The organism is Saccharothrix isguenensis, from assembly GCF_052936305.1.
On record NZ_CP193626.1, the window covers coordinates 1,998,497 to 2,056,167 of the forward strand.

44 protein-coding genes and 3 pseudogenes (2 of these 47 running past the window's edge) are annotated in these 57,671 nt (G+C 70.2%); 20 read left to right on the forward strand and 27 right to left on the reverse strand.

Annotation, left to right across the window (positions count from 1 at the left end; all coding sequences use genetic code 11):
• The 3 genes from ACRAKI_RS09680 to ACRAKI_RS09690 form a co-directional block, all read left to right on the forward strand.
• Positions 1–505 carry the final stretch of an AMP-binding protein gene (locus tag ACRAKI_RS09680; protein WP_447006714.1) on the forward strand. Its footprint begins 1,376 nt before the window's first position, so the window shows 505 of its 1,881 coding nt (coding positions 1,377–1,881); the start codon falls outside the window, past its left edge; its stop codon occupies positions 503–505.
• Between the two features lie 695 nt (positions 506–1,200).
• Complete coding sequence (locus ACRAKI_RS09685) at positions 1,201–2,004, forward strand: ABC transporter ATP-binding protein (RefSeq protein ID WP_447006715.1); 804 nt, start codon at positions 1,201–1,203, stop codon at positions 2,002–2,004.
• A gap of 3 nt (positions 2,005–2,007) precedes the next feature.
• Positions 2,008–4,509, forward strand: a complete 2,502-nt coding sequence (locus ACRAKI_RS09690) for an ABC transporter permease (protein WP_447006716.1) — start codon at positions 2,008–2,010, stop codon at positions 4,507–4,509.
• A 91-nt stretch (positions 4,510–4,600) separates the two neighbouring features.
• Here the strand turns inward: ACRAKI_RS09690 and ACRAKI_RS09695 are convergent, their stop codons facing one another.
• The 3 genes from ACRAKI_RS09695 to ACRAKI_RS09705 all read right to left on the reverse strand — a co-directional run bounded on the left by ACRAKI_RS09695 (position 4,601) and on the right by ACRAKI_RS09705 (position 6,686).
• Entirely contained in the window at positions 4,601–4,774 is a 174-nt protein-coding gene (locus ACRAKI_RS09695; RefSeq protein ID WP_447006717.1) for a hypothetical protein, read from the reverse strand.
• 65 nt (positions 4,775–4,839) lie between these two features.
• On the reverse strand, positions 4,840–5,496 hold the full coding sequence (locus ACRAKI_RS09700; RefSeq protein ID WP_447006718.1) for a response regulator: 657 nt from the start codon (positions 5,494–5,496) through the stop codon (positions 4,840–4,842).
• On the reverse strand, positions 5,484–6,686 hold the full coding sequence (locus tag ACRAKI_RS09705; RefSeq protein ID WP_447006719.1) for a sensor histidine kinase: 1,203 nt from the start codon (positions 6,684–6,686) through the stop codon (positions 5,484–5,486). The genes ACRAKI_RS09700 and ACRAKI_RS09705 overlap by 13 nt, the downstream gene beginning before the upstream one ends.
• 291 nt (positions 6,687–6,977) lie before the next feature.
• Here ACRAKI_RS09705 and ACRAKI_RS09710 point away from each other — a divergent pair, with 291 nt between their 5' ends.
• A complete protein-coding gene (locus ACRAKI_RS09710) occupies positions 6,978–8,111 on the forward strand; it encodes a serine hydrolase domain-containing protein (protein ID WP_447008373.1) in 1,134 nt (377 codons plus the stop codon).
• Positions 8,112–8,424: 313 nt separating this feature from the next.
• A complete protein-coding gene (locus tag ACRAKI_RS09715) occupies positions 8,425–9,603 on the forward strand; it encodes a serine hydrolase domain-containing protein (RefSeq protein ID WP_447006720.1) in 1,179 nt (392 codons plus the stop codon).
• Positions 9,604–9,907: 304 nt separating this feature from the next.
• On the opposite strand, the gene ACRAKI_RS09720 is transcribed toward ACRAKI_RS09715, so the two are convergent.
• A complete protein-coding gene (locus tag ACRAKI_RS09720; RefSeq protein ID WP_447006721.1) occupies positions 9,908–10,534 on the reverse strand; it encodes a TetR/AcrR family transcriptional regulator in 627 nt (208 codons plus the stop codon).
• Positions 10,535–10,574: 40 nt separating this feature from the next.
• Here ACRAKI_RS09720 and ACRAKI_RS09725 point away from each other — a divergent pair, with 40 nt between their 5' ends.
• Positions 10,575–11,603: a zinc-binding dehydrogenase gene (locus ACRAKI_RS09725; RefSeq protein WP_447008374.1), complete on the forward strand. Its 1,029-nt coding sequence runs from the start codon at positions 10,575–10,577 to the stop codon at positions 11,601–11,603.
• 268 nt (positions 11,604–11,871) lie between these two features.
• Here ACRAKI_RS09725 and ACRAKI_RS09730 read toward each other — a convergent pair whose 3' ends face one another.
• The 8 genes and pseudogenes from ACRAKI_RS09730 to ACRAKI_RS09765 form a co-directional block, all read right to left on the reverse strand.
• Complete coding sequence (locus tag ACRAKI_RS09730) at positions 11,872–12,393, reverse strand: integrase core domain-containing protein (RefSeq protein ID WP_447006722.1); 522 nt, start codon at positions 12,391–12,393, stop codon at positions 11,872–11,874.
• A 1,147-nt stretch (positions 12,394–13,540) separates the two neighbouring features.
• Entirely contained in the window at positions 13,541–14,719 is a 1,179-nt protein-coding gene (locus tag ACRAKI_RS09735; RefSeq protein WP_447006723.1) for an alpha/beta hydrolase family protein, read from the reverse strand.
• 327 nt (positions 14,720–15,046) lie between these two features.
• Complete coding sequence (locus tag ACRAKI_RS09740) at positions 15,047–15,271, reverse strand: hypothetical protein (protein WP_447006724.1); 225 nt, start codon at positions 15,269–15,271, stop codon at positions 15,047–15,049.
• A gap of 916 nt (positions 15,272–16,187) precedes the next feature.
• Positions 16,188–16,616, reverse strand: a complete 429-nt coding sequence (locus ACRAKI_RS09745) for a DUF6892 domain-containing protein (RefSeq protein ID WP_447006725.1) — start codon at positions 16,614–16,616, stop codon at positions 16,188–16,190.
• Between the two features lie 155 nt (positions 16,617–16,771).
• A complete protein-coding gene (locus tag ACRAKI_RS09750; protein ID WP_447006726.1) occupies positions 16,772–17,482 on the reverse strand; it encodes a class I SAM-dependent methyltransferase in 711 nt (236 codons plus the stop codon).
• A 372-nt stretch (positions 17,483–17,854) separates the two neighbouring features.
• A complete protein-coding gene (locus ACRAKI_RS09755) occupies positions 17,855–18,094 on the reverse strand; it encodes a transposase (RefSeq protein WP_447006727.1) in 240 nt (79 codons plus the stop codon).
• A gap of 203 nt (positions 18,095–18,297) precedes the next feature.
• Positions 18,298–18,453, reverse strand: a pseudogene (locus ACRAKI_RS09760) (helix-turn-helix domain-containing protein); the annotation flags it as partial.
• Positions 18,454–18,565: 112 nt separating this feature from the next.
• A pseudogene (locus tag ACRAKI_RS09765) lies at positions 18,566–18,796 on the reverse strand (hypothetical protein); the annotation flags it as partial.
• 74 nt (positions 18,797–18,870) lie between these two features.
• On the opposite strand from ACRAKI_RS09765, the gene ACRAKI_RS09770 reads away from it, so the two are divergent.
• On the forward strand, positions 18,871–19,761 hold the full coding sequence (locus ACRAKI_RS09770; RefSeq protein ID WP_447006728.1) for a GerMN domain-containing protein: 891 nt from the start codon (positions 18,871–18,873) through the stop codon (positions 19,759–19,761).
• A gap of 592 nt (positions 19,762–20,353) precedes the next feature.
• Here ACRAKI_RS09770 and ACRAKI_RS09775 read toward each other — a convergent pair.
• From ACRAKI_RS09775 to ACRAKI_RS09805, 7 genes are all read right to left on the reverse strand, one after another.
• On the reverse strand, positions 20,354–21,469 hold the full coding sequence (locus ACRAKI_RS09775; RefSeq protein ID WP_447006729.1) for an ABC transporter permease: 1,116 nt from the start codon (positions 21,467–21,469) through the stop codon (positions 20,354–20,356).
• Positions 21,469–22,353 carry an ABC transporter ATP-binding protein gene (locus ACRAKI_RS09780; protein ID WP_447006730.1) on the reverse strand — a complete coding sequence of 295 codons (885 nt, stop codon included), beginning with the start codon at positions 22,351–22,353 and terminating at the stop codon, positions 21,469–21,471. The genes ACRAKI_RS09775 and ACRAKI_RS09780 overlap by 1 nt, the downstream gene beginning before the upstream one ends.
• 60 nt (positions 22,354–22,413) lie before the next feature.
• On the reverse strand, positions 22,414–23,100 hold the full coding sequence (locus tag ACRAKI_RS09785; protein WP_447006731.1) for a response regulator: 687 nt from the start codon (positions 23,098–23,100) through the stop codon (positions 22,414–22,416).
• Positions 23,097–24,377 carry a sensor histidine kinase gene (locus tag ACRAKI_RS09790; protein WP_447006732.1) on the reverse strand — a complete coding sequence of 427 codons (1,281 nt, stop codon included), beginning with the start codon at positions 24,375–24,377 and terminating at the stop codon, positions 23,097–23,099. The genes ACRAKI_RS09785 and ACRAKI_RS09790 overlap by 4 nt, the downstream gene beginning before the upstream one ends.
• A 173-nt stretch (positions 24,378–24,550) precedes the next feature.
• Complete coding sequence (gene katG, locus ACRAKI_RS09795) at positions 24,551–26,827, reverse strand: catalase/peroxidase HPI (RefSeq protein ID WP_447006733.1); 2,277 nt, start codon at positions 26,825–26,827, stop codon at positions 24,551–24,553.
• A 1-nt stretch (position 26,828) separates the two neighbouring features.
• Positions 26,829–27,278, reverse strand: coding sequence for a Fur family transcriptional regulator (locus ACRAKI_RS09800; RefSeq protein WP_447006734.1), 450 nt, complete (start codon positions 27,276–27,278; stop codon positions 26,829–26,831).
• Positions 27,279–27,434: 156 nt separating this feature from the next.
• Positions 27,435–28,913 carry a potassium/proton antiporter gene (locus ACRAKI_RS09805; RefSeq protein WP_447008375.1) on the reverse strand — a complete coding sequence of 493 codons (1,479 nt, stop codon included), beginning with the start codon at positions 28,911–28,913 and terminating at the stop codon, positions 27,435–27,437.
• A gap of 1,288 nt (positions 28,914–30,201) precedes the next feature.
• Between ACRAKI_RS09805 and ACRAKI_RS09810 the strand changes: the two genes are divergently transcribed.
• The 4 genes from ACRAKI_RS09810 (at position 30,202) to ACRAKI_RS09825 (ending at position 36,536) form a co-directional block, all read left to right on the forward strand.
• On the forward strand, positions 30,202–33,432 hold the full coding sequence (locus ACRAKI_RS09810; RefSeq protein WP_447006735.1) for a GH92 family glycosyl hydrolase: 3,231 nt from the start codon (positions 30,202–30,204) through the stop codon (positions 33,430–33,432).
• Positions 33,433–33,645: 213 nt separating this feature from the next.
• Positions 33,646–34,848, forward strand: a complete 1,203-nt coding sequence (locus ACRAKI_RS09815; protein WP_447006736.1) for an extracellular catalytic domain type 1 short-chain-length polyhydroxyalkanoate depolymerase — start codon at positions 33,646–33,648, stop codon at positions 34,846–34,848.
• A 360-nt stretch (positions 34,849–35,208) separates the two neighbouring features.
• Positions 35,209–35,778, forward strand: coding sequence for an RNA polymerase sigma factor (locus ACRAKI_RS09820; RefSeq protein ID WP_447006737.1), 570 nt, complete (start codon positions 35,209–35,211; stop codon positions 35,776–35,778).
• Positions 35,775–36,536 (forward strand): hypothetical protein, encoded by a 762-nt coding sequence (locus ACRAKI_RS09825; protein WP_447006738.1) that lies wholly within the window; start codon positions 35,775–35,777, stop codon positions 36,534–36,536. Before ACRAKI_RS09820 ends, ACRAKI_RS09825 begins: the two co-directional genes overlap by 4 nt.
• 381 nt (positions 36,537–36,917) lie before the next feature.
• On the opposite strand, the gene wrbA is transcribed toward ACRAKI_RS09825, so the two are convergent.
• Both wrbA and ACRAKI_RS09835 read right to left on the reverse strand, forming a co-directional pair.
• On the reverse strand, positions 36,918–37,532 hold the full coding sequence (gene wrbA / locus ACRAKI_RS09830) for an NAD(P)H:quinone oxidoreductase (protein WP_447006739.1): 615 nt from the start codon (positions 37,530–37,532) through the stop codon (positions 36,918–36,920).
• 438 nt (positions 37,533–37,970) lie between these two features.
• Positions 37,971–38,411 (reverse strand): DUF2243 domain-containing protein, encoded by a 441-nt coding sequence (locus ACRAKI_RS09835; protein WP_447006740.1) that lies wholly within the window; start codon positions 38,409–38,411, stop codon positions 37,971–37,973.
• A gap of 294 nt (positions 38,412–38,705) precedes the next feature.
• On the opposite strand from ACRAKI_RS09835, the gene ACRAKI_RS09840 reads away from it, so the two are divergent.
• The 4 genes from ACRAKI_RS09840 to ACRAKI_RS09855 all read left to right on the forward strand — a co-directional run bounded on the left by ACRAKI_RS09840 (position 38,706) and on the right by ACRAKI_RS09855 (position 43,869).
• A complete protein-coding gene (locus ACRAKI_RS09840) occupies positions 38,706–39,374 on the forward strand; it encodes a hypothetical protein (RefSeq protein WP_447006741.1) in 669 nt (222 codons plus the stop codon).
• A gap of 294 nt (positions 39,375–39,668) precedes the next feature.
• Positions 39,669–40,331, forward strand: coding sequence for a lytic polysaccharide monooxygenase auxiliary activity family 9 protein (locus tag ACRAKI_RS09845; protein WP_447006742.1), 663 nt, complete (start codon positions 39,669–39,671; stop codon positions 40,329–40,331).
• A gap of 223 nt (positions 40,332–40,554) precedes the next feature.
• Positions 40,555–42,084 carry an MFS transporter gene (locus ACRAKI_RS09850; protein WP_447006743.1) on the forward strand — a complete coding sequence of 510 codons (1,530 nt, stop codon included), beginning with the start codon at positions 40,555–40,557 and terminating at the stop codon, positions 42,082–42,084.
• A 987-nt stretch (positions 42,085–43,071) separates the two neighbouring features.
• Positions 43,072–43,869, forward strand: coding sequence for an SAM-dependent methyltransferase (locus tag ACRAKI_RS09855; protein ID WP_447006744.1), 798 nt, complete (start codon positions 43,072–43,074; stop codon positions 43,867–43,869).
• A gap of 265 nt (positions 43,870–44,134) precedes the next feature.
• On the opposite strand, the gene ACRAKI_RS09860 is transcribed toward ACRAKI_RS09855, so the two are convergent.
• Together ACRAKI_RS09860 and ACRAKI_RS09865 are read right to left on the reverse strand one after the other, a co-directional pair.
• Positions 44,135–44,773 (reverse strand): TetR/AcrR family transcriptional regulator C-terminal domain-containing protein, encoded by a 639-nt coding sequence (locus ACRAKI_RS09860; RefSeq protein WP_447008376.1) that lies wholly within the window; start codon positions 44,771–44,773, stop codon positions 44,135–44,137.
• 450 nt (positions 44,774–45,223) lie between these two features.
• Entirely contained in the window at positions 45,224–46,723 is a 1,500-nt protein-coding gene (locus ACRAKI_RS09865; protein WP_447006745.1) for an IMP dehydrogenase, read from the reverse strand.
• Positions 46,724–46,879: 156 nt separating this feature from the next.
• Between ACRAKI_RS09865 and ACRAKI_RS09870 the strand changes: the two genes are divergently transcribed.
• From ACRAKI_RS09870 to ACRAKI_RS09880, 3 genes are all read left to right on the forward strand, one after another.
• Positions 46,880–48,526 (forward strand): RecQ family ATP-dependent DNA helicase, encoded by a 1,647-nt coding sequence (locus tag ACRAKI_RS09870; protein WP_447006746.1) that lies wholly within the window; start codon positions 46,880–46,882, stop codon positions 48,524–48,526.
• A gap of 77 nt (positions 48,527–48,603) precedes the next feature.
• Entirely contained in the window at positions 48,604–48,855 is a 252-nt protein-coding gene (locus ACRAKI_RS09875; RefSeq protein WP_447006747.1) for a hypothetical protein, read from the forward strand.
• Positions 48,856–48,975: 120 nt separating this feature from the next.
• Complete coding sequence (locus tag ACRAKI_RS09880; RefSeq protein ID WP_447006748.1) at positions 48,976–49,464, forward strand: hypothetical protein; 489 nt, start codon at positions 48,976–48,978, stop codon at positions 49,462–49,464.
• A gap of 12 nt (positions 49,465–49,476) precedes the next feature.
• Here ACRAKI_RS09880 and dacB read toward each other — a convergent pair whose 3' ends face one another.
• The 4 genes from dacB to helR all read right to left on the reverse strand — a co-directional run bounded on the left by dacB (position 49,477) and on the right by helR (position 57,039).
• Positions 49,477–51,033 (reverse strand): D-alanyl-D-alanine carboxypeptidase/D-alanyl-D-alanine endopeptidase, encoded by a 1,557-nt coding sequence (gene dacB, locus ACRAKI_RS09885; protein WP_447006749.1) that lies wholly within the window; start codon positions 51,031–51,033, stop codon positions 49,477–49,479.
• A gap of 206 nt (positions 51,034–51,239) precedes the next feature.
• Complete coding sequence (locus tag ACRAKI_RS09890; protein ID WP_447006750.1) at positions 51,240–52,706, reverse strand: hypothetical protein; 1,467 nt, start codon at positions 52,704–52,706, stop codon at positions 51,240–51,242.
• A gap of 274 nt (positions 52,707–52,980) precedes the next feature.
• Complete coding sequence (locus tag ACRAKI_RS09895) at positions 52,981–54,630, reverse strand: glycoside hydrolase family 27 protein (protein ID WP_447006751.1); 1,650 nt, start codon at positions 54,628–54,630, stop codon at positions 52,981–52,983.
• 219 nt (positions 54,631–54,849) lie between these two features.
• Positions 54,850–57,039, reverse strand: coding sequence for an RNA polymerase recycling motor ATPase HelR (gene helR, locus ACRAKI_RS09900; RefSeq protein ID WP_447006752.1), 2,190 nt, complete (start codon positions 57,037–57,039; stop codon positions 54,850–54,852).
• A gap of 251 nt (positions 57,040–57,290) precedes the next feature.
• On the opposite strand from helR, the pseudogene ACRAKI_RS09905 reads away from it, so the two are divergent.
• Positions 57,291–57,527, forward strand: a pseudogene (locus ACRAKI_RS09905) (leucine zipper domain-containing protein); the annotation flags it as partial.
• A gap of 83 nt (positions 57,528–57,610) precedes the next feature.
• Positions 57,611–57,671, forward strand: partial view of a hypothetical protein gene (locus ACRAKI_RS09910; protein ID WP_447006753.1) — the start only. The gene runs 863 nt beyond the window's last position; 61 of the gene's 924 nt are visible here — the first part of the coding sequence; it begins with the start codon at positions 57,611–57,613; the stop codon falls past the right edge of the window.

Sequence of the window (57,671 nt, forward strand, 5' to 3'; positions counted from 1 at the left end):
CGAACGCTTCATCGCCACTTACCTCACGAGATTTCCCGGTTACTACGACACCTCCGATGCTGGACATCTCGATGAGGACGGCTATCTGTGGATAGCGGGGCGCACGGACGACATCATCAACGTCGGTGGTGACAGCCTGTCGGGACTTGACGTCGAGCACGCCATCGTCGCGCACGTCGCTGTCGAAGGCTGTGCGGTGGTCGCCGCATCGGACGAGTTCTTCACCCAGGTACCTGTCGCGTTCGTGATCACCAAAGCTGGCGTGACGCAGGACTACGACGCACTCGCCATGCAACTGCGTGAACGGGTCGACACCGAAGTCGGCGCATGGAACCAGTTGAGCCGGTTCGTGTTCGTACGCGGACTTCCTCACACGGCGTCGAAGAAGATCAAGCGATCAGAACTGCGCGCGTGGCTGTTCGACCCGTCGTTGTTGGAGGAGGGCCTCGCTGTCGAGGCGGACGTCTCGTTGCCAACTGCGGACGGTTCGCGTCTCCAAGCCTGATCTCTGGTCGGCGATCGGAACCACAGTTTGCTCGAGGTAGATCAGGTTCGACGTACGAGTGCACAGAGCCGTCGAAGGAATCGCTCGAAGCGAGTGGCGCCGAGCGCGGGGTTCGTTCGGGAAGGGCTGCTGCGCAGTTGGCAGGTCATGGGTGGGCGACGGTCCGACGTGGAGATGTTCGCCCGCAACCGCCCGCTCCCATCCGAGCCGGACGACCACTGACTGGGGCGGCTTTGGCCGTCACGCTCGTGCTGCGGACTCCGTAGCGCTGTTCCGTGTACACGAAAACGGGGTTCGACTCGGGGACCCGCTGCTCCATGTCCGGCGGTAATTGGCTCCACCTGTCCGCCGTTGATGGCAATCAGCGGCTCGATGATGGCCGGGATCGTGCGGACGAAACAACGCGCCGGTGTCCGTCGCTGTGTCGACGGCAGTGGCAGTGTACGTGTGGACCGGTTTCCGGCTGGCTGACGTCCTGCGGGTGCGCGCGTGCTTCGATCAGCCGAGCCTCGAGGCCGTGCGGCTGATGTCGCGCTGATGGCGTCCGTGCTCGTCGAATCCGAGCCGGTGTCGGCGCCACGGAGCGGAGGTACAGCCTGCGCTACCAGAAACCACCTGCTGCCTGGGTCGTTCCGGCGGGCGGGCGAGATTACCGTCCTGCCTGGGAAATCAACGAATAGGACCTCGGGTTTGTGATGTCAATCCATAATGTGCAAGTTGACGGGTCTTCTGATGCGGGCGTTGTCAGGCCCGCGTCGGCGGTGCGGGTGCGGGGCCTGAGGAAGGTCTACGGCACGGATCGACAAGCGGTGACTGCCCTTGCGGGTGTCGATGCGATGTTCGATCGGGGAACGTTCACCGCGGTGATGGGGCCGTCCGGTTCGGGCAAGAGCACGTTGCTGCAGACCGCGGCGGGGTTGGACCGGCCGACCGGCGGCCAGGTGTGGGTCGGCGACACGGAGTTGTCGCGACTGTCCGAGACGGATCTGACGAAGCTGCGGCGGTCGAAGATCGGGTTTGTCTTCCAGGCGTTCAACCTCATCGGTGCGTTGACGGTGCAGGAGAACATCGTGTTGCCGCTGCAACTGTCAGGGAAGCGCGCCGACGCCACCTGGGTGCGGCAGGTCGTCGATCGGGTGGGGTTGACCGACCGGCTGTCGCACCGGCCGTCGGAGCTGTCCGGCGGTCAGCAGCAGAGGGTCGCGATCGCGCGGGCGTTGGCGACGCGCCCGGAGGTCATCTTCTGTGACGAACCGACCGGTGCGTTGGACACCCAGACCGCGGCCGAGGTGCTGAGCCTGCTGCGTTCGGTGGTGGACGAGGCGGGGCAGACGGTGATCATGGTGACGCACGACCCGGTGGCGGCGTCGTACGCAGATCGTGTGATGGTGCTGGCCGATGGCCTGATCGTGCACGACATGCCGCAGCCGGGTGCGGAACGCATCGCGGAGCACTTGGCGATGCTGGGCCGCCGTCCGCGCGTGACGCAGGAGCGCTGACCGATGCTGAAGCTGGCCGCGAAGATGCTGCGCCACCGCAAGGGCAGCGCGGTCGCCACCCTGCTGGCCTTGACGGCCGGAGTGATGATCTTGATGTCGATGGGACTGCTCGTGGAGTCCGGCCTGCGGTACGAGGCCGCGTCGCAGCGCTACGCCGCAACGGACGTCGTCGTCGCCAATCGCGACATCACGCTCACGACGAACGGCCAGAAGGCCACCGTACCGCTGCCTGAGGGAGGCACCGTCCCTGCCTCGATGGTCGAACGGCTCCGGCAGGTACCGGGCGTGGCCACCGTCGTGGCGGACACGTCGGTGACGGCGATCCTCGAAAACGGCGGGGCCACCGGGCACGGGTGGAGCAGCACGGTTCTCACCCCCTACCAGTTGACCAAGGGTGCCCAGCCGAAGAACGACAACGAGGTTGCGCTGGACGAACGCGTGGCCGGCTCGGTAGCGCCCGGCGATGAGGTCCCGATCCTGATGGAGGGGACGGCACGCGTGTACCGGGTCAGCGGCTTCGTGCGCAACGCCGGTCCTCGCCCCGGCCCCGACGCGTCGCCCGCGGTGTTCTTCACCGACGAGCACGCTGCGGCCGTGTACCCGCGGCAGGGCCGGGTCGACGCCGTCGGCGTCATCGCTGAGCCAGGTGCCTTCAGCGCCGCACTGGTCGCCGACGTGCGCAAGCTGGCCACCGAGGCCGGTGTCAAGGCCCACGCCGGCGCCGAGCGCGGGCAGCTGGAACAGTCCGCGGACGTGGCGGCCGGCGCCATGCTGATCCAGCTCGGCACCATCTTCGGTGGATTCGTGGCGCTGCTGGTGATGTTCGTCGTGGTCGGAACCATCGGCCTTGCGGTCCGGCACCGGCGACGCGACCTCGCGTTGCTCCGGGCCGTCGCCGCGACTCCAGGCCAGATCGCCCGGTTGATCCTCACCGAGGTGGGGCTGCTCAGTCTGTTGTCGGTCGTGATCGGTGTGCCCTCGGGCTGGTTCGCCACTCGATGGCTGCGGGGGGAACTGGTCGACCGCGGGTTCATCCCGAACACGTTCCCGTTCAGCGGCGGTGCACTGACTGCGGCCGCCGTGGTGGGGGCGACAGTGGCGGCGGCGGTGGGGGCCGCGCTGATCGCCGCCCGTCGGACGATGCTGATCCGCCCGACGGAGGCGCTCGGTGAGATCGCCGTGGAGTCCAGTAGGAACAGCAAGATCCGCCTGTTCATCGGGTTCGTCACCCTGGCGGGTGCCATCTACCTGACCACGCTCAGCACGACGCAGAAGGGGAACGCTGCCCTCGGTACCGCGCTCGGCATGCTGTTCGCGCTCGTCCTCGCGGTCGCCCTGCTCGCCCCCTGGATCAACCGGGTGGCCGCCTGGCTTCTCGGCCCGGTGCTGCGTGCGGTGTGGGGCGACAGCGGCTACCTGGCCGCGGCGAACCTGCGCGCCAACGCCCAGGGCATGGTCACCGTACTGACCGCACTGGTGCTGACGGTCGGCCTCGGTGGCTCGATCTGGTTCCTCCAGGACAACCTGCAACGACAGACCGTCACCCAGAACCGCGCCGGGATGCTTGCCCAGCACTCCGTGAGCTCCGCCACCGGCCTGCCTGAGACCGCCCTCGCGGAAATACGCGGGATTCCCGGCGTGGTGGCCACCACCGGAGTGCGGAACACCTCGATCATCCTCGGCGGAGGCGGGGAAGGCGGCGGTGTGCAGGCGATCGATCCGGACGGCGTCGAGCACACCATGGACCTTCAGGTTCGCAGCGGCAGTCTGGCCGACCTGCGCGGACCCGCCATGGCGGTGTCGACCCTGCAAGCAGATTCGAACGGCTGGAAAGTCGGCGACCAGGCCGAGGTGTGGCTCGGCGACGGCACACCGGCCACCCTGCGCATCGTCGCGATCTACGGCCGGGGCATCGGCTTCGGCGACTTCACCGTCACCAAGGACGTCATCGCGGGCCACACCGCCTCCACCGGCTACGAGCGGATCCTCGTCCGCGCCGAACCGGGCACCGACATCACCACCGCCCTGGCTGACGTCACCGACCGGCACCCCGGCAGCACCGTGACGAGCACGGCCGGGCTCACCGGCCAGCTCGCCAACGACCTGGCGCTGAGCGCCTGGATGAACAAGCTGCTGATGGGCATGATGATCGGTTACGCCGCCCTGGCCGCCGCCAACACCATGGTCATGGCCGCCCTCACCCGAGGCCGTGAACTGGCTTCACTGCGCATGGTCGGCGTCACCCGGAAACAGGTGAGAAGAATGGTCCACGCGGAACAGTCCGGCCTGCTCGGCGTTTCCCTGCTCATCGGCGGATCCATCGCCGCGCTCACCCTGATATCAGTGGTGCGCACCCTCACCGGGCAGAGCGTTCCTTATGTCCCCACGCTGGGATGGGTGTCCATCATCGGCGGCACGGCGCTGCTCGCCCTGCTCACCACCATCCTGCCCATCGCACGACTGCTCCGGGTCCCACCGATCGCCGGCATCGGAGTCAAGGAGTGACGATCACCGGGGACGGCAGACGTTCCCGATCCGGTTGAACGACAACCGGAGGGCGTGTCCGCACCGCGAGGACGCCCTTCGGTTGTGGTCGTCAAGCGTCCGGCCGGAGAGAACGCTCGCGGCGGTCGAGCATCGAACAGCCGCGGTAGTTCCCCCACCGCTGCGTCACCGAGACGCGATGCTCAAGGCAGTGCTCACCGCCGATGCCGAAGACGGGGATGCTGCCCATGCGCGAGCACGGCTTGGCCGGGATCACACGCCGCACGACCGGCGCCGTACTCGTCCGGGCTGAGCCAGCCGAGTCCTCCTGGATGCGCTCGGTGAGCGGCACTACCTCGGTTCGGCGCCTTGGAGGTAGCGCAGGACCGCGGTGACGCGTCGGTCGGCCCGGTCGTCGGGTGCGAGGTCGAGCTTCGCGAAGATGCTGCGGATGTGCTTGTGGACTCCCCCTTCGGTGACGGTGAGCCGTTCGGCGATGGCGGTGTTGCCGAGTCCTTCGGCCATGAGGGCGAGCACCTCGCGTTCGCGTGGGCTCAGCCGGGCGAGCGCGGCGGAGTGCGGGTTGCGGGCCAGCAGTTGGCCCACCACCTCGGGGTCCACGGCGGTGCCACCGCCCGCCACCCGGTGCAGCGCGGTCAGGAATTCATCGACGCGCCCCACCCGTTCCTTCAACAGGTAGCCGAGCCGGTCGGCGCCGTTGGCCAGCAGTTCGGTGGCGAACGTCCGTTCCACGTACGCCGAGAGCACGAGCACCGCGAGGCCGGGCCGGCGGCGGCGTGCCTCGACGGCTGCCACAATCCCTTCGTCGGTGTGGGTGGGCGGCATCCGCACGTCGACGATGGCGACGTCCGGCTCGTGCTCGGCCACCGCGGCCAGGAACGATCCCGGCGTGTCGGTGGTGGCCACCACGTCGAGCGATTCGGCTCGCAGCAGCAGCGCCAGTCCCTCGCGCAGCAGCGGGTCGTCCTCCGCGATCACGATCCGCACGGCAGCTCCACTCTCATCGTCGTCGGCCCGCCGGGCGGGCTGTCCAGGGCGAAGCGCCCGTCGTAGGCATCGATGCGCCGGCGGATGCCCGACAGGCCCGACCCGCCGTTCTCGTCCGCGCCGCCCCGGCCGTCGTCGTCGATCCGCAGCAGCAGCCGATCACCCTTGCGGTTCACCTGCACCACGGCGCTCGCGGCGCGGCTGTGCTTCGCCACGTTCGAGAGGGCCTCGGCCACCACGAAGTACGCGGTGGCCTCGACCGAGGCGGCGCACCGGCCCGGCACGTCCACCACCACCTCGCACGGCACGCCGCAGCTGTCAGCGAGGCCGGTCAGGGCACCGGAGAGCCCACGGTCGGCCAGTACCGGGGGCAGGATGCTGCGCGCCACCGCGCGCAGTTCGGCCAGTGCCTGTTCGGCGGCGTCCTGGGCTCGGTCGAGCGCGGCGTGAGCCGCGTCGGGGTCGCGGTCCACGGCCCGCCGGGCGGCGCCGAGCAGCACGGTCACCGCGACCAGCCGGTTCTGCGTGCCGTCGTGCAGCGACCGCTCGATGCGGCGCAGCTCGGCGGTGTGCGCGTCGAGAGCTGCGGCGCGGGTGGTGGTCAGCTCGGCGACGCGCAACGACAGGTCGGTCCCCGCGGGAGGCGCCAGCAGGTGCCGGCCCGGCCACTCCTGCGCCCGGACCAGCGCCGGCCCGAGTGCGACGATGAAGGCGCCGCAGAACACGCCGGTGGCCCCGACGGACAAGGGACCGTTCAGATCCCAGAAGAAGAAGCTGGGAGCGTTGTCCTCGGGCGGCAGCAGGTGGTACCAGAACGGGTACGTCGTGTTCTGCAGCGTCGCGGCCGGTATCGCGAGCCCCATGAACCCGATGGCGGAGCCGACTGTGGCGTGCAGCGGCAGCCAGGCCAGCTCACGCCGCACAGACACGTCGCGCAGCGCGGCACGCACCTGGCGCGGCACCGGGCCGGGGCCGAGAACATCGAGCCGGGCGCGTTCCCGGTTCGCGACCGCCCGCACCATGCGCAGAGCGGTGGGTACCAGGAGAACGCCGACACCGACGCAGCTGAGCAGCACGACCACGCCGACCCAGACGAGGACAGCTATCGCGAGCAACGCCGTGCCGAAACCACCTATCAAGCGCGCAACGGCATCGATCGTCGCCAGCAGGCGCTGCCACACCCGTGTCATGCCACCTCCCCGGGCCGGGACCCTATCCGATCGGCGCAACCCACATCGGACGCGAGTCGGCCTTCCTGTCGTGCCCACCCACCAGGACAGGAGCAGCCCTGATCCGGGGGTGCCACCACTACCCCGGTTGTCCAGCGGGCTGGATTGTCCACTCGGGAGGAAGTGAGCAGCCTGGATCCAGTCGGCCATCACAGGACCGACGTCCGTGGAACCCAGGAGTCGCCTGCCTTGTTCACATCCACTTCTCAGCTGAAACGACGTACTTCCTCGCGGTGTCGCCGTGTGGCCACCATGACGGCGGTGGCGGTCGCGGCGGGCGGTCTCGCGTTCACCGGCCCGGTTCCAGCCGCTCAGGCAGAGCCTCGCCGCGATGCGGTCCAGCAGGGCATCGACAAGCTCGTCGGTGCCGACCGGCACCCTGGGGCACTGGCCGCTGTCCGGGACCGGCACGGCCGGACCCGCCACTACACGGCCGGGATCGGTGACCTGCGGACCGGCGGCAAGGTGCCGGTGAACGGCAGGATGCGGATCGGCAGCGCGAGCAAGATGTTCACCTCCGTGGTCGTGCTGCAGCTCGTCGGCGAGGGCAAGCTGGAACTCGACGCATCGATCGAGAAGTACCTGCCGGGCCTGGTACGGGCGAAGGGCGTGGACGCCGCCGAGATCACGGTTCGCCGGCTGCTCCAGCACACCAGCGGCCTGCCCGACTACACCACCTCGATGTTCGCGCCCTTGGGCGACTTCTCCCCGTACCGGCACGTCTACCTCGAACCGCGTGAACTGCTCGACCTGGCGAACGCCCGGGAGGACGGCGTGCCCGCCGGCGGCGGTTGGTCCTACAGCAACACGAACTACGTCCTGGCCGGGCTGATCGCCCAACGGGTCACCGGTCGCCCGTTCAACGAACTGGTGACCACCAGGGTCATCGAGCGGATCGGTCTGCGCGACACGTACGCGCCCGAGGTCGGCGAGCAGGACATCCGCGGCCGGCACCCCCGGGGCTACCAGCGCAACCCGACGACCAAGGAGCTGCTCGACTTCACCCGCATGGACCCGAGCTGGGGCTGGGCAGCCGGTCAGCTGGTCTCCACGCCCGGCGACCTCAACACCTTCCTGCGCGCGCTGCTGGAAGGGAAGCTGCTCGAACCGGCGCAGCTGGCGCAGATGCGCACCACCATCCCGATGAACCCGGAGTCGCAGTCGGGGCCGGGTTACGGACTCGGCATCTTCCGCCTGCCGCTGAGCTGCGGAACGGTCGCGTGGGGCCACGGTGGCGACATCCCGGGCTACGCGACGCTCAACGCGGCCACCGACGACGGTCGCGCGGCGACCCTCGTGGTCACCTCGCTCAACGGGTCGGTGAATGACAAGTCCGTCGCCGGGGACCGGAGCGCACTCGTCGACGCCGCGCTGTGCGCGAAATGATCTCCGGTCTGAGGGCCGGTTGCCAGGCCTGGGAATCAGTGAGCGGTCAGGGCTCTGTCGTGGTGCGGTGATGCGCCACGACAGAGCCTCTGTCGTTGTGTGGTTTCGCGGGGGATCGCGCCGGCCGCAGACCGCGGGAGGTAGTGCTGGCTGTACCGCGGTCGTGCAGCACGGGGGATCGCAGGGCCGCTGGGGTGGCGGCAACACTGTGCGTGTCAGTCAAAACAATCCGATTGGGAGAGTGTGCCTTGTCGCAAGGTCTGAGTCACCCGGCCGGAACCAGCACGGGCCCTGCGGCCGGCGTCGTGGTGTGATGGTCGCGGCGATCGCGGCGGTGGTGGTCGCCGGACTCGCGGTCACCCCGGTGGCGTCGGCGGGTGCGTGGGAGCAGAGGTCGAAGCCGGGGCACGACAAGACGCTGCAGGCGGGTCTGGACGCGCTGGTCAAGGACGGCGGGGTCCAGGACGGCTTGCTGCCCGGGGCTTTGATGTCGGTGCGCGATCCTGACGGGCGGGTGACGAACTACACCGCCGGGGTGGGTGACATCCGGACGAAGTCGAAGGTGCCCACGGACAGCTACGTGCGCATCGCCAGCAACACCAAGATGTTCACCGCGGTGGCGGTCCTGCAGCTGGTTGGCGAGGGCAAGCTCGCGCTGGACGACCCGGTGGAGAAGTACCTGCAGGGTGTCGTGCGGGGCAGCGGTAAGGGTGCGGCGGTGCACGGCCGCGATCTCACGATCAGGCAGCTGCTCAACCACACCAGCGGCATGACCTCCGCAATGCCCTCGATGCCCAAGGGAATCCTGCCGATCAAGGACCAGTACTTCGACGCCCGCGAGTTGCTCGACGCGGCGCTGCTGGAGGATCCGGTGTTCGCTCCGGGTCAGGACAGGGTGTGGTCCTACAGCAACGCCGGGTACGTGTTGCTCGGTCTGACGGCGCAGAAGGCGGCGGGACGGCCGCTCGCCGAGGTGATCACGGATCAGATCATCAACCGGATCGGCCTGAAGGAGACGTACTACCCGGGGCCGGGTGACCGCGAGATCCGCACGCCGCATCCGCGGGGCTACCTGCCGAGCAGGGACGCCAACGGCAAGGTGATCCCCGGTGAGCTGACCGACATCACCCGGTTCGACCCGTCGATCGCCGGTGCCGCGGGGCAGATGATCGCCACCCCCAGTGACGTCAACAAGTTCCTGGTCGCGCTGAACGACGGCCGGCTGCTCAAGCCCCGGGAGCTGGCGGACATGCGCAAGACGATCGAGGCACCCGGCTTTCCCGCGGGGTGGAGCTACGGTCTGGGCGTCATCAAGATGACTCTGAGCTGCGGTGTCATCGCCTACGGTCACGGTGGTGACGCCGACGGTTACCAGACCCGCGCCGCGGTCACCTCCGACGGCCGCGCGGTCACCGTCGCGGTGACGAACGACGAACCCGGCCGCGCCGAGGTCCTCGCGTTCTTCGACAAGGCCCTGTGCGCCACGAAGTAGTAGCCGTTGCAGCGGTCGCCAGCGCGAAGACGGCCTCGCCCCAAGACTGCACCGGGATGTCCACTGTGGTGGTGCGCCGGGGAGGAGCCACCTGAACGTCGCCACCACGAGGTTCTGCACGGCGGCCAAGAGAGCGCCGACCGCGATCGATCCGACCAGCAGGCAGGGGGCGCCCGCCGCCCGAGCCACTCGGCGTTCCTGATCGGCCGGCGGTGGCGCGGTGATCGGCGTTCCCCCGGCGATCACGCTAGCCGTTCGAGCCCACGATGTTGACCGGACGGCTCCCGTGCGGACGGCGGGCGAGTCACCCCGCCCGGTTGGCCGGTGCGACACCGGTGAGGGTGAGGCTGCCGGGGATTGCCGCGAAGGCCACGAGCGTGTCAGTGGCGAGGCGCTCAGCGGTGGGGTCCTGTGGCCGGTCTGCCCAGGTCTCCAGCGCGCGGTGAAAAGCGGCGACGAGGATGTCCAGCGCGAGGCGGGGACGCAGGTCGTGTGGGTCGAGCCCGAACCTGCGGTGCAGGACGTCGAGGGCGGCGCGGACGGTGACGCCGCAGAAGTACAGGCAGTGCGCCTCGATCGCCGGAGTCCTGCCGGCCAGCCGTGTGCAGAACAGCAGCCGGTGTGCCCACTCGCCGGTGTCCATGGTCCGCATCGCGGCGAGCACGGCGTCTTGCAGCACCTGCAGGATCGAGCATTCCGCAGCCACCGGCCGGGTTTCCAGCTCGTCGATGAACGCTCTCCACATGTCCTCGTACGGCGCCATCGCCACTTCTTCCTTGCTCGCGAAGGTGCGGAAGAACGTGCGCTTGGACACCTCCACCCGGTCGCACAGCTCGTCCAGCGTCACGCTGTCGAAATCACGTTGTGTGAACAGGCGCAGTGCGGTGTCGATGAGCGCCTCGCGTGTGCGCTGCTTCTTGCGCTCCCGCAACGTCGGCCGTGGGCCGGGGGACGACACGGAGTCGGTGGCCATGCGGGGATCTTACCTTGGTGCCAAGTGCCGCTTGAAAGCAAACGCCACTCAGTGGCAAAGTGGTCGGGGACGATCACCAACCTGGGAGGCACCCATGCAGGCCCTGCTCCTCGACCACTCCGCACCCGGCAACCTCCGGCTCGGCTCGGTTCCCGACCCGGAGCCGGCCGCCGACGAGGCTGTCGTCCGTGTGATCGCCAGCTCCGTCAACCCCGGCGACCTGTACCTGGATGCCGCTCCGGAGGGCAGCGTGCCCGGTTACGATGCCGCCGGGGTCGTCGTGCGGGCGGCCGCGGACGGCTCGGGTCCAGCTGTCGGCACACCGGTGGTGACGCTCGGCTTCGCCGGCGGGTGGGCCGAGCTTCGCGCGGTCCGGACCGGTTGGATCGGGGTCGCGCCGGCCGGCGCCGATCTCGCCGCCGTCAGCACGGTTCCGGTGGCGGGCACCAGTGCGCTGCGCGCGCTGCACAGGCTGGGCCCGATTCTCGGCCGCCGGGTTCTCGTGACCGGCGCCACCGGTGCGGTGGGCCGATACGCCGTGCAACTGTCCAGGCTCGGCGGCGCGTACGTCGTGGCCTCCACCGGTGACCCGGAGGCCAACGGTGACCAGCTGCGGGCACTGGGCGCCGATGAGGTGGTCCGCGAGCCAGGAGACCTCGACGAACCAGTGGCCGGCGTCATCGACGTGGTCGGCGGTGAACGCATGGTGCAGGCGTACGAGAAGCTCGCCGAAGACGGCGTTCTGGTGTCGGTCGGGCAAATGAGTGGCGGAGGGGAGCACTTCCCAGCCTTGGCCTTCTCCGGTCACGACGGCCGGAACAACCGCAGCATCACCTCCTTCTTCCTGGGCGCCCACGCCGGACTGTCCACAGACCTGTCCTGGTTGGCCGCGCGGGTCGCGGACGGCACCCTGACCCCGGGCATCTCCCGGCGCGAGGACTGGAAGAACGCGGGCACGGCCGTTCAGGCGCTCGTCGAAGGCCGCGACCGCGGCAAGCTGGTCCTCGACATCGGCCAGCACGCTTAGGACATGCCCGCCGTCATGGCCGCGAAGTGCGTTCAGCGGGCGAAGGACAAGCAGTACCAGGCTCTCCAGCAACAGCGGAAGGCCGAGCGCGTCGCCGAGATGCCCCCGGAGCGGCGAGCCGGGTACGAGAAGAACCGTGAGGCCGGGCAACGGGGCGCGGAGCGGCCTCAGGGGCGGCAGGAGATCGTCAAGCGTCTCGTGGCGACTGGCGAGTACGGCGTTCCGGCCCGAAACGACCCTGTACCGTTCGGAAAGTCATCGCTGCTGGTCAGGCGGCCTGTGTGTATTTGTTGATGAGGCCGCCGAGGATGCGGGTGCGGTGCAGTCTGTGGGTGTCGAGATTGTGTACCGCGGCGGGGTGTTGTTGGGTCTTGGGTGGTAGTTGGTCTCGGCCCTGGTGGGGGCGGTGTCGGTTGTAGTGGTCTTCGTAGGTCGTGAGGACCTGACGTGCGTGGCTCTCGCCCATGATCAGGGTGTGGTCGAGGAGTTCGCGTCGGAGGGTGCGGATGACTCTTTCGCAGTGAGCGTTCATCCGGGGCGCCTGTGGCGCGGTGGTGATGACGCGTAGATCGTCGGCCTGGAGGACGGCGTCGAACGTCTGGCCGTACTTGCCGTTGCGGTCGCGTAGCAGGAATCGGAGCGACTCCGTCCGGTGTTCGAGGTCGGCGGCGAGGTTCCTGGCCTGTTGCGTTGTCCATGCCCGGGTCGAGTGAGTGGTGACGCCGGTGATGTGCAGGCGTCGGGTGTCGTGTTCGAGGAACGCGAGCGCGTACAGGCGTGTGCCGAGCATGGCGTCGAGGTGGAGGAAGTCCGCCGCGATGATGCCCTGGGCCTGGGCGGTGAGGAACTGCCGCCAGGTCGGGCCACCACGACGTGGTGCCGGGTCGATGCCCGCGTCGTGCGGGATCCGCCGGACCGTCGAGTGGGCGATGTGGTGGCCGAGTCGGGCCGGCTCGCCCTGGATCCGCCGATGCCCCCATCGTGGGTCTCCCGGGCGAGCCGCAGCACGAGCGTCTTGACCGCCGCTCGGGTTGGTGGGCGTCCGGTGCGTCGGCGCGCGGAGTGGTCCCACTTGCGGGCTATGAGTTTGCGGTGCCAGGCCAGCAGGGCGCCCGGCGTGGCCGGGAAGACCTCTCGCCACCGGCGGCGATCGACCAGCGCGGACAGGGCGGCGAACCAGAGCCGGTCCGCGGGCTCGTAGCGGACCGGACTGGCGAGTTGCCGGCGGAGTACGGCGTTCTCGTGGCGCAGGGCGAGCAGTTCGGCGTCCTTCGCCGCTTGACTGCGCAGCAACACCGCCGGGACGGACAGCAGCTTCCCGGTCACCTTGTATAGCAGGGACACGATCACCCGGCCATGCTCCCGCAGGCGACGGTGCCCTCGCTCTACCAGCGGCGATGACTTTTCGAGCGGCACAGGTTTCGTGGTTCGTTGCTACTGCTCCAGTTCGAGGGCGAGACCGACTTTATGGCCTCCGAGGCGTGTCTGGGGAATGACCGCCGCGGGCGTTTCCTGTGCCGCAGGGGAGGTCTCCTCGGCTGGCGTTTCCGGCTGGGCGGTCTGGGGCTGGGGTTGCTGTTCCTCGTTCATCGGACCTCTCGGGTTCGGATTCGTGTGGCGGAACCACGGTAGCGGTGGTGGCCTGTGCCGGTCAGTGTGGTGATCTCGCAGCAGCACGACCGCCGACGGTGAGCGACGGGTTCGTGCGGCCCCCCGGCGCGGCACCGGCAGGTCCCCCTTCCGCGCATGTCCGCTGAGGATGGTCCGTCGAGTCCGGTGAATGCGCCTCGAGTGATCCAGGACTGCGGGGCGGAGTCCACCGGTCGGCGTCGGTGATCCTGCTGTACCGGTTGTTCTCGCTCGCGATGTGTTGAGGTAGCAGGGTTTGGTACGTCAACGCTGACTGACTTGAGCAGGTGCAGGGCGGGTGTTGCCGGTTACGCGGCGGTCACGTGTCGGTGCAGCCATTGCAGGAGTTCGGGGGTGTCGGTGGTGAGTAGTCCGAAGTGGGGGCCGAGGGTGCCGGCGTCGGCGGTGGTGGGGTGGATGCGGTAGGTGATGTCGTTGCCCAGGGCGGCGAGTTCGGGGACGAGCCGGTTGGTGTGGGCGATGGCGACGCGGGTGTCCTTCTGGGCGTGGGAGATCCGGACGGGGGCGGGGATGGACAGGGCGGGGTTGGTCAGGTCGAGTTGGCGCAGGAACTCGCGCTGGTGGGGGTTGGGGTCGCCGGCGAGGTCGCCGCGGAACTGTTCGGTGCCGGGGATACCGCCCCACAGCTCGGTGGTGGACAGTTCCACGCGGCAGCGGTCACCGGAGGACGCGAACAGCTCGTAGGCCCGGTCGGTGAGCACTTGGCGCGGGTCGATGACGGTGTCGCCGGCGGTGGCCCCGGCGGTCGAGCCGATGATCGCGCCGGTGAGCAGCATCGGGGTGAACGCCAGCCCGGGTGTGGTTCCGGAGTAGCGGCTGCCGGCGAGCACGTCGTCCTTGATGTGCGAGGCCGGTGCCAGCGCCGCGACCGCGCACAGGTCCAGTCCGGGTGTGCGGGTGGGAGCGTGGTGGCCGGCGAACAGGGCGGCCTGCCCGCCCTGGGAGTGCCCGACGACCGCCAGCCGGGTGGAGATGTGCGGGTGCAGGTTCCGGGCGGCCACGGCGATGTCCAGCACGCCGTAGGCTTCGGACTCGCCCAGCAGGTAGGGGTGGACACCCTTGGCGCCCAGTCCTTCGTAGTCGGTCATCGCGACCGCCCAACCCGCCTGCAGCAAGGCGTTGAGCAGCACGTGCGGGGCCTGGTTGATCCGGTGGTGCTCCGGCAGCCGCTCCGCCAGCTCCGGCGAGTCGCGCGAGGGGGCGCACTTGTCGCCCAGCCCCAGGGTGCCGTGCGCCCAGCTCACCAATGGATAGCCGTCCTGCGGCGCAGGAGCGGGCGGCAGCGCCACGATGCCCGACACCGCGATCGGGGTGCCGTCCACCGCGGTCGACCGGTACAGCACCAGGTCGTTGCGCGACGCCGAGCTCAACGCGGCCGGCCCGGTCAACGGCCGTGATCGGATCACCTCGCCGGCCACGCCCCCCAACGACGCAGACGACAGGAAGAAGACATCCTCCTCCAGCATCGACAACCCCCTCCGCACGCCGCGCTCGGCACACCCCGTACCGGCCGGGCGTGATCATGCCTGAAGTCGGCGTCCGTGCGCGATGTCCCAGCGCCGGATCCCACTCCACGACACAGTCGACCCCTGGCGCGCTCCACCTTCCCCCGATCCGTGAAGCTCGCCGGCATCGGCTTTCGGGGAGTCCTCGACACGCGCGGATCGTCGTTGCATGCCGGAGCTGCGGCAACCGGGTCGCTCACGCTGTCATGGCGACTACGACTGGTCCTCGAAGTAGAACCATTCGTCGCCGTTCTCGGGCTGTCGCGGTGCCTCGACAACGATCACGAGTCAGTCCAGGCTGCCAAGATTGGTGACGTGGTGACCGCCCGCAGTGTTGGCGTTGGAGTTTTCCTCGCTCGTCGAGTCAGAGTTGATGATGCTGCTCAACGACGAGATGTCATCAATGACGTGGGCGTTGTTCAGCACGCCGTCGAGGACGCCGGCGTGGGCCGCCGGCGCGGCAAACAACGCCGCGCCGGTCGCAGCGGTTGCGATGGCGAGTTTTTCGATCATGCGCATGGGTATGACGGCCTTCCGAGGTCGATTATGAATCGCACCGATGATCCTCTACATCAAGAGCGAGTGTCGACAGCCACGCACATCAAAGAGGTCCACGTTCGGGTGAATCTGTCAGAACGAATTTCACCGTGCGGATACACCTCCCGCAAGAACCAGAGGGGCACGGTCTGCGCGAGCGGCAACGTCCCGAACGGCGTCTCACGCTCGTACACCACGTAGCCGTGTAGACGGCCGGTCCTGGTCCCCATCCAGGCGCACAGCGTCGCGCCGACCTCGTCAGGCAGGCCGAGACCCTCCTGTCGCATGAGGTCGGTCGGTGAGCACCCCGTGCGCGCAAACCACTTCGGGAACACGTCGCCCGGGTTGAACCGGATATCGACGCCCTTCTCCCGTTCTTGGCCCTGCGGGGTGTCAAACGCCGGCTACGTGGTTTGACCTGCGGTTGGGCTGCCGTGGTTCGTACTCGTTGATGGAGCCACCGAGGACTGGTCGGCGGCGTATCGACGTGTTGCCCGGCTTTGCGATCGGGTGGTGGTCCGGTCGTGGTGGTGCGAGTTGTAGTGCTTGGTGGGGTCGGCGGTGGTTGTAGTGGGCCGCATAGCGGTTCAGCACTGTTCTCAGCGCAGGAACCGCCGCCACGAGGCGTCGCTGTCGCGTCGGGGAGCGGGTGGGATCCGCAGGCGCTTGAGCACGCGCCGTACGGTCGAGTCGGCCACCCTGTGGCAGAGTTCGGGCAGCTCGCCCTAATTCCGACGGTAGCCCCAGAGTGGTCGCGGCATCGGCTGCGATGGCCGTCAGGTGGTCACTCCCGGCGATGTCGTGGGTGGCGGCCGCGGCTTCAGCGGCCAGCAGGTGCAGGGCTCCCCTCAGGGTGAGCGCGGTGGGGCTGATGGGCGGTGCCAAGCGCTGCTCATTTCACGGCGATTCCGCATGCCTTAAGGGTGTCCTGGGCGCCGGGGGCGGCCATCATGGCCTCGTATCCGCCGTGGATCACCCGGAGGTTGGGCAGCAGGGCGAGGTCGTCCAGTGAGGTGACGTCGAAGAGGTCGTCTTCTCCATCCCAGAACGGGGAGCATTGGTGGTGGATCTCCAGTCCGTGGGTGATCAGTTCGTCCACGGCGGCCAGTTGGTCTGGGGTGATCTCCAAATCGGTGAAGTACTGGCGGGCTTCCTCCAGGACGGTGTACAGCAGGTTCTGCTTGTACAGGTACTTCCACAGGTCGCCTGTGGCGCCCTTGGCGTGGAGAATGTCGGCGATCCTGAAACGAGGCTGGATCACCTTGTCCCGGTACACGAGCTTGTCGATGACCAGCAGCTTGAAATTGAAGTCGCGGAACATGCCCCACTATCTACCAGACCGCCCTGGCAATCCGGGCAGACACCGACCACTGGGCTTGCCCCAAGGCCAGGTAGTAGTGGTCGTGTAGTCGTCTTTGACGATCGCCCGGTCCCGGATGCGCTGCAAGGTGCCCTGCGTCGGTTAACGCGGAGGCATCATCGGCGGACAGAGGCGGGCAGACCGACCGAAGGAAGCATGCCGTAGGCGATGCGGCGTTCCTCCGCTTTGCGCATGGCGTTCAAGGCATCGGCGGCACGGGTGGCGGGCTCGATCCAGGAACCGCCGCGTCCATCGACCAAACGCCACAGGATGCTGGTGTCCACCGTGGTCAGGTCGGAGCCGATGCGGCTCAACGCGGCGAGCATGGCGGAACCCGGGTGGAGCGAATTGTGGGCACCAATCCACGCATCGAGGAGATCACCGGAGGGGTGGTCGGCGTCGAGGAGGCCCGCGGCGACCAGCATCGCGCGGTTGTCGTAGACGAAGTGCGCACCGGCGTGGTCCACGCGCTCCCAGGCGAACTCCTCGATGATGACCTGCCCGCCCGGAGCGAGCAGTGTGGCGGCATGGGCCAGGATGTCGTCGAGGCTCTCGGCGTGGTGCAAGGAGCGCGTGAACAGTACGACGTCGTACTCGCCGGAGACGTCCATGACATCGGCTTCGATGACAGGCACTCCGCGCTTCGTGGCGGCAGCGGCCATATCGGCGTTGCGGTCCACGCCGGTGACTTTGTAGCCCAAGTCCGCCAGGGCGGCAGCCAGAGCGCCACGGCCGCAACCTGCCTCGAGAATCCGAGCCGAGGGTGCCGGCAGCAATGGCTTCAAGTGGGCGAGGGTATGGGGCACCGCAACAGTGTTCAGATCCATTTGGTCGATTCTACGTCGCACCGGTTGTGTCGTGCACGTGTATTGCAGGATGCTCCGAACTTGAGTGACGATCAAGAAGTCGGATTGCGAGTGGATTGGTTGCGAGGGGCTTGTAGGGCTTCCATCCCTACAACCGCTTCCTCTCCCGTGGCAACCTCAAAAAACCCCCGCCGACCGGGCCCAACAGGTCCATCCTGGGGACCGCTAGGCCTCCGTAGGTGCCGCCTTCATCGGCCGGTTGGAAGACGATGATGCCGTTGACAGGCCACTGCGGCAACGGCAGCGCGGAGGAGCAGGTGGTTCTGGTGCTGCACTTCAGTGCTTCGCGCCTGGTTTGGATACGGTGCTTTCGTCACTGTTCCTGCCGAAACGTTATCCGTGCAGATCAAGGGACGTGTCGGGGTTGAACTCCCGGCTGTAGCAGGGCATCAGGTGTAGTTCGATCCGGTCGGCGTTGTCCTGCAGCCAGGCGCTGACGGCCTTGCTGCGGTGGACCGGGTGCCAGCCGGCGATGACGTGACGTGGGTCTTCCGGCCGGCCTGGCGCGCCGTGCGGTCGAGGAAGCCGGTGAACACCGGTGCGGTGAAGCGTTCGGTGTACACGGTGAACCACAGCGCGCCGCGTGAGGCGGCGGCGCGCTGTGGTTCACCCGCAGTCGGTTTCCGGCCACCCGCACGATCGGCGTGCGTCCCTTGGGCGCCCAGGACCGGCCGGGTGGTGCGGCGTCGGAGCGCAGCCCGCACCGGTCGCCCCACGCGATCGCGGCGCCCTCCGCCTTCGCTGGTCTCGATCGCCGGGTACTGCTCGTCGAGCCACGCACGCACCGCGGCGGCCTGCTGTTCGTAGGCGCGTCGGGCCGGGCGTTGCGGGGTGAACCCGTGGCGACGTAGCCACAACCCGACGCCCTGTTCGGTCATGTCGACCCCGACGACGAGCCGGATCAGCTGGACCACCGCCTGGCGGGTCCACAGGTGGGCCGCCGATCAGCAGCTCTCGGGTGTGTAGTCGGCCATCACCGTGAACAGCCTGCTCCGGTCCTCCGGACCGATCAGTTCGGCGGGGCCGGGACGTCCCCCGGCGGGTCGCCAGGCCGTCGCGGCCGTCCCGTGGGTAGGCGCGCCACCAGGTGCCCACCGAGCGTTCGGAGACCCCGAACACCTCCCTGGCCTGCCGATAGCCGGCCTCCAACGCGGTCACCACCCGCAACCGCAGCACCTCACGCTCCGCAGGCGACAACCGGTGCGCACCCTCGACCTCGATCACGGTGATCGACTTACAGGATGACGATCGCTTTCTACTCAATATGCACGCCATCCGCCGGAACCGGTCGCGCCGGTGAATCGCCCACCCGTCATGATCTGCGTGCCGCTGTACGCAGGGAGGGTCACATGCGACGACTGACCGCCGTTCTCGCCGCCGCGCTGGTTGTGGTGAGCGGGTGCACCTCGCCCGAGCCCGGCACGGAGGAACCTGGTGGCGTCCCCACCGGCAGCTCGACCTCGACCTCGACCCCGACGACGGGCGCTCCGACCACCCCGGCGCACAGCCCGACCGTCGAGCCCGACGTGGTGGTGGCGGGCTCGGTGTACTTCCTGCGGGACGAGAAGCTGGTGCCCGCGTCCCGAGACCTCCCAGGGCCCGGTGTCGCCGCGGCCGCGGTGCGCGCGCTGCTCGCCGGTCCCAGCGAGGCCGAGCAGGCGGCGGGGATGTCCAGCACGGTGCCGGCCGGGACCGGGCTGCGCGGCGTCAACCTGGCGGACGGAACCGTGACGGTGGACCTGTCCGGGCAGTACGCCTCCGGCGGCGGCTCCTTCTCGATGATGGGCAGACTCGCCCAGCTGGTGTTCACCCTCACCCAGTTCAGCTCGGTGGAGCGGGTGGAGCTGCGCCTGGACGGCGAGCCGGTCACGGCGCTCGGCGGCGAGGGCGTGGTCATCGACCGCCCGCAGACCCGCGGCGACTACGAGGACTTCGCCCCGGCGGTCCTGGTGGAGTCCCCGGTGTTCGGCACCGACGTCACGAGCCCGCTGCGCGTGTACGGGTCGGCGAACGTGTTCGAGGCCCAGTTCTCCCTGCGCGTCACCGACGCCGCGGGCAAGGCGCTGGTCGAGCAGCCGGTGATGGCCACGTCGGGCACCGGCACCCGCGGCACGTTCGACACCACCCTGCGCTTCACCGTCGTCGCCGCGGGTCCCGGCAAGGTCATCGCCTGGTACGCATCGGCTCAGGACGGCAGCGAGGTCGTGGTGAGCGAGATCCCGGTGAACCTCGGCAGGTGAGCCGGGCGCTCAGACGGTGACGACGGCCCGCGGTCAGCAGGCCGGGCACCTCGCACGTGAACACCGCCGGGCCGCCGTAGACCTCGGTGATCGGTCGCAGCGCGATCCCGGCTTCCCCCGCGCACGAGTCGGGGAGCGTCACCTGGGTGCGCCACGCGTGACCCAGGCGGCGGTTGGGTGCGTGGTGACGTCGAGGACCCTGATTCGTCGGCTCGTGTGCTCGATCACCGCGAGCACGCCAGGGCGATCAGCCGGGCCTCGACCTCACCGCTCACCGGGGACGCACCGGAGGAAGATCACGCTTTTTGCGCGAGACGGTGGCAAGGACATCACCACCGGTCCCGGTGAACCGCTTGGCGACCAGCCGCAGCATCTCGACCCGAGACCCCGAGCCGGGCCGCGATCACATCCTTCGGCTCGGCTGGCCCACCGAGGTGTCCAGTGCGAGCAGCACCCGCGCCCGCCTGATCGCCGACGCCGGATGCACCCCCGTGGTGGTCAGCCGGATCAAGTCCTTGTCCGGCAGGGAAAGGGGACCTGCCGGACAGCAACCTCCCAGCACCAGGAGCCATAGCTAAGCAGCGACACGCCACTAGGCCTCCCTGGACCACGCCTTGGAGAGGGCGAGCTTGCCGCCGGTGTGCAGCAACGATCCCGAGTACACCCGGCTCGCCAGCAGCACGGTCAGCACGACCGTCCCGGCCAGCAGCCCCATGGCCAGCAGCGGTTCCCACAGCGCCGCGTCACCGGCGAACAGCCGCACCGGCATCGCGATCGCCGACGAGAACGGCAGGAACGACAGCACGGTGAGCACGGCGACGTTGTCGGAGAAGAACATCACGCCGAAGTACGGTCCCATCACCAGGAGCATCACCAGGCCCATGCTCGAACCCAAGTCCTCCTGCCTGCTGACCAACGACCCTGCCACCGCCCACATCGCGGCCAGCAGCACGAAGCCCAACACCAGGAACGGCACGAACCAGCCCAGCGCGGGCGCGACCAGCGCCAGCAGCTCCGAGTGGCCGCCCAGCCGCATCGCCACCGGCGCGGCCACCGCGATCACCAGCACCTGGCCGATCGTCAGCAGCGAGTGGCCCACGATCTTGCCCGCCAGCAGCGCGCGCACCGGCACCGTCGACACCAGGATCTCCACGATCCGCGTCTGCTTCTCGGTGACGGTGCTCTGCGCGATCGCCGTCCCGCCCATCCCGAACATGAGGAACAGCAACGCGAACACCATGATCACGAGCTGTCGCTGGCCCTGGCCGACCTCGGCCGGGTCGAGCAGGTCGACCGGCGGCGCGGTGCGCAGCGCGGCCACGACGTCGGTCGGCGGGTCGGCCAACGCGACGACCCGGATGCCCGTGGCGGACTCGCCCGTGGTGTCCGGCACGACCGCCGCCTCCACCTCCTCCGACCGGATCAACGCCTCGGCGGCGGCCAGGTCGGCAACCTCGCGGACCTCCACACCGGTGTCCGTCAACGCCTCTGCGGCCTGCGAGCCGACCGTGGCCACCTTGGTCTCACCGCCACCGAGCACGGTCGGCAGGATCGACATCGCGAACAACCCGACCACGATCACGCCGAGGCCGATCCAGAACGCCCTGGTGCGCAGGAACGTCTTCATCTCCCGCTCGGCGACCAGCCTGGTGGCCGCGGCGAACCCGCGCGACCCGCCGTCCCGCTCCCGCTCCGTCACGCCGGTCATCAGATCGCCTCCATGAAGATCTCGCCGAGCGTCGGCACGACGGGGGTGAAGCTGCGCACGGAACCCCGGCGCAGGGCGGCTTCCAGGACCACCTGGTCCACTTCGGCGTCACCGTCCGGTTCGAACACCACCCGCGGGCCGTCGACGTCGACCACCCGGACGCCCGGCACGTCGCGCACCCACCCGGCGTCGGACGCCACCACCAGCTCGAACCGCGTGGTGCCGTACCGGGTCCGCAGCTCGTCCCGCGCGCCGCTGACCGCGATCCGGCCGCCGGAGATGATCACCACGTCGTCGCACAGCCGTTCCACCACGGACAGCTGGTGGCTGGAGAACAGCACGGGCACACCGCTCGCGGCCCGGTCGCGCAGCACCCCGAGCACCGTCTCGACCGCGATCGGGTCCAGCCCGGAGAACGGCTCGTCCATGATCAGCATGACGGGGTCGTGCACCAGTGCTGCGGCGACCTGCGCGCGCTGCTGGTTGCCCAGCGACAGCTCTTCGAGCTTGTCCTTGGCCCGGTGGCCCAGTTCGAGCTGGTCGAGCAGGCGTTCGGTGTTGCGCCGCGCGGTGTCCTTGTCGAGGCCGTGCAGCTGCCCGAGCCAGGCGATCTGCTCGGCGACGGCCATCTTCGGGTACAGGCCGCGTTCCTCGGGCATGTACCCGAACCGCTGCTGCACCGAGCCCGTCACCGGCGAGCCGTGCCAGGCGACCGTGCCGCCGTGCGCGGCGAGGACACCGAGGACGATGCGCATGGTGGTGGTCTTGCCGGACCCGTTCGCGCCCAGGAACCCGGTCATGCGGCCGGGCCGGACCTCGAAGGACACCCCGTCGAGGACCTGGTGGTCGCCGAAACTCCGGCTCACCGACGTCACTGTCAACATGATCGCAACGCTAGGCCCCGCACGCCTCCGCCACGTCCGGCGCGAGATCGACCCCGGGGGTCATCCTCGCGGAGGACCCCCTTGGCCCGGTTCCACGATCCCGTGCTCGTAGGCGAACACGACCGCGTGCGTGCGGTCGCGCAGGCCCAGCTTGGCCAGGATGCGCGACACGTGCGTCTTCACCGTCGTCTCCCCCAGGTACAGCGCGCCGGCGATCTCCGCGTTGCTCGCGCCGCGCGCGAGGTGGACCAGCACCTCGAACTCGCGGTCGGTCAGCTCGGACGGCCGGTGCGCGGGCGTTGCCGGTGCCGGTCCGGTGAACCGGGCGATGACGCGCCGCGTGACCTCGGGCGACAGCAGGGCGTCACCTCGGGCGACGATCCGGACCGAGTCGACCAGGTCCTCGGGTGAGGCGTTCTTGAGCAGGAAGCCGCTCGCGCCCGCCCGCAGCGCCTCGAACAGGTAGTCCTCGCGGTCGAACGTGGTGAGGATGACGACGTTGATCGGGTTGCCCGCGCCTGCCGGGCCGAGGATGCGCCGGGTGGCCTCCAGCCCGTCGATGCCCGGCATCTGCACGTCCATCAGCACGACGTCCGGCTGGAGCCGGCCGACCACGTCCACGGCCTCGACGCCGTCACGGGCCTCGCCGACCACCTCGATGTCGTCCTCGGTGCCGAGGATCACCCGGAAGCCCGCCCGCACCAGGTCCTGGTCGTCGGCGAGCACCACGCGCAAGGGGGTCGTCATGCCGGGAACCTCGCACGGACCCGGTACCCGGCGTCACGGCGGGGTCCGGCTTCCAACTCGCCGCCGTGCACCGCGACCCGTTCCCGCATGCCGACCAGGCCGAACCCGGTGAGGCCCACCGACGTGCCCTTGGAGCCGCGCCCGTCGTCGGCCACCTCGACCTCCAGCGAGTTCTCCAGGAACCGCACCCGCACGTCCGCCTTGCGCGCGTCCGCGTGCTTCACCACGTTCGTCAACGACTCCTGCACGATCCGGTACACCGACAGCGCGACGCCCTCCGGCACCGGCCGGGGGTCGCCGTACACGCCGTGCTCCACGTCGAGCCCCGCCGACCGCGCCAGTTCGGCCAGCTCAGGAAGCTGGTCCAGGCCCGGTGACGACGTCTCGCCCTCCTTGTCGCGGACCTCCTCCTGGTCGGCACGCAGCACGCCCAGCAGCCCGCGCAGTTCGCCGATCGCGGTGCGCGCGGTGTCCTCGACGGTCCGCAACGCCTCGCGGGCCAGGTCGAGGTCGCGGTCGAGCACCCGCCGCGCCGCGCCCGCCTGCACGCCCATCACCGACACGTGGTGCGCGACGACGTCGTGCAGGTCACGGGCGATGCGGACGCGTTCGGCGACGATCGCGCCACGCGTGTTCTGCTCCTGCGACCGGCGCAGTTGCTCGGCGCGGTGCTCCAGCTCGGCCTGTCGGCGGGCCGATTCCCACGCCATGTCGCCGAAGAAGTACGAGGAGAGGAAGAACAGCAGGTTGAACCCGATGCCGTAGAGCACCGACGCGATCACCGGGTCCAGCGGACCGGCCGCTCCCTCGAACGACGGCGCGGGGCGCACCAGGAACTGCACCAGCCCGAACCCGAGCCAGGCGAACATCACCACGATCACCGCGACCCGCGCCCACCGCGCCCGCGTCCGGTCCTGCCCCCACGCGCCGGCGCTGAACATGGCCAGGAACAACGCGACCGAGGGCACGAGGTTGTCGCCCACCTGTCGTGCCTGCGCCGCGATCAACAGCCCGCCGACCACGAGCAGCACGGCCACCGGGAACCGCCGTCGTGCCACCAGCGGCAGCGTCAGGGCAGCGCCCCAGGCGAGTTGCTCCGGCATCGACACCACGTCGTCGAACACCATCGCGCCCATGCTGTTGACCAGCACCGTCACCGCCGTCGCGCCCGCCAGCGCCGCGAGCGCCAGCCAGACGTCGTGCCGCCGCTGGGCCGCAGTGGGGCCGGGACGCCGCCACTGCGCCCACACGGGCTCACGCGACCATTCGTCCGCCATGCCGAGAACGTAACCCGGCCGGCGTTCGCCCAGCACGCCGGACCACCACGGTCCAGCGGTGGTCACCGCGAGGCGCCTGCGAGACCGGGCTGATCACCCCCGGCGACAGTGGGCGGACAGGGACGAGCCCGGCCGATCACTGGCGGATCGGCCGGGCTCGTCGGTGAAGCGGATCAGGCGAGGTCGAACCGGTCGAGTTCCATGACCTTGGTCCAGGCCGCGACGAAGTCGGCCACGAACTTCTCGCGGGCGTCGTCACTGGCGTAGACCTCGGCGAGGGCGCGCAGCTGCGAGTTGGAGCCGAAGACGAGGTCGACCGCCGTGGCGGTCCACTTCAGCTCGTCGGTGGCCACGTCCCGGATCTCGTACACGTGCTCCTCGGACTCCGACGCCTTCCACCGGGTGCCCGGCGAGAGGAGGTTGGTGAAGAAGTCGTTGGTGAGCACGCCGGGCCGGTCGGTGAGGACGCCGTGCCGGCTGCCGCCGTGGTTGGCCTCCAGGGACCGCAGACCGCCGAGGAGGACGGTCATCTCCGGCGCCGTCAGGTCGAGCATGTACGCGCGCTCGACGAGCAGCACCTCGGGCTGGAGCTTCTCGCCGGCCCGCAGGTAGTTGCGGAACCCGTCGGCGCGCGGCTCCAGGACCTTGAACGACTCGACGTCGGTCTGCTCCTGGACGGCGTCGGTGCGACCCGGGCGGAACGGCACGGTCACCTCGAAGCCGGCGTCGCGCGCCGCCTTCTCGACGGCGGCCGAACCGGCCAGCACGATCAGGTCGGCGAGCGAGATCTTCGCGCCGCCCGCCTCGTTGAACTCGCGCTGGACGCCCTCCAGGACCTCCAGCACCTTCCCGAGCTGCTCGGGCTGGTTGACCTCCCAGTTGCGCTGGGGCTCCAGGCGGATCCGGGCGCCGTTCGCGCCGCCGCGCTTGTCGGTGGAGCGGAAGCTCGCGGCGGAGGCCCAGGCGGTGCTGATCAGCTCGGTGGTGGTGAGTCCGGTCTCGAGGACCTTCGCCTTGAGCGCGGCGATGTCGGTGTCGCCCACGAGGTCGTGGTCGACGGCCGGCACCGGGTCCTGCCACAGCTGGGCCTCGGGGACCCACGGTCCGAGGTAGCGGCTGGCCGGACCCATGTCGCGGTGCAGCAGCTTGTACCAGGCCTTGGCGAAGGCCAGCGCGAACTCGTCGGGGTTCTCCAGGAAGCGGCGGGAGATCTTCTCGTACGCCGGGTCGACGCGCAGCGACAGGTCCGTCGTCAGCATGGTCGGCTTGTGCTTCTTGGCCGGGTCGTGCGCGTCGGGGATGATCGCCTCGGCGTCCTTGGCGACCCACTGCTTGGCGCCGCCGGGGCTCGTGGTGAGCTCCCACTCGTAGCCGAAGAGGATCTCGAAGAACCGGTTGCTCCACTGCGTCGGCTTGTCCGTCCACGTCACCTCGAGACCGCTGGTGATCGTGTCGGCGCCCTTGCCGCTGCCGTAGGTGCTCAGCCAGCCCAGGCCCTGCGCCTCCAACGGGGCGCCTTCGGGCTCCGGGCCCACGTGGCTGTCGGCCACGCCGGCGCCGTGGGTCTTGCCGAAGGTGTGGCCGCCCGCGATGAGGGCCACGGTCTCCTCGTCGTTCATCGCCATCCGGCCGAAGGTCTGCCGGATGAAGTGCGCCGCCGCGAGCGGGTCCGCGTTGCCGCGCGGGCCCTCGGGGTTGACGTAGATCAGCCCCATCTCGGTCGCGCCGACCTCGGGCGCCATCTCCGACTCGCTGACGTAGCGCTCGTCACCCAGCCAGGCGTCCTCCGGGCCCCAGAAGATCTCCTCCGGCTCCCAGACGTCCTCGCGGCCGAAGCCGAAGCCGAAGGTCTTGAAGCCCATCGACTCCAGGGCCACGTTGCCGGCGAGCACGAGCAGGTCGGCCCATGAGACCTTCTGGCCGTACTTCTGCTTGACCGGCCACAGCAGCCGGCGCGCCTTGTCGAGGTTGGCGTTGTCGGGCCAGCTGTTGAGCGGGGCGAAGCGCTGACCGCCGTCGCCCGCGCCGCCGCGGCCGTCGTGGATGCGGTAGGTGCCGGCGGCGTGCCAGCTCATCCGGATCATCAGGCCGCCGTAGTGGCCGAAGTCGGCGGGCCACCAGTCCTGCGAGGTGGTGAGCACCTCGGTGATGTCGCGCTTCAGCGCCTCGACGTCGAGCTTGGCGAACTCCGCGGCGTAGCTGAAGTTCGCCCCCAGCGGGTTGCTCTTCGTCGAGTGCGCGCCCAGCACCGAGAGGTCGAGCTGGTTGGGCCACCAATCCCGGTTCGTGCGCGGACGGCCGCCGGTCTTCGGGGTCGGCGAGTCGATCGCCGGGTTCTCGCTTTCGCTGCCGTGCGCGGTCACGGAGTCGTGCGCGACCGGGCAGCCGACCGCGGCCTTCTGGTCCACGCCCTGTGCGCTTGAGGGGGGCGTCTTCCCGAGGTCGCTCAATTTACTTCCTTCCAGCGGGCGGATCATTGGCGGTGTTCTGGGTCGAGCAGTCGGGGCAGGTGCCCCAAAAGACGACCTCGGCCTCGTCGACGACGTAGCCGCCGTCGTCCGAGGCGGTAAGACAGGGGCTGTGTCCGACGGCGCAGTCGACGTCGGCGATCGCGCCGCAGGAACGGCATACGACGTGGTGGTGGTTGTCACCGACCCGGGACTCGTAGCGGGCCGTGGCGCCGGCGGGCTGGATGCGCCGCAGCAGGCCGGCGTCGGTCAACGCCCGCAGCACGTCGTAGACGGCTTGGTGGGACACCGTCGGGAGGTCAGCCCGGACCAACGTGATCACCGTCTCGGTGTCGACGTGCGGGTGGTCGCGCAGCGCGGCGAGCACGGCCAACCGGGGCCGGGTCACCCGCAGCGAGACCGCTCGCAGCTGCGCCTCGAAGTCGGATGTCACGCCCCGAGTCTAGACCGCTTGTCTGGAACGAATCAAATTTACCTTCGTCACACCGCAGTCACGAGCACTCTAGGTGACGTCTCGACTACACAGGACGTCCACAAAGCACGGACGGCGGCTGCCGTTCCGAGTGGAGGATTCAGCTCGCCGGCCGTCTCATCGGCCGGCTTCGCCGAACCAGCGGGCCAGGCGACCGGCCCGGTCGACCGCGCGGATGCGCCGCTCGGTGGCGGCGCGGATGGCTTCGGTGGCGACGATCAACAGCTGGTCGCCCTCTTCCAGGCGGGTGTCCGGTTGCGGGTTGGAACTTTCCCCGTCGCGGACGACGAGGCTCACCACCGCCGTGGCCGGCAGCCGGAGTTCACCGACGTGCACCCCGTGCAGTCGTGAGCCGGTCGGAATCCGCACCTGGAGGAGCACCGCTCCCAACTCGTCGAGCGGCGCGGCGTCGACGGCCACCTCCTGCGGCTGGACCGGTTGGAGGAGGCCGAGCCGGCGGGCCACGGCGGGCAGGGTGGTGCCCTGCACCAGGGTGAGCAGCCCGACCAGGATGAACACCGCGTCCACCAGCCGCTGCGCCCCCGGCACGCCTTCGGTCAGCGGGATGAGCGCGAGCACGATCGGCACCGCGCCCCGCAACCCCGACCAGGACAGGAACGCCTGCTCCCGCCACGGCACCCGGAACGGCGCCGCGGAGACCACCACCGACAGGGGGCGGGCCAGCAGCACCAGCACCGCTCCGGCCACCAGGGCCGCCACCAGCGCACCCCCGAGCCGGCCGGGTGAGGCGTACAGGCCGAGCAGCACGAACAACCCGATCTGCGCCAGCCACCCCAGTCCCTCCACGAACGACAGGGTGTCGCCCCGGTGCGGCAGCCGGGCGTTGCCCAGCACGAGCCCGGCCACGTAGGTGGCCAGCAGCCCCGAGGTCCCCAAGCCCTGGGCGGTGACGTAGGCCGCCAGGCACACCCCCATCGTCGCCAGCGGGTACAGGCCGGTGGCCGGCAGCGCCGCGCGCCGCAACCCCTGGGCACCCAGCCACGCCAGCGCGCCGCCGATCACGCCGCCGACCGCCAGCTGGTAGAGCGCCAGCATCGGCGTCCACCAGTGGATCGCCTCGGTCGAGGCGAGCAGGACCACGGCGATGAACACCGGCGCGTCGTTGAGGCCGGACTCCAGCTCCAGCGTCCCGGACAGCCGCTTGCTCACCCCGACCCCGCGCAGCACGCTGAACACCGCCGCCGCATCGGTGGACGACAGCACCGCACCCCACAGGAAGGCGGTGCGCCAGTCCAGGTCCAGCAGCAGGTGCAACGCCGCACCGGTGACCGCGATGCTCACCGCGACGGCCAGCGTGGACAGCGCCAACCCCAGCCCGAGCGCCGGCTTGACGTCCTTCCACCGGGTGGTCAGACCGCCTTCGGCCAGGATCAGGATCAACGCGGCGATCCCCAACGACTGGGTCAACGCCGCGTCGTCGAACCGGATGCCGATCCCCGCCTCGCCCAGCACCACCCCGATCGCCAGGTACAGCAGCAGCGACGGCAGACCCAACCGCACCGAGATCCGCACCGCCAACACCGACACCAGGAGCACCGCGGCGACCACGCCCAGTACCGCGGTCAGATCCACCAGCCCGCCCTCTCACCCGTCCTACCCCGATGGCTTGGCAACTCGGGTAGGCCGCCACGACGCGAAGCGTCAGCGCAACAAGCCCACCGGCCGAGCGCAACCGCAACGCACACCCCGCACGGCGATTCACCCGCGCGGGCACGACGACCTACAGCACCACCGCGGGCGGAGACCGGTCACGCACCGTGGCCGCCGTCGGCGTGAGCGGGGACCGGGAGGCGACCAGCCGAGCAGGGGCGAAGCGCGCGACAACCAGCGGAGGTGACACGGCCGGGAACGCCGCGTCCAGCCCAGGTCCCACCGGCCTCGAACCGGGACCAGACGCCACACGGATGGCTGAACCTCGGTGACCGAACGAGGACTGCGCTCCCGGTACGTCACCCCGGAGCTCCGCCGGCACGGCCGGTCCGGTGCCGACTGCCACGCCGGACGTAGCGGGGGCACCGGCATCGGCTGACGGGACGGGCCACAACAGCACGAGGGCGACCAAGAGCGCCAGCACAGGCTGCCACAGCACGCGCCCACCTCGCTGCTGCCGCTCCACGCACGCCCTCCTCCGGTCGCGCCTCACCCTAACCCGACGAGCCCGGGCACTGCGGCACGCCTGTGCCTGATTCCGGGTCGATCGCGGCCCGAGTCCGACTGTCCTCAGTGGAGCCGGAGCCGGTCGGACTGACCGGGCTGCCGGTCACCGCGTCTGCGACCCGGGTCCGGCGGCGGCGCGCCCGGTTGCCGCTCACGCCCGTGCCCGACTGGGACACGGTCGACGCCGCGTTCGAGTCGATGCGCACCCCCGTGCGGCGGCTGGTGCACGAGGTGCTGCGCTCCGCACCGGGCTCCGACCTCGCGCGCCCGGCTGCGTGTTGGAGGCAGTGGTCTGCGCGGGCTTCGGCTTGGCTGTCATCGGCTCGTTCGGGCATCGGCTCGTTCGGGGTTGAGCGCGGTCGCGGTCTCTCCCGACGTGGCGGGCACCGTGGTCGCGTTGGCCGTCGGCGCCGCGGGTGGTCTCCGACATCGTCCTGACCGTCGGAGCCATCCGACGACTTCGTGACAAGAACGCCGCTGCGGAACGCACGTCCCGAACCGCCCAAGGTGATGTTGTCCAACGGCAGCCCGGCGAACGGGGCACGGCACGGGCCGACTGCCGCCCGCTTCGGGCTGTCGCCGGACTTGTCCGGTCAAGGCGGTCGCCGGCTCTGGACGGCTGGGCCGTCGTCAGCCAGAGTCGGGGGCGGTGATCGGGCGCTCGGATCACCTGACAACGTTGTCACCCAGAGAGGTCCCCCTGCCGATGCCACTCCGACGAGGCAACTCACTCCTGCTGGCCGCCGCACTGGCGCTCGTCGGCGCACCGCTCGCCGCGACGCCGGCCGCCGCCCAGCCCACCGACGTGGACCCGACGACCCTGGTCAACCCGTTCGTCGGCACGCAGAACTTCGGCAACACGTTCCCCGGCGCCAGCATGCCGTTCGGCATGGTGCAGCTCAGCCCGGACACCGGTGGCCAGGGCGGTTACGACTACCAGCAGCAGGAGATCCACGGCTTCAGCCACACCCACCTGTCCGGCGTCGGCTGCGGCGTGGCGGGGGAACTGCCGGTCATGCCGACGACCGGCCCGGTGGACAACGTCGACATCGCCGGGTACCGGTCGGGGTACTCGCACGCCGACGAAGAGGCGCGGCCGGGCTACTACCGCGTCGGGCTGTCCCGGTACGGCGTGGACGCGGAGCTGACCGCCACGTCCCGCACCGGCTGGCAGCGCCACACCTTCCCGGCCGGGGCGCAGGCGAACGTCCTGTTCAACACCGGCAAGGCGAACCAGCAGGTGCTCGACTCCGAGGTGCACGTCATCGGCGACCGCACCATCGAGGGACGGGTGCGCGCCGGGCGGTTCTGCGCCGGCCACGACGAGCACACCGTGTACTTCACGGCGACGTTCGACCGGCCGTTCGCGAGCTTCGGCACGTGGCGCGGCACGACCCGCGCGCCGGGGGTGCCGGACGCGGCGGGCCAGGGCGGCAACGGCGCGTGGGTGACCTTCGACGCGACCGCCGACCGCGACGTGGTGCTCAAGGTCGGCCTCTCGTACACCGGCATCGAGGGCGCACGGAAGAACCTCGCCGCCGAGACCGGCGACTCGTACGACTTCGACGCCACGAAAGCCGCCGCGCACCAGGCGTGGGTGCAGCGGCTGAACTCGATCCGGATCGACGGCGGCGCGCCGGAGCGGCGGGTCGCGTTCTACACCGCGCTCTACCACTCGCTGCTGCACCCGAACCTCGCCGGCGACGTGGACGGCCGGTACATGGGTTTCGACGGGAAGCCGCACACCGCCGAGGGGTTCACGCCGTACCAGAACCTGTCGCTGTGGGACACCTACCGGCCGCAGAACCAACTGCTGGAGCTGCTGGAACCCGAGGTGGCGCGGGACGTCGCGCTCTCGGTCGTCGCGAGCGGACGGGACGGCGGGTGGTTGCCGCGCTGGGCGCTGGCCAACAGCGAGACCAACATCATGACCGGTGACCCGGTGACGCCGTTCCTGGTCGAGGCGTGGTCGAAGGGCCTGCTCGCCGGGTACGAGGAGGAGGCGTACGAGCTGCTCAAGCGCAACGCCACCACCGTCCCGCCCGCCGACTCGCCGTACAACGGCCGGTCCGGCGTCGAGTTCTACAGCGATCGCGGCTACATCCCGTCCGGGCTCGTGCTCGGCACCGACTGCGCGCACAAGGGCGGCGACAACGACTGCGCGCACCCGGCGTCGGCGACGCTGGAGTACGCGGCGGCGGACGCGTCGCTCGCCGTCATGGCGGAGGGCCTGGGCAAGCGGGACGACGCGCGGGTGTTCGCCGATCGGGGCCAGTGGTACCGGAACCTGTGGGACGCCTCGACCGGCCACTTCCGCCCCCGCACGGCCGAGGGCACGTGGGTGACGCCGTACAACCCGGTCGACGCGGGCCACCAGTTCCACGAGGGCGGCGCGTTCCAGTACCAGTGGCTGGTGCCGCAGGACCCGAACGGGCTCGTCGACCTGATGGGCGGCCGGGAGGCCACCGAGGACCGGCTCGACGCGTTCTTCGCCTACGACAAGCTGCTCGCCGACCCGGCCAGGACCGTGCGGGAGGACTGGATCACCCAGCCCTACGACTACTACGGCAAGCCCACCTACAACCCCAACAACGAACCCGACCTGCTCGCGCCGTACTTCTACCTGTCGACGCGCACGCCCGCGAAGACGGCGACCGTGGTGCGGGCGGCGATGACGTTGTTCACCACCGGACCGGACGGCATGACCGGCAACGACGACCTGGGCACGATGTCGGCGTGGTACGTGTTCTCGTCGCTGGGCCTGTACCCGACGATGAGCGGCGGCGACTTCCTCGCCCTGTCCAGCCCCCAGTTCCCGGGCGCGACCGTCCGAACCGGGCAGAACACGCTGACCATCACCGCCCCCGGCGCGAGCGACGCCAACCGGTACGTGGGGCAGGTGTCGCTGAACGGCCGTGACGTGCGCAAGACGTGGCTGGACTGGGACTCCGTCATCGCCGGCGGCACGTTGGCCCACCAGCTCGGCACGACGCCGTCGTCCTGGGGCACCGACCCGGGCTCCGAGCCGCCCTCGATCAACCGCGCGCGGCCCGACGACCGGCGGCACGTGGACGCGTCGCTGCGGCAGTCCGCGGCGGTCGTGCCCACGGCGGACTCGCCGCAGACCGTGCCGCTGACGCTGGACGTGCTCGCGCAGGCGCCCGGCGCGGTGCCGGTCGAGGTGACGACGGAGGTGCCGGCCGGTTGGTCGGCCCCGGCCACCCCGCCGATGGTGATCAAGTCGCACCGGCTGCCGACCCAGCGGTCGGTCGAGGTCGTGGTCACGGTGCCGGCCGGCACGCCGATCGGCAGCTACCCGGTGCGCGTCACCGTGCACGGGCCGAACACCGTTGTGCGTGAGGCCGTGCTCGAAGTGCGGCAGGCGGCGACGTGCGCGGTGTCGGGCGAGCAGTGCGCGGTGGACTTGTCGCGGGAGCTGAACCACGACGGCACGGCGACGGTCGCCGCGTCGGGTCAGGGCAACTTCGACGGCCAGGGCTGGAGCTACGACGCCGCGTTGCTGCCCGCCGCCGGTCCCGTGTCGTGGGGTGGCGTGACGTACCAGGCCCCGGACGCGACCGGCACGGCCGCGAACTTCGTGGAAGCGCGCGGGCAGGCCATGCTGCTGCCCGCGGGTGAGCACGGCGCGTTGCGACTCGTGGCGGCGGCGCACAACGGCCCGGTATCCACGTCCGTCACGGTCCGGTACGCCGACGGCAGCACCGCAGAGGTGCCGATGACGGTCGGCGACTGGGCCGGCTCCGGCGGTGCGGTCGTGCTGGACATGCCGCACCGCATCAGGGCGGGGCAGGGCGTGGACGGCCCGCCGGTGCGGCTGTTCGGCCTGTCCCTGCCGCTCGACCCGGCCAAGGCCGTGCACTCGGTGACGCTGCCCGACGACCGGCGGGTGGAGGTGTACGCGATCACGCTGGTCTGACGGCCCGGCGCGTCAGGGGCGGGCGTCCTCGGTCGCCCGCCCCGCGCCGGTCGGCAGCCCATGCGTGAACCCGGTGAGCGGATCGATGTGCGGCGTTCACACCCCCGTGCGGGAAAGAGTGGGTGCGCTCGCCACGGACGGGACTCGCGGCGGTTCCTAGCATCGAGGCATCAGTGTGACCGCTGTCACCGGTCCTCATCGTGGAGGTTCGCCGTGCCCGATCGTCACCTCGTCGCCGTGATCCGAGGGCCTGCCGCGGCGCTCATCGCCGCGCTGGCCGTCCTGGCGGTGGTCGCCTTGTCCGCCGTGAGCACGTCGCGGCCCGCCCGAGCGGCCACGGTGCAGGAGGTGACGGGCTTCGGCTCGAACCCCGGGAACCTCCAGATGTTCCGGTACGTGCCGACCGGCCTGGGCGGCGGGCGGCCGGTGGTGGTGGCGATGCACGGCTGCACGCAGAACGCGTCCGGCTACGCCAACGGCACCGGGTGGCAGGCGCTGGCCGACCGGTGGAAGTTCTCGGTGGTGTTCCCGCAGCAGAAGTCGCAGAACAACGCCAACTCCTGCTTCAACTGGTTCGAGCCCGGCGACACCCGGCGCGGCTCCGGCGAGGCGTTGTCGGTCAAGCAGATGGTCGACCGGATGAAGGCGGACCTCGGGTCGACGTCGGCGTACGCCACGGGTCTGTCGGCGGGCGGCGCGATGACGTCGGTCATGCTCGCGACCTACCCGGAGGTGTTCTCCGGCGGGGGAGTGGTCGCGGGGCTGCCGCACGGTTGCGCGACGACGGTGTCCTCCGCGTTCGGCTGCATGAACCCCGGCGTCGACCTGACTCCCGCGCAGTGGGGCGACAAGGTCCGGGCCGCGGCGTCCTACACCGGCACTCGAGCGAAGGTCTCCATCTGGCACGGCACCTCCGACCACACCGTGCGCCCGATGAACGCCACCGAACTGGTGGAGCAGTGGACCAACGTCAACGGCACCGACCAGACGGCCGACGTGCGCGACACGGTCGCCGGTTACCCGCACCGCGTCTACGGCGGCACCGTCGAGGTCTACGACATCACCGGCATGGGCCACGGCCAGCCCGTCGACCCCGGGACGGGTGCCGGCCAGTGCGGCACGGCGGGGGCCTACGTCCTCGACGTGAACATCTGCTCGGCGCACCACATGGCGAGGTTCTGGGGACTGGTGGACGGCTCGCCGACACCCACGCCGAGCACCACGCCGAGCACCACATCGACGCCGCCGTCCCACACCGACACCGCCCGCGGCACGCCGACCGACCACTACGTCGCCGGCCGCGTCGACGTCCACGAGTACAACACCCTGGGCGCCAGGTACGGCTACAGCAACGTGATCACGCTCTACCACTGCGGCGTGGACTGGACCGACAAGCCGGACTGCACGTCGATCTGACCACTCCGCCACAAGCTACCCCGCGAGCGACTGCACCGACACCGGCCGCGGTGACGTCATGACGGCCGGTGGCTCGGGTGCTCGACTTCCCGCTGGGCGGTGGTCACGACTCCACCGCCGAGCGGGCTGCCGCAGCCACGTCGAGCGCGTGCCGCCGCATGTCAGTCGGAGGTGGCCCGCCGACGAGGGCTTCCTGCGGCGCGCGGTGGGCCCGGCGCGCTGACCGAGTCCGTCGTGCACGAAGGACAGAATCGGCGCGGCGGTACGTCGACGCGCCGCGAGCGGTTCCGCGATCCGGGTGTGACAGGTGCGGGTGTGCCGGACAGGTAGTGGGTGGAGGACGGCGAACGAGAGGACGACATGAGCAGTGGTGGTGGACATCCACCGGGGTACGGCCCCCGCGAGCGGCGGTTCCGGGATCTGCACGTGGAGACGTACCCGGACCTGCTCCGGTTCGTCGAGCGGCGCGTTCCGCACGCCGAGGCGGAGGACGTCGTCTCCACGGTCTTCCTGATCGCTTGGCGGCGGCTGGGGGATGTGCCGCAGGACGCCCGGCCCTGGCTGTTCGCGGTGGCGCGCAGGACGATGGCGAACCAAGCGCGCGGGCGGTTGCGGCGGCAGGCCTTGGACGTGCGGGTGGCCTCAGAGTTCGAACAGCTCGTGCCGGACGGTTCGGCGGAGGTCGCGGCGCGGGTGGACCTGGTGCGGGCGTGGCTGGCGCTGACCGCGGCAGACCGCGAGGTGTTGGCGTTGGTGGCCTTCGACGGCTTGACCGCGGACCAGGCGGCTGCGGTGCTCGGCTGCCGCCGCACGACCTTCGCTATGCGGCTGAGTCGGGCCCGCAAGCGATTGGCGCGGGTTCTGGGCCCTCCCGACGAGGCGGTCGTGACACCCGAACCACTGCACGAACCGACGGGAGCGTGGAAGTGAAGGACATGAAGGACCTGCGGCGGCTGGCCGCACTGGATCCGGCGCGGGGCCGCGAGCCGAGCCTGGAGGAGTGGGCGCGGTCGGCGGCGCACGTCGAGCGCGTCATCGACGGGACTCACGAGGCCACCGCCGTGCGCACGTCCCCTCCCGTGTGGCGGCGAGTGGGCATCGGCTTCGCCGCCGCCGTGGTCGCGGTGGGTCTCGTGGTCGCCGTCGGGCTGGTCCCGGGCGCGACCGACGAGGCGTTCGCCCAGTGGACCCCGAACCCGGATCAGACCGGCGGCGAGCAGGCTCTGCCCCAGGCCCGGGCTTGCGCGGGAGCCTGGGGGGGACCTGAGCCTTCGGCGGCGGACGTGGTGCTCGCCGAGCGACGTGGCATCACCAGCGTCCTGATCATGAAGATGGGCGACGGCCTCGGCGAGTGCATGGTCGTCGGCGACGAGGTGTACAACTGGCAGGGCTTGACCAGTGGGCCCGTCGAACCGCCCGCGGGCGGCACCGCCACCATGGAGACCATGAGTTCGAGTGGCGACGAGGGCGAGATGTACTCCCGCGTCGTCGGACGCATGGGTCCGGACGTCACCGGGGTCGACATCCTGCTCGACGACGGTCGTCTCGTCCGGGCCGGGGCTGACTCCAACTGGTGGACCGCCTGGTGGCCTGGGCCCGAGGCCGGTGAGGTGGGGAGGACGACGATCGTCGTGCACACCGCCGAGGGCAGTACCCGGCACCCACCCTCGGAGCTCTGGGGACGGTAGGCCGGAACGCGTTGAGGACGCGGCCCGCGGCGTCCGATGCGAACTCCCGTCCGGGTTCGCGGGCGGGAGTTCGCGGGCGGTCTGCTCGGGGGACGCCCTGGCCTCGGTACGGGTCAGCGCCGGCCGAGGGCGGGGGGGACGTGGTGAGGATGCTGTCGAGCACGTGCGTGTTGTGGTCGACGCCGAGCTGGTTGGGCACGGTCGACAACAGCGTGTCGGCCTCGGCCGTGACAACGCGTCCGCCGCCGTCCTGGCCCGCGAGTGCGGCCCGTCCGACTCGTCCCCGGAGGAGGGAATCCGATTCTCTCCACGTGGCCACTCGCACGGGTCCCGGGCGTGCGACTTCCTCCACCGCGACCGTGCCGTCGTGGCGGGACAGCGCTACGCCGTGAGCCCCTTCTTGAGGGCGCGGGCGATGTGCACGGCGCGGCGGGCCTGGAAGGACACGGCGTCGAGTTCCAACTGGCCGGGTGGGGTCTGACCGTTGTTGGAGACGTGGCTCGTGCCGTAGGGGTTGCCCGCCTGGAATTGGATCGGGTCGGCGTAACCGGGTGGCACGATGACGCAGCCCCAGTGGTAAAAGGTGTTGTTCAGCGCGGTGATGGTGGTTTCCTGGCCGCCGTGCGCGGTGCCCGCTGACGTGAACGAGGTTGCCACCTTGTCGACGAGCTTGCCCTGTGCCCACAGCGGCCCAGTGGTGTCGATGAACTGCTTCAGCTGCGCCGTCGGCAGGCCGTACCGGGTGGGCGTGCCGAAGATGAGCAGGTCGGCCCACTCCAGGTCGTCCAGTGTCGCTTCAAGGACGTCCTGGGTCTCCTTGACGTGGGCGGCCCAGCCCTGGTTGCTGGCGATGGCCTCTTCCGGCGCCAGCTCGCGTACCTTGCGCAGCCGCACCTCGGCTCCGGCGGTCTCGGCCGCCGTGGCCGCGGCCCGAGCCATCGAGTACACGCTGCCGGTGGCGGAGTAGTACACCACGGCGGTCTTCAAGTCGGACATCAGGTCTCCCGTGCGATCGACGACTATCGCCGTGGTGTACCCGCTGAGCGCCGGTGTCCGCATCGGGATCACCCTTTGGTGGACGAGCCCGCCATCCGAAAGGCGCGATTTGCCGGTGCGCCACTACGCCCAGGGGGATCGGATCATGGGTTGACCTGCGGAAACGTCGAAGCGGCAGGTCTTGGCGGTGTCGCCGCACCTCGGCGGCACACAGTCGGTCCCCGGGGTGCCGGAACCCTGCGCCGGGGCGCTGATCGCGGGGTGTGGCGTCACGACTGCTCTACCTGGTCTTCGTCCGACTCGTCGACCGGCTGGCGCCTCCCGGAGCGACGTGGTCGACCCCAGCGGGCCGAGGCACCTGTGGACGCCACAGTGTTTCCCCAGGGTCCAACACCCCGCCGAGGACAGGCGGAGCCGTGCCGCCGCCGACCGGTTCCGTCAACGTGATTGCGTCCGCGCGCCGGAGCGGGCGATGAGGGTGCCGCCGAGCAGCAGCAGCGCGCCCAGGAGCAGGAAGGCCAGGTCGTAGTAGAGCTGGTGCGGCCCCTGCCGGACGTGGTGGATGCCCAGGATCTGGTGGTCCACCAGGCCTTCCACGAGGTTGAACACGCCCCAGCCCGCCACCATGCCGCCCCAGAGCAGCCGTCCGGACAGTCGTGGACCGCGGTTGAGCACGACGACGCCCGCGATCACGAGCACCAGGCACAAGAGGTGGAACAGACCGTCACCGACCATGTTCAGGTGCAGGTTCTCGGAGTCGGTCGGCGGGTACCAGCCGGAGAGCATGTGGTGCCAGCCGAGGATCTGGTGGATGACTATCCCGTCGACGAAACCACCGATGCCGAGCCCGAGCAGCAACGCCGCGGTAGGCAGTCTCATGGTGCAGGAGTAACCCCCGGCTGGAACGCCGAAACCGGAAGGTCCGACACGCGGTGGCCCACGGCGACCGGGCGGATGCGGCCCGGTGGTTCCCGAGTTGCGCGATGAGCGACCGCCGGCGATGTCACCTGCGCGGCCGTGGACTGCCAGAAGACGACATCAACGCCTCGACTTGTGTTGACCCGCTGTGGGTTGGTACGCGTTCGGTGGGCCGCTGAGGACTGGTCCGCGACTCCGGTCATGGCGGATCGACCAGCGTGCGCCGGCTCGCGGGCCTTTTGGTTGGATGTCGGTGTGACCGCGTACGACATCGCCCGTCGCCTGCCCGCCATCCCGGAACTGCGCGACTTGAGTCGTGCGCTGGCTGTGCTGGACGTCGTGCTGAATCCGGGCAGCGACGACCGCTATCACCACTACGACGCCGAGTGGGCCCCCGGCCGGCAACTGGCGTCCAAGCGGGACGGTGCGGGCAACGAGTACTCCATCGTGTTCACGGCCGCCGGGGCTTTCGTGCGGGGCTTCGACCACGAGTCGCCGATGAGCCCCTACGCCACCGACGACGGCGAACCCTGGCCAGGCGTCCTCGACTCCGTGCCCGAAGCGTTCCGGGCGTGTGTGGAGGAACCGGCGTTCTCCGACGAGTTCGGCACGCCGTACGTCACGGTCTGCCTGTGGCGCGAGCACGCGGACGACGCCTGGCGGCACGGGGACATCGCCTTCCCCGACGGGGATCAGGACCATGACGGAGCCGATTGGCTGTTCGCCCTGCTGACGGACCCCACGCCCGAGGCATTCCAGGAGTGGGCGCAGGACTACTACGGCAAGCCGGTGGACCTCGACGCGGTGCGGCACGTCCTGGCCGGACAGCCGCTGACCGCGGACGTCGTGGCCGCGCTGAACCCCGCCACCACTCTGGCCGCTGTCGCCGACAAGGTCGCCGCAACCGGCTTCCCGATCCGCTGACTCCCGCACTGTCCGGCTCGGGGCCGCCACTTGGTGATTCGCGAGGCTTGCGCCCCACGGTGTTCACGGCTCGGAGAAGAGCGCGATCGGGAACCGACCATCGGCTCCGTCGACCGTGAACCGGGTACGCCGCCGGTCTCGGCCGCGCGGGGAGACGGTCGGACCGCAAGTTGATCATCACAGAAAGTTTCGTTGAAGTTTCGCTGAGTGACGTATAAGCTACGGTTGCTCTGGGAGCGCTCCCATTTTGATCACACCGCCGCTCAATCACCCGGATTGAATGGAGGCTCATCAATGCGTATGCGCACTACTTCCGGCTCCGTTGGCAGACGGCGTGGCATCTTCGCACTGGTCATCGGCATGCTCGCCTGCACGCTGGTCTGGGCGCCGACGGCGTCCGCGCACGGCACCATCGTCAGCCCCGCCACCCGCGCTTACCAGTGCTGGCAAAGCTGGGGCAGCCAACACACGAACCCGGCCATGCAGCAGCAGGACCCCATGTGTTACCAGGCCTTCCAGGCCAACGCCGACACCATGTGGAACTGGATGAGCGCGCTGCGGGACGGACTCCGCGGGAACTTCCAGGGATCGACCCCCGACGGACAGCTCTGCAGCAACGCCCTGTCCCGCAACAACTCCCTGAACAACCCCGGCCAGTGGCGGACCACCAACGTCGGCAGCAGCTTCTCGATGCGGCTGCACGACCAGGCCAGCCACGGCGCGGACTACTTCAGGGTGTACGTCAGCAAGAACGGGTTCGACCCCAAGACCCAGCGCCTCGGGTGGGGCAACCTCGACCACGTCACGACCACCGGCAGGTTCGCCCCGGCCAAGGACATCACGTTCAACGTCCAGACCAACGGCACCTACCGCGGACACCACATCGTCTTCACGATCTGGCAGGCCTCGCACCTCGACCAGACCTACATGTGGTGCAGTGACGTGAACTTCGGCTAGGAATCCGGCAGACCGACCGGAAGTCGGAATGTCCGGCCCGGCGCCCGCACTGGCGCCGGGCCGGCACCCATTCTTCTCACTGTTGGTAACCGGCTGCTGTCCATGGGTGACGGCGAGGGCTGCGGAGAAATTGTTAAGACTTTTTCCGGTCGGGTTGTAGATCTGAGCTGCTGCCGTTCGACGCAGGGGTGACAGCACAGGATCGAGACGCCGGGAGAAGACGATGAGGGCAGGACGACGAGAGTGGTGGGGCTTGGCGGTGCTGGCGCTGCCGACGCTGCTGCTGTCGCTGGACATGAGCGTGCTGCACCTCGCGGTCCCGCACCTGGCCGCCGACCTCCAGCCGAGTAGCACCCAGCTGCTGTGGATCATCGACATCTACGGCTTCATGATCGCCGGCTTCCTGATCACGATGGGCACCCTCGGCGACCGGATCGGCCGGCGGAAGCTGCTCATGGTCGGCGGCGCCGCCTTCGGCCTGGCGTCGATCGTGGCGGCCTTCACCACCAGCCCGGAGATGCTCATCGCGGCACGGGCGGCGCTCGGTGTCGCCGGGGCGACGCTGATGCCGTCCACGCTGGCGCTGATCAGCAACATGTTCCAGGACCCCCGCCAGCGCGGGACCGCGATCGCGGTGTGGATGAGCTGCTTCATGGGCGGCATGGTGATCGGGCCGGTGGTCGGCGGCCTGCTGCTGGAGCACTTCCGGTGGGGCTCGGTGTTCCTGATGGCCGTGCCGGTCATGGTCCTGCTGCTGGCCACCGCGCCGAAGCTGCTGCCGGAGTACCGCGACACCGCCGCGGGGCGGCTAGACCTGGCGAGCGTGGGCCTGTCGCTGGGTGCGATCCTGCCGATCGTCTACGCCCTCAAGGAGACCGCCAAGGACGGCGTGTCGTTGTTGAAGGTGGTCGTGCTGGTCGCGGGCGTGGCGGTCGGTGTGGCGTTCGTCCGCCGTCAGCGCGGCCTGGCCGACCCGATGCTGGACCTGCGGCTGTTCCGGGTACGGGCGTTCAGCGCGGCGGTGAGCATCATGCTGGTCGGCGCGCTCACCATGGGCGGCGTCTTCCTGCTGGTCAGCCAGTACCTGCAGATGGTCGCCGGGCTCAGCGCGGTGGAAGCCGGCGTGCTGCTGGTGCCGCAGGCCGGTGCGGTGGTGGTCGGCTCGCTGATCGCGCCCCGGCTGGCGCGGCGGTTCCGGCCGGAGTTCGTGCTCGGGTTCGGGATGCTGGTCGCGGCGGGCGGGATCGTGCTGTTCACGCAGGCCGGCGGGACCGGCGGGGTGGCGTTCGTGGTGGTGGGCATGTCGATCGCGAGCTTCGGGATGGGGCCGCAGGGCGTGCTGTGCACCGAGATGGTGGTGAGTTCCGTCCCACCGCAGAAGGCCGGTGCCGCTTCGGCGATGTCGGAGACCAGCGCCGAGTTCGGCATCGCCATGGGGATCGCGGTGTTCGGCAGCGTCGGCACGGCCGTCTACCGCAACCAGGTCGCCGTTCCGGGGGAGGTGCCCGCCGAGGCCACCGCCCTGGCGACGGACAGCATGGCCGGCGCCCTGCAGGCCGCGACCACCCTTCCCGGTCCACTGGCGGATGACGTGCTCGCCACCGCGCGGGACGCGTTCTCGTCCGGGCTGCACACCGTCGCCGTTGTCGGCGCTTCGATGGTGGTGGTGTTCGCCGTGGTGGGCATGATCGCGCTGCGCCGGGCTCGTCCGGTGGTCACCGAAGAGCCGGTTCCCGCCCTGACCGACCACTGACCCCGGTACCACCGGCGATGACCGGTTGGGCCGGTGCTTCCCGGACCGGCGGCGATCGTCGCCGGTCCGGTCTCGGCGGTCGGCCCGGCCGACGCCGCCGGGGATTCGACATGGCGCGGCAGGACCGCCGCGAGGGGCACGGCGGCCGGCAGGACCGCTGCACGCGCCACCGCGGTGGACCGCCGAGCCGATGCTCGCCGGCAGCGCCGGCCCGAGTGCGCCGCGGAGTTCGTTGCTCGTCCCCGCCGCCGCGAGCACCGGCCGCCCTTCTTCGTCCCGCCCGATCCGGCGGGACGACACCGGGTGCGCCACGCGCAACGCGCTCACCGCCGGCGCCACCACGTCCAACGGGCCGGTCGTACACACCGCCCGGCCGCTGCGCAGGCCGTTCATGGCGTGGTGCGCCCCGCTCCGGGCGAACAGTCGGAGGTAGTTCGACATCAGGATCCCCCAGGATTCTCATTGTCTGTTGTTTCGGTCTGTTGTGTTCACGAGTCGTTCCCGCGCGACCGCCGGCGCGTTCGTCGCACGCCATGCCGGAGAAGGCGCGGATCACCGGTCGGGTGGAATACCTTCGTTCGGCCGGGCTCCAGGTGAATGGCCGTTACGGCACGGACGACCCGAAAGCCCTGAACCGCACATCTCCGGTTCGCCGGTCGTGCCCGTCCCGAACCGGCCGCCACCGGGTACGTACGGTGTAAGTCACCCTGCTCACTATGCACTTACGGTGTACGTGTGTCAACCAGTGGCGTCGGAGGCCCTGTCGTCGAGTCGTCCGCCACGGGCGACCGAGGGCTTGTCCGCGCGGTGCCGTCGCACTATTCGGTGTCAAGTCCACGGCGTTCACTGCGGACGTGCCGCAATTGGCCGGGTCCCAATGCTGCAAACGATGGCAGTATGCCGCCGCTTCACGGTGCCGATGGCGTCGCTAAGCTGGTTCGGCCCCGATCAGTCGGCACGCGAGGGGGAACAGTGGCCGGAACCTGGGTGCCTGCCGGAATCGACATCTCGACGCCGTCCGCGGCGCGGGTGTACGACTGCTTGCTCGGCGGGGGCCACAATTTCCCCGTCGACCGGCAAGTGGCCGGCTTCATCATCACCAGGCTGCCGCGGGCGCGGGAGATCGCCGGCTCGAACCGGGCGTTCCTGCGCCGCGCGGTGCTGTTCATGGCCGAGCGGGGCATCACCCGGTTCCTCGACCTCGGCTCCGGCATCCCCACGGTGGGCAACGTGCACGAGATCGCCCAACGCGCCAACCCCGCCAGTCGCGTGGTGTACGTCGACTACGAACCCGTCGCCGTCGCCCACAGCGAGCTGCTGCTGACCGGTAACGACCGTGCTGCGGTCGTGCGGGCCGACCTCACCGACGCCGACGGCGTGCTGTCCAGCGCCGCCGTGCGCGACCTGTTCGACACCGACGAGCCGATCGGCCTGTTGATGGTCGCCGTCCACCACTTCGTGCCCGACGAGAAGGACCCGGCCGCCCTCGTGGCCCGGTACCGCGACGCCCTCCCGCCCGGGAGTCACGTGGCGATCTCCCACCTCACCGCGGACCACGACCCCGAAGGCATGGCGGAGGTGACCAGGACGATGGCCACGAGCCCCGACCCCATGTTCTTCCGACCCCGTGACCGGGTCGAAGAGTTGTTCACCGGCATGGACTTGGTCGAACCCGGCGTGGTCGACGCTCCGCAGTGGCGTCCCGAGCCCGGCATCTCCGGCGCCGCGACCCCCGTCCAGGGCGTCTACGCCGGTGTCGCCCGCGTTCGCGGGACGGCCCCGTGACGGAGGTCGCGACGGCGGACCTCGGTCCTGAGGTCACCTCTGCGGGCGCACGGCGGCGGGTGGTCGGGGCGGCGATCGACAGCACCCTGCCGACGTCCCGGACACCTCGCTGCGGCAGTCCGACCGGCCGTCGTGCCCGGTGATCTCGACGCGAGGTCATCTCGTGTCCTGCCGCCCGCGCCGATGCCCCACGCCTTCGCCTCGCGCGCACCGCGTCCCGCCGACAGCGGTGGCGGAACGCCACGACTTTCCCTCTTGCGCCTACTCACTCCTGGACGACGGCCGCGAGCAGGCCCTCCAGCCCGTCCAGGATCAGTTCGAGGCCGAACTCGAAGTCGGCGTCCCGGTATTCCTCCGTGAGGATGCCCCGCGTGATGGCGTGGACGTGGGGGAACTGGTCGGCGGAGATCTGCGGCATGTTGTGCTCCGCCCACGCGGCCAACTCGTCCGGGTCGAACGGCAGGTCCACCCTTCGGACCGTGAAGCCGAAGATGTGGCTGTCGATCAGCGAAATGGCGTGCCCGGCGAGCAGGTACGGGAATCCCGCGACGTGCAGGCAGCCGATGGTGGCGTCGTAGTGCGCCAGTTGCAGCCGACCCACGGTCTGCCGTGACGCGACCAGGCCGACCGCCCACTTGTGCTGCCGCAGCACCGCGTGCGCGGACACGGCCCGGCGGTGCATCGCGGGACGCCACTCCTCGCCGACGGCGGGTGTGTCGATCTCGCCGATCACCAGGTCGGCGACGCCGTCGAACAGGTCCTCCTTGCTCTTGACGTGGTTGTACAGCGACATCGCCTCCACGCCGAGTTCGCCGGCGAGCTTGCGCATCGACAGCGCCGCCAGGCCTGATTCGTCGGCGAGTTGAATCGCGGCCGTCAGCACCCGGTCCCGGGTCAACCGCATGCGTTTCAAATGCCCCGCACCTCCCTGGTGACAGCCTTACTGTGTAAGTGTAACTTACCGCTGCCACTTACCTCGTAGGTCCCGAGCGTTGTCGTGAAGCGTGTGACCCGCCTGCACGCACGTGTCAGGAAATCGGCGCGTCAGGGTAAACCGGGGCGACGCCGCAAACGGGCAGCTTCCCGAACCGTCCTCGACTCGCCGCGATATGCCGCCAGGCGGCGGGGAGAGCCCCCCGGTGCGCGGGAATGGGGGCAGTCGTGCAGTGAGTGTCCGGCGCGGCCGGCCAATTACCAGAAAGCACGGTGTGTCCCGATGGCAATTGGGTCCGAGAACGAGAATCCGTTGCAGAAGAGCACCCTGGGTCGCAGGGGTCCCGGAATCCGCATCCCCGTCTCGGAATGAGCCGGGCGGAGGTGGCGGCACCGGTCGGGCGGTGCCGCCACCCCGCGCTCAGTCCAGGGTCGTGTCGGCGTTCTCGCGGACCGCGACGGAGGCGGCGTTCTCCTGGTAGCTCTGCTCGGACACCAGCGTCACCCGTGCGGTGGACTGGAAGTCCGGGATGGTCGCCGCGCCGCAGGACGCCATCGTCGCCTTGATCTTCGCCACGGTCAGGGCGAGCGTGTCGCCGAGGTCGCCCACGTAGGGAACGTAGCCGTCGACGCCCTCTTCGAAGTGCAGCGCGTCGTCGCCCTGGTCGTAACGCTGCCAGTTGCGCGCACGGCGGGAGCCCTCGCCCCAGTACTCCTTGAACACCGAGCCGCCGATGCGGACCTTCTTGCCCGGCGACTGGTCGAACCGCGCGAAGTAGCGGCCCAGCATCACGAAGTCCGCACCCATCGCCAGCGCCAACGCCATGTGGTAGTCGTGCAGCAGGCCGCCGTCCGAGCAGATCGGCACGTACTCGCCGGTGTCTCGGGCGTAGTCGTCCCGCGCCTCCGCGACGTCCATGACCGCGCTCGCCTGGCCCCGGCCGATGCCCTTCTGGTCGCGGGTGATGCAGATCGAGCCACCGCCGATGCCGACCTTGACGAAGTCGGCGCCCGCGTCGGCCAGGAACCGGAACGCGCCGCCGTCCACGACGTTGCCGCCGCCGATCGGCACCTCCGGGAACTCGCGCTTGACCCAGCGCAGCGCCTCGGCCTGCCAGTCGCTGTACCCGTCCGACGAGTCCAGGCACAGCACGTCGACCCCGGCCGCGACCAGTGCGGGCACGCGTTCGCGGTAATCGTGCGTGTTGACGCCCGCACCCACCCGGAACCGCTTGGCCGCGTCCACCACCGCGCCGGGGAACTGCTTGTGCTCGGCGTAGTCGGAGCGGAACACCAGGTGCTGGAGGTGCCCGGCGCCGTCCACGACCGGCAGGCAGTCCAGCCGTTCCTCCCACAGCATGGTGTTGGCCTCGGAGAGCGTGATGCCCTCCTTGCCGCACGTGAGGGCGTCCACCGGGCGCATCCGGTCTCCGACCGCGAGGTCCAGGTCGTGCCGGTCGGGGTGGAAGTCGCGGGCCGTGACCAGGCCGACGAACCGGCCGTGGGCGGAGCCGTCCTCGGTGACGGCCGCGGTGTTGTGACCGGTGGCCTTCATCAGGCCGACGAGGTGCCGGAGCGTGTCGGTCGGGCGGACCGTGGTGTCGCTGACCACGAACCCGGCCTTGAAGTTCTTCACGAACCGCACGGCGTCGGCCTGGTCCTCGGTGGACTGGTTGTGGTGCAAGAAGCTCAGGCCACCCGATCGGGCGAGGGCGACCGCCAGTTCCGGTGAGCTGACCGCCTGCATGATGGCAGAGGTGAACGGCACCGACAGCCGGATCGCCGACGGAGCACCCACGGCGTGCCGGACGAGGGACGTGCCGAGGTGGACCTTCCCGGGCGTGCACTCCGCTGTCGTCCTGTTGGGCAACAAGAGGAACTCGTTGAACGTCCGCGACACACCGGGCACGATCTCGACCACGGGCACTCACTCCTCATCACCGCGCCGGGTGCGCCGGCTCCGCTAGGTCGCCACAGCCTGGCACAACGCGACGTGGCCGTTCGCCGCCCGGTGGAGGCCCGGAGGGGGCGGCCGGAGTCGGCGTTTCAGGTGGACGGACGGTGGTATGCCCAGCCGATGACGACCTCGTCGGAGCACCGCAGCGAGTTGCGGCGCCTTGCCGCGGAGACGTTCGGGTGGGAAGAGCTGCGGGACGAGCAGCTGGCGGCGATGGAGCAGGTCATGGCCGGGCACGACGTGCTGGTCGTGCTGCCGACCGGCGCCGGCAAATCCGCGATCTACCAGGTGCCGGCGTTGCTGCTGGACGGTCCCACCGTGGTGGTGTCCCCGCTGATCGCGCTGCAGAACGACCAGGTGGAGGGCATCGAGGGCAGTAGGGCGCCGGTGGCGGTGACACTCAACTCCACGCAGGGCAGTGCGGAACGCCAGGAGGCCTGGGACTCCGTGCGCGGTGACGACGCGGAGTACGTCTTCCTGTCACCCGAGCAGCTGGCCAAGGACGAGGTGGTCGACGCGCTGGCCGACACGGGCGTGTCGTTGTTCGTGGTGGACGAGGCGCATTGCGTCTCGGCGTGGGGCCACGACTTCCGGCCGGACTACCTGCGGCTGGGGTGGGTCGTCGAACGGCTCGGGCATCCGAGGGTGATCGCGATGACGGCCACGGCGGCACCGCCGGTGCGCCGGGACATCGTGGACAACCTGGGTCTGCGCGACCACCGCGAGGTGATCGCGAGCTTCGACCGGCCCAACCTGCACCTGGCCGTGGAGCGGTTCACCGACGACGCCGACAAGCGCAACGCCGTCACCGCCCGCGTCCGCGCCCTGGCCGCCGATCCCGCGACCCGCTGCGGCCTGGTCTACGCGGCCAGCCGCAAGGAGGCCGAGTTCTACGCCGAGGAGTTGACCGGCGTTCGGGCGGCGGCTTACCACGCCGGGATGAGAGCCGCCGACCGCGAGCGGGTGCACCAGGACTTCCTCGCCGATGAGGTCGACGTCGTCGTGGCCACCTCGGCGTTCGGCATGGGCATCGACAAGCCGGGCGTGCGGTTCGTCGTGCACGCCTCGGTGATCGACTCGCTGGACTCCTACTACCAGCAGGTCGGACGGGTCGGACGGGACGGCGAACCGGCGTCGGTCACGCTGTTCTACCGGCCGGAGGACCTGAACCTGCAGAAGTTCCTCACCACGACCAAGGCCCCCGAGGACACCCTCGAAGAGGTGGCCCGCGCCCTGGACCGGCACGACGAGCCCGTCCACCCGGACGACCTGGACGTGGACGCCTCCCGGGGCCGGCGGACCCGCGCGGTGAACCTGCTCGAACAGGTCGGGGCCGTCACCACCACCGAGTCCGGTCGCCTCTCCACCGACCCGGACTCGACACCCGAGGAGGCGGTCGAGCGGGCGGTCGACGCCGCGGAGGCCCAGCAGCGGCTGATCCGCTCCCGCATCGGGATGATGCGTGCCTACGCCGAGACCACCGGGTGCCGGCGGCAGCACCTGCTGGGCTACTTCGGCGAGCAGCTGCTCGACCCGTGCGGCAACTGCGACAACTGCGACGCCGGTACCGCCCAGCGCCGGTCGGTGGGCACCGACGAGTTCCCCGTCGACAGTCCGGTGGACCACCCGGAGTGGGGTTCCGGTGTCGTCATGTCCGTGGAAGAGGACCGGATCACCGTGCTGTTCGACGACGTCGGCTACAAGACCCTCTCCCTGCACCACGTGCGGGAGCACCACCTGCTCAGCCGTGCCGGCGGCACGTCCTAGCACCGCGATTCACCGCCGCCGGTCCGGGTAGGCCTTGGAGGGACGGAACACGCCGATACCTCTGGAGGTCGAGGGCGATGGCCGACGACGACGGTGCGCGGACCGAGCACGTGCGGATGCCGATGCCGCCGGGAGGTGACGCGGGCCGCCACCCCGGCAGGCCGCGGCTCGCCGACCCGGACGCCGAGCGTTCGGAGGACGACGCGGTCGAGGCCGCGGAGAGCGGCGGCCACCCGCATTCCGGTCGGCCGCACCGGGTGACGGGGGACGAGGAGCTGCCGGGGGAGTGGGAGCGCGACAAGCCGGTCAGCCCGCCTGAGGACCGGTAGTCGACGCGGCACGAGGGCACGCCCGCCCGCGCCGGCGGAGCCTGGGGACCGGTGACGGGCGGCATCGGATCCCGCGTGGAACCACGGGCGTCGTCGTACGTCCCAATGACCATGGAAAACTTGCCGCGCACCCTGCGGTCGAAGATCGTTCTTGTTGCGGTTCTCGCGCTGGTCACGGGCTGTTCGACCACGGTGACCGGGTCGGGCTCGGGCACCGAGCCGGTGGGGGCCACCACGACCAAGGCCACCACCGCCACCACCAAGGCCGTGACCACGACGGCTGAGGAGCGGACGCCGGAGCCCGACCCCCGGCCGGTGCCGACGGTCGACGAAGGCGCGCCGGCCCAGTACTGCGACGAGCAGTTCACCGGTGCCCTGGGCAAGCCGATGCTGGCCGTCGTGGTCGAGACGCCGTCCGGCCGACTGACGTGCGACCAGGCCGCCGCCATCCTGTTCGACTACTACGCCGAACGCCGTGACCCGACGCCGGGACTGCCGCCGCTCACGATCGGTCCGATGTCCTGCAACCAGGTCCCCGAGCCGGCGATGCCGCAGGTCGTGTGCTCGGACGACGACAACATCATCTACTCGATGTGGCCGCAGACGTGACCCGCGAGCGGGTCAGCAGGACTTGACCCAGCTGCACTCCACCTCGACGCCGGGCCTGTCGCCCTCGCGCGTCCGCTCGTCGGCCGCCCGGGGCACGACCTGGCCGGGGCTGCCGGCCAGCCGGACCGCGACCGCGTCCTCCAGCGGTTTCGCGGACGTCAGCGTGTTGTTGCTGATCATGGAGAACACCAGCGGGGTGCCGTCCGCCGTGGTCACGTAGCCGGACAGCGCGCTCACGCCGGTCAACGTGCCGGTCTTGGCCCGCACGTTGCCCTCGGCCGGCGTGCCGCGCATCCGGTTGCGCAGGGTGCCGCCGGTCATCCGGTCACCCACCCCGGCCACGGGCAGCGCGTCGTACCAGGCCCGGAACCAGGGCTTGCCCTTGGCGGCGAGCAGCAGCCCGGTCACCTGGCCGGGCGCCACCTGGTCCATTCTGGACAGACCGGAGCCGTCCCGCAGCGAGATCACCGCCGGGTCCATGCCGAGCCCGCCGAGCCGCGCCGAGATCGCCCGCAGACCGGCACTCCAGCTGCCCTCGCCGAACACCGCGCGACCCGCCGTCTTCACCAGGATCTCGGCGTGCATGTTGTTGCTGAGCTTGAGGAACGGCACCACCAGGCTCGACAGCGGCATCGACCGGTGCTCACCCAGGACGCGGGCGTCCGGCGGCGTGGCGCCCAGGCCCGTGCCGTCGAGCACGCGGACGCCGTGCCGAGCCAGCGCGTCGTGGAACAGGGACGTGACCAGTCCGGTCGGCTCCCAGACCGTGCTCCACTCGGTCTCGGCCGCGCCACCCGCCGGGATGGTGCCGCGCACGTCGATCACGTTCGTGCCGTGCTGCCGCTCGACGGACACGCTGGACGCCGAGCCGGGCGCGCCGGTCACGGCGGTGTTGGCGATCGTGACGTAGCTCGTCGGCGGCTCGGTGGTCACCGTCGCGGGTTCGCCCGCCGCTCCCGGCGCGACCCGCACGATGATCGATCCGGCGTCGTAGTCGGTGTCCGGCGAGACGGTCAGCGCCGAGATCTGCGCGTTGTAGTAGTACGGCTCGTCGTCCCAGGCCCAGCCGGTGCCCAGCCGCACGGAGTCGAACCAGGTGTCGTCGGCGATGAGCCTGCCGCGGACCAGCCTGATCCCGCTCTCGGCGACCTCGGCCGCCAGCGCGTCGTAGTCGGCGGCCAGCATCGTCGGGTCGCCGGTGCCGCGCAGGTGCAGGTCACCTGCCAGCACCCCGGCGCTCGCGCGGCCGACCGCCGACACGCTGGTGGTGAACCGGTGGTCGGGGCCGAGGATGTCGAGCACCGCCGCCGAGCTGATCAGCTTGCCGTTGGACGCCGGCTGGCTGCGCCGGTCGCTCTCGCGGGAGAACAACACCTCGCCGGTGTCGGCGTGGCGGACCACGAGCCCCACGTCGGCGCCTCTGAGCCCGGGAGCGGCGAGGATCGCACTCAGGTCTTGGTACAGCGTGTCCTGCGGCTGGGCGGATGCGCCGGTCGTCAGTTCGGATGCCGGAACCGCGGTGAACACGGCGGCGGCCAGCACGAGGGCGAGGGATCGAGGTCTGGGCATCGGGACTCCCTGGGACGCCGAGGACGGTTCGTCAGGGATTCTCCACAACCTCTGGTGATCTGTGAAGCATTGACGCACCGGTTCACCAGCAGTGGACCGCCGCCTGACCGCCGCCCGACCTCCGGCCGGACGAGCGTGAACGGGGCACCAAGCCGGATTCGGCTTGGTGCCCCGTTTCGCCGTGCGCGTTCGATATCGAGCGGTCGCTAGACGACTCCGTCGACCTGGAACGTCTGCACTTGACCCGCGCTGAACGGAACGCGGAGGGTCTTGCCGGACAACCAGGTGTCCTGGCGGTGGGTGTAGCGGTCACCGCCGGACGTTCCGGTGGACCAGCGCGGCACCAGGCCGTTCGTCCCTCCGGTGACCTGGCCGAACCGGGACAGGTCGAAGGTCAGCGTCTGCGCGGCGCCGGTGTTGGCGGCCACGATGACCAGACGGCGCGCTCCCGGGTCGTAGGCGGCGACGGCCAGGTCGCTGCCCGTGTCCAGGATGCGCATACCCGGCCGGATGTGGCGGGTGAACTGGGCCAGCACGTAGAACTTCGTCTCCACCGCACCCGCCCGCAGGGTGCCGCCGTCGTACCGGATCGCTCCCCAGCCGGAGGTCGGGTCCATCACCTGCCAGTAGCACCAGGCCGTGGGGTGCAGCCAGCGGAAGTCGAGCAGCAGGCACCGGGCGGTGTTGAGGCCCGAGCCGTCGCCGTCGCCGTGCTCGGAGTTCCACAGCACCTTGCCCGCCGCGCGCACGTCGTTGGACAGCAGGTCGCGGCGGCCGTTGACGCCTTGGTACCCGTGCACGTTGACCTGGTTCACCAGTGCCCTGGTGGTGGAGTCGAAGCTGTTCCAGGTGGTGCGGGCCAGGTCGTAGCTGGTCTCGTCGGACGCGGCGATCCGGATCCCGCCCACGCCCTGCCGGTTCAGCTCGGTCCGCATGTGGGACAGGATGGTGCGCTGGAGGCCGGCGTCGAAGTGGCAGCCCTCCTGCGTGCCGTTGGCGTGCCAGTAGTTCGAGGACGGCTCGTTGAACGGGTCGACGGTGCGGAAGTCGACGCCCCACCGGTCACGGGCGTAGCGGGCGGTGACGGCGAGGTGGTGGGCGTGTTGGCGGTAGTTCCAGGGCTGGAGGTTGTTGTCGGCGGCGTTCGCCGCGCCGGACGGGTTGTGGTTCAGGCACATCCACCACATGGGTGAGTTGGCGAACAGCTCGCTGATCGCGCCCCGCTGGGTGGCCTTCACGAGCGCCGCCCGCTGCTTGGCGTCGGCGTTCCAGTTCCACGCGGACGAGGTGGGGTCCTCGTTGTTCCAGTCCTGCCAGAAGCCCTCGATCTGCTTGAACCGGGGGATGTTCGGCGAGGCGACCATGCGCGCGCTGCCCACGGCGTTCCAGCTGGACGCGCCGAGGTTGTAGCGGGCGATGTTCATGCCCAGGCCGGGCAGGGCGGTGCCGTTGTAGGTGACGGTCTTCGTGGTGAAGAACAGGTCGGCGAAGTCGTCCCGGTCGCCGAACACGTTGGCCCACCACGCGAGCGAGGTGCCCCAGCCTTCCCAAGTGCCGTAGTTGACGCCGGGGTTCACCCCGATGGTCGCATCGGCACGGGCCAGACCGGTGCCGAGCGCACCGGTTGCCGCTGCGGCGCCGGCCGCGGTCAGCACCCTCCTGCGGTTGATCACGAATCCTCCTGGTAGGCGTGCGGTTCGACAGCCCCTGGCCTGCGCCGATCGACGGATTCGAGGCGATGTTTGCGCGAACATCCGGTGGCGGTCATAGTGTGTGAGCTGGACCGCACAGGTGTCAAGGGTGCGGCGTCCGGGTATGAGGCGCTCGCATGGGCGGTGGACGCCGGCGCTCCGGCCGGGTCGCGGAGACCCGGCCGGAACGGTGTCGGCCCGGCTGACCGCGCGTGTCACCGTGAGCGCGTCACCGTGAGCGCTTACCGCGAGCGCGTCACACGCGTGCCCACTTCTGGTTGGCCTGTCCGTTGCAGGACCAGAGGATCAGCGCCGTGCCGTTGGCGGTGCCGGCCAGGTTGGCGTCCAGGCACAGGCCGGCGTGGACGTTGCGGATGGAGCCGTCCGAGGTGAAGGCCCACCTCTGGTTGGCCTGCCCGTTGCACGGCCACGTGATCACCCTGGTGCCGTTCGCGGTGCCCGAGTTGTCGGCGTCGAGGCACAGGTTGCCGAACACCCGGATCTCACCGGTGCTCCAACTGGTCCACAGCTGGTTGGCGGCGCTGTGGCAGTCCCAGATCAGGGTCGTCGTACCCGGTGCGGTGGAAGCGTTGTCCACGTCCGCGCACCGGCCCGAACCGACGCCGCGGAGGCGGCTCGTGCTGTTCGGGAGGGTGCTGCCGCCGCTGACCCGGAACACGGCCACGCCGTGCGCGGGGACGGTCGCCGAGATGGCGCCGCCGGTGTCGAAGACGCCGCCGGTCCACAGGTCGGTCGCGGTGAAGGAGGTGCCCGACAGACCGATCTGCGCCGCCGTGGTGGAGATGGTGGCGCTGCCGCCGCCCCGGTTGAACAGCCCGACCGCGACCGAGCCGTCGCTCATCGGCTTGGCGAAGACCTCGGTGGCGCCGTCGTCGCGCACCCGGCGTCCGCCGGCCCCCAACGGGTCCTGGTTCACCGCGAGCAGGCGCGGGTTGCGCAGGATGGCGCTGACGTCACCGGACATGGTCCGGATGTCGTTGCCCGCCATGAGCGGCGCGGCCATCAGCGCCCACAGCGCGAAGTGCGAGCGGGACTCCGTGCGGCTGAGTCCCGGCCTGCCGACGACGAGCATGTCGGGGTCGTTCCAGTGGCCCGGACCGGCCTGCGCCGCCAGGGGAGCGGTCACGTCGAGGACGTTGCCGACGCCCATCGGGTAGCTGTTGGTGTTGCCGTTCTGCCAGATGTCGAGGAGGTCCTCGGTGGTCCGCCACAGGTCGGCGACCTCGCCCCAGTTGTACTTGTCGCCGGTGATGGCGTGCAGGCTGTTGGGGTTGATGCTGTAGACGATCGGCCGGCCGGTGGCCCGCAGCGCGTCGCGCATGACGGTGAACCGGTGGACCTGCTCGTCCCGCGTGCCCGCGCCGGAGCACCAGTCGTACTTCAGGTAGTCCACGCCCCACGACGCGAACGTCCGCGCGTCCTGCGCCTCGCGCCCGAGGCTGCCGGTCGAACCGGGGTAGCCGCCCACCCGTTGCGCGCACGTGCGTTCGGTGGGGGCCATGTAGATGCCGAACTTCAGGCCGCGCGCGTGGATGTGGTCGCCGAGCGCCTTCATCCCGCTCGGGAACCGCGTCGGGTGCGCCCGGAGGTTCCCCTGCGCGTCGCGGTTCGGGTCGAACCAGCAGTCGTCGACCACCACGTACTGGTAGCCGGCCGCCCGCATCCCCGAGTTCACCATCGCGTCGGCCGCTTGGCGGATCAGGTTCTCGTTGATGTCGCAGCCGAAGGTGTTCCACGAGTTCCAGCCCAGCGGGGGCGTCGACGCGGGGCTGCCGGGGGCGGCCGTGGCGGTGTGGGTCACCTGTGGTGCCAGCAGGACGGCCGCGGTCGCGGCAGCTGTCGTGAGGAGGTGGAGCAGTCGTCTGCGCGAGCGAGTGGGCGCCATTGCCTCTCCTTGAACGTTCCATGTCCCGCTGACGCTCGAAGTCAGCGCCGGTTCACGTTGTGAACGCTAACGACGCTACGTGACCAGTTCAATACCTAGGCAAGCGCATGACGGGGCAGTACCCTGCTTCGCCACCGCGCTGCGGTGTGCCGACAGGCGCCCTGTCAGGCCATGTGAGCGATAACAGCAGACGCCTGCCGGCACTGGCCGCGAAGTCGCCTACCGAGGCGTCCGGGCCGGCTCGCCGATGTCGGTGAGGCCGGCCAAGGACTGCGGCAACGGACCCTGGTGCAGGACGCCGAGGCGTTGCGTGGCACGGGTGAGGGCGACGTAGAGCTCGGCCGCGCCTCGGGGGCCGTCGGCGATGATCCGCTCCGGCTCCACGACCAGGACGGCGTCGAACTCCAGGCCCTTGGTCTCCGACGCCGGCACCGTGCCCGGCACGCCCGGAGGCCCGATGACGACGCTGGTGCCTTCGCGCCCGGCCTCGTCCCGCACGAAATCCCCGATGGCAGCGGGGAGCTGGTCCTCCGTGACCCGCCTCGACCACGGCTGCACGCCGCACGAGCGGACCGACTCGGGCGGCTGGACGTCGGGCGCGAACTCGGCCAGCAGCGCGGCGGCGATGGTCATGATCTCCGCCGGGGTGCGGTAGTTCACCGTCAGCGACCGGTAGACCCAGCGGCCCGGCACGTACCGGTCCAGGATCGTGTCCCACGACGTGGCGCCGGCCACCGAACGGCGTTGGGCGAGATCGCCGACCACCGTGAACGACCGGCCCGGACAGCGCCGCATCAGCACCCGCCAGTCCATCTCGGACAGTTCCTGTGCCTCGTCCACCACGACGTGCCGGTACGTCCAGTCCCGGTCCGCGGTGGCGCGTTCGACCAGGTCCCGGGTGTCCAGTTCGAGGACGCGCTCCGCCAGGTCGTCGGCGAAGAGCAGGTCCGTGGCGAACAGGTGGTCCTCGTCGTCCATCGAGTCCTCGCGGCCGACGAGGTTCTCCAGCACCTCGGCGGCGTACCTGGCCTCGGCCTGCCGCGCCCGCTCGGCGGCCTCGTCGGCCGACTTGTCCCGGCCCAGCAGGTCGACCAGCTCGTCGAGCAGCGGCACGTCCGACACCGTCCACGCGTCGCCATCGGCGCGCAACAGCGCCGGGTGGCCGCCCGCGGCCCGCAGCCGTTCGGGGGACGTGTACAGCGGCGCCAGCAGTGTTTCCGGCGTCAGCACCGGCCACAGCTCGTCGATCGCGGCGGTGAACTTGTCGTCCTGCGCGAGTTCCTTGGTCAGCTCCGCCCGCATGCGCTCCCACGCGTCGCGGTCGTCCCGGGTCAGCCAGCCCTTGCCGATCCGGGGGATGGCCCGTTCGGTGAGCACGTACGTGACGATCTCGATGAACACCGCGCGGGCCTCGTTGTGCGGCAGCCCGCTCGCGCGCGCCTCTTCCCTGGCCCACTGCGCGGTCTCGGCGTCGATCCGCACCGAGACGTCCGACAGGTCGATCGGCAGTGGCTGCCCCGGCAGTCGCTGGCGGTCGGCGACCGCCGCCTTGAGCACGTCGAGGATCTTCAGCGAACCCTTGTGCCGCGCGGCTTCCGGGGTGTCCTCGGCGGTGACGCGCAGGCCGGGCACGAAGTCGCCGGTGGTCATGAAGACCACGTCCGACTCGCCCAGCGACGGCAGCACGCGGCCGATGTGGTTGAGGAACGCGGGGTTCGGCCCGACGACGAGCACGCCGTGGCGCTCCATCCGCTCGCGCTGGGTGTAGAGCAGGTACGCGACGCGGTGCAGCGCCACCACGGTCTTCCCGGTGCCCGGACCGCCCTCGATCACCAGCACGCCGGGGTGGTCGAGCCGGATGATCCGGTCCTGCTCGGCCTGGATCGTGGCGACGATGTCGCGCATCCCGTTGCCACGCGGTGCGTTGACCGCCGCGAGCAGCGCCGCGTCCCCTTGCGCGTCACCGCCCGGACGTCCCAGCACCTCGTCGGTGAAACCGGCCACGTGACGTCCGCGGGTGTGGAACTGGCGGCGGCGGCGCATGTCCTCGGGGTTCGCGGCGGTGGCGACGTAGAACGGGCGCGACGCCGGCGCGCGCCAGTCGAGCAGCACCGGCTCGTACCCGTTCTCCGCGTCGAAGAGGCCGATCCGGCCGATGTACGAGTGCTCCCCCGAAAGGCTGTCCAACCGGCCGAAGCACAGCCCGTTGTCCGCCACGGCCAGCCGCTTCGCCTCTTTGGCCAGCGCGCGCACCTCGTCGTCACGTTCCATGGGCGTCCCGCCATTGCCGCGCAACGCCGCGCCGTGCGCGCCCTTCACCCGCGCGCGCTCGGCGTCGAGCCGGGCGTAGAGCCCGGCCACGTAAGCGCGCTCGGACCGCAATTCCTCGTCGTAACCCTGAGTTGACACATGCCCCTCACAGCGGCTAGCCTGGTACCAGGTTCGGCGGATTCTCCATGTGATTACGGAGAGCACGCCGACTTTTTATTGTCCAAGTCGTGTCAAGTCGGGCGCCTTTTCGAGTGCCTGGCACGGGCTGCACTAGTTGTTGCGGGTCATGACGTTGGTGACGGCTGGTAAGGCCTGAGACGGGGGACGGGTCTTTCGGCGGCAGGATGAGAAGTGCGACCAACTCGTCCGCCGAGCAGAAAGACCCGTCCGTGCTCCACCGTAACGCCCCGCTGTCCGTCGAAGGCCGCCACCGCCTCGTCCATCGCTGCCGGACCCGCCCCATCGCCCACGTCGCGGCCGAGATGGGCATCTCACGCCAGTGCGCCTCCAAGTGGGTCAACCGCCATCGCCGCTTCGGCGAGGCCGGTCCGACCGACCGACCGAGCGCGCCACACCGACAGCCCACCGCCACCCCCGCCGAGGTCGTCGTCCGGATCGAACGGTTGCACGGCCTCGGTGACCGGGGAGGGAGAGGTGGTGGGGCGCCACACTTTGTGCCACGCTAGTGGTACAAAATCCGGGGGGCGTCATGGCGGGTTCGGTTCTGCTGCACGGCGTCCTCGGCCTCGCCTTGTTGGTCGCGCTGTGGC

What these genes read in the sequence shown, in the direction of transcription:
- ACRAKI_RS09820 (WP_447006737.1), top strand. Translation starts at nt 35,209, where the DNA reads ATGAGCAGTGGTGGTGGACATCCACCGGGGTACGGCCCCCGCGAGCGG.
- ACRAKI_RS09790 (WP_447006732.1), bottom strand. Translation starts at nt 24,377, where the DNA reads ATGGCGGACGAATGGTCGCGTGAGCCCGTGTGGGCGCAGTGGCGGCGT.
- ACRAKI_RS09780 (WP_447006730.1), bottom strand. Translation starts at nt 22,353, where the DNA reads ATGTTGACAGTGACGTCGGTGAGCCGGAGTTTCGGCGACCACCAGGTC.
- ACRAKI_RS09685 (WP_447006715.1), top strand. Translation starts at nt 1,201, where the DNA reads ATGTCAATCCATAATGTGCAAGTTGACGGGTCTTCTGATGCGGGCGTT.
- ACRAKI_RS09850 (WP_447006743.1), top strand. Translation starts at nt 40,555, where the DNA reads ATGAGGGCAGGACGACGAGAGTGGTGGGGCTTGGCGGTGCTGGCGCTG.
- ACRAKI_RS09770 (WP_447006728.1), top strand. Translation starts at nt 18,871, where the DNA reads ATGCGACGACTGACCGCCGTTCTCGCCGCCGCGCTGGTTGTGGTGAGC.
- ACRAKI_RS09730 (WP_447006722.1), bottom strand. Translation starts at nt 12,393, where the DNA reads ATGCTCGGCACACGCCTGTACGCGCTCGCGTTCCTCGAACACGACACC.
- ACRAKI_RS09835 (WP_447006740.1), bottom strand. Translation starts at nt 38,411, where the DNA reads ATGAGACTGCCTACCGCGGCGTTGCTGCTCGGGCTCGGCATCGGTGGT.
- ACRAKI_RS09775 (WP_447006729.1), bottom strand. Translation starts at nt 21,469, where the DNA reads ATGACCGGCGTGACGGAGCGGGAGCGGGACGGCGGGTCGCGCGGGTTC.
- ACRAKI_RS09690 (WP_447006716.1), top strand. Translation starts at nt 2,008, where the DNA reads ATGCTGAAGCTGGCCGCGAAGATGCTGCGCCACCGCAAGGGCAGCGCG.
- ACRAKI_RS09895 (WP_447006751.1), bottom strand. Translation starts at nt 54,630, where the DNA reads ATGGCGCCCACTCGCTCGCGCAGACGACTGCTCCACCTCCTCACGACA.
- ACRAKI_RS09875 (WP_447006747.1), top strand. Translation starts at nt 48,604, where the DNA reads ATGGCCGACGACGACGGTGCGCGGACCGAGCACGTGCGGATGCCGATG.
- ACRAKI_RS09810 (WP_447006735.1), top strand. Translation starts at nt 30,202, where the DNA reads ATGCCACTCCGACGAGGCAACTCACTCCTGCTGGCCGCCGCACTGGCG.
- ACRAKI_RS09740 (WP_447006724.1), bottom strand. Translation starts at nt 15,271, where the DNA reads ATGATCGAAAAACTCGCCATCGCAACCGCTGCGACCGGCGCGGCGTTG.
- ACRAKI_RS09870 (WP_447006746.1), top strand. Translation starts at nt 46,880, where the DNA reads ATGACGACCTCGTCGGAGCACCGCAGCGAGTTGCGGCGCCTTGCCGCG.
- wrbA (WP_447006739.1), bottom strand. Translation starts at nt 37,532, where the DNA reads ATGTCCGACTTGAAGACCGCCGTGGTGTACTACTCCGCCACCGGCAGC.
- ACRAKI_RS09785 (WP_447006731.1), bottom strand. Translation starts at nt 23,100, where the DNA reads ATGACGACCCCCTTGCGCGTGGTGCTCGCCGACGACCAGGACCTGGTG.
- ACRAKI_RS09735 (WP_447006723.1), bottom strand. Translation starts at nt 14,719, where the DNA reads ATGCTGGAGGAGGATGTCTTCTTCCTGTCGTCTGCGTCGTTGGGGGGC.
- ACRAKI_RS09710 (WP_447008373.1), top strand. Translation starts at nt 6,978, where the DNA reads ATGACGGCGGTGGCGGTCGCGGCGGGCGGTCTCGCGTTCACCGGCCCG.
- ACRAKI_RS09750 (WP_447006726.1), bottom strand. Translation starts at nt 17,482, where the DNA reads ATGGATCTGAACACTGTTGCGGTGCCCCATACCCTCGCCCACTTGAAG.
- ACRAKI_RS09715 (WP_447006720.1), top strand. Translation starts at nt 8,425, where the DNA reads ATGGTCGCGGCGATCGCGGCGGTGGTGGTCGCCGGACTCGCGGTCACC.
- ACRAKI_RS09725 (WP_447008374.1), top strand. Translation starts at nt 10,575, where the DNA reads ATGCGGGGATCTTACCTTGGTGCCAAGTGCCGCTTGAAAGCAAACGCC.
- ACRAKI_RS09860 (WP_447008376.1), bottom strand. Translation starts at nt 44,773, where the DNA reads ATGCGGTTGACCCGGGACCGGGTGCTGACGGCCGCGATTCAACTCGCC.
- ACRAKI_RS09745 (WP_447006725.1), bottom strand. Translation starts at nt 16,616, where the DNA reads ATGTTCCGCGACTTCAATTTCAAGCTGCTGGTCATCGACAAGCTCGTG.
- dacB (WP_447006749.1), bottom strand. Translation starts at nt 51,033, where the DNA reads ATGCCCAGACCTCGATCCCTCGCCCTCGTGCTGGCCGCCGCCGTGTTC.
- ACRAKI_RS09845 (WP_447006742.1), top strand. Translation starts at nt 39,669, where the DNA reads ATGCGTATGCGCACTACTTCCGGCTCCGTTGGCAGACGGCGTGGCATC.
- ACRAKI_RS09705 (WP_447006719.1), bottom strand. Translation starts at nt 6,686, where the DNA reads ATGACACGGGTGTGGCAGCGCCTGCTGGCGACGATCGATGCCGTTGCG.